Source organism: Bacteroides acidifaciens (assembly GCF_903181435.1).
In the GTDB taxonomy this organism is placed as follows: Bacteria; Bacteroidota; Bacteroidia; order Bacteroidales; family Bacteroidaceae; genus Bacteroides.
Window position 1 is genome coordinate 1 of sequence record NZ_CAEUHO010000004.1, and the last position, 57,671, is coordinate 57,671.

The following is a 57,671-nucleotide window of genomic DNA, read 5'->3' on the forward strand; positions in this document are numbered from 1 at the left end:
ACTCCAAAGGATACTTCATTCTTGCCTTTGGAATTCAGCATATCATGCTCGGATGCGCCTTGAGTGCTGGGATGGGAATAATAGACTTGTCAAATACCCTAATATTCTTCCATTCAGGATTTATTTTCGAAACTGTCCCGCTTGTTCCACTGGCGTATAAAATATCAACAATTCTGTTCGTCTTATATTATCACCACAATGAAACGTTCATTCTTTATCCGGATTTATTTTTTGCCTTTTCTCACTTAACTTTTTATCTACAGCATCTGATATTTTTTGCTTGTCTGCCTCACTTCTGTTGTTCCATTCAGTCCACCACAATTTAGTATTTTTCTCTATTCTATCCTCCTTATCGTATATGCCGTGATTCAATATCCTGAACAGAGTTTCTTTTCCAAACTTTTCACAAGTGATCTCAAACCCATAATTACCAATATCGTGAAACATGACTTTTGTCTTCAGTTCTTCCCCATTTACATTCATCAGGCAATAGGTTGAACGGCAGAATAGATTATAAAAATACTCCCAGGGATTTTTTTCGGATGCCAAATGTTCAAAAAAAAGCAAACCCGATTGACCAGACAAACTTCTATATTCCACTGTCTTTCTTTCAAGTGGCTTCAAGACAATGGGCAAAGAATCGCAAAGGGATAAATAAAGGCTATCCCGACCATTCACAACAGCATAGTGTTCTTTCGTACTTGAGGACAGACAAACGGTGGAAGTCGTATTATTCCTCAAATACATTTGACCATATACACTCTTTATCCTCACGCCATTCCAATCAAATAGTTCCCGCTTTATGCTATCTGCATTTAACGAGAGACCCGGATAACGTTCCAATTGAATGTCATGGGACAGCATCCCCATCTGTACCGGATAGTCTTCCACATACCCCGACAAATATGGCCATAATTCCACAATATCAAACCATGACGACCAGTCCTCATACGTTGAAAGCTCCACCAATGCTTTTTTTTCTCCAAACTTGGATATCACTACACACCATTTGGGAGTATAGTCTATTTCAACCATGGGATTACCGGAATACCCAGTTATCTCTTTTATATCAGCCATAGGCATCTCCTGTTCGTCCAATTCTATGAAGCAGAGATATTTATCCTTGTAGGGAACGATTTTAGAAGGTGATTCCAAACGCGGTTCTACAGGAAATTCAGAGTCCGAAATCATATATATATGATTGGAATCATTCACCGCCAATTCATATAGCACCACATATTTATTATGTATCAAGCCACAGTCCACAAGCAATTCGGATTGCTCTTCCACCACTTGTTGCACCTTGTTAAGAGTAGGCTGCGCACAGCCTACCATAACAAATAAAAACATCAAATTAAAGAATATATTTCTCATTGCTTCATAAATTTATCATTCAACCTTTTCAACAGTTCGCTACTTGTACTTATTTTAAAAGTCTCATTCTCAATACGGGATTTTAAACAACAACTTCACCGTCTAAACTTTCTCCCGACAATTTCTTCTATCTCCCCATCCCAATAAACAGTATGTTCCACACTATCTATACGGTAATAATAATAACTAAGATAAAGGGGATAAACCTTGAATTTTTTATTCCAAATATACCTTTTCTCGCTTTGGGGCACAGTATGCGTCGGAAGGTAATATACGGAATCATAAACCATCTGATGTATTTTCTCCGGATATTTCTTCCGAGGAACATCCTTAAATACAATAGGGCTTTTTTCTGTGGATAAGTCTAAGACAATGTCGGTATGGGGAGTTATTTCATACATTCCGGGAGATACTTCAGCAGCACCTTCCACATCGCTTACATGGAAAGTTAAAGAGTTTTCACCATCTTGAAAAACAAAATGCCCATACTCTTCTGGTCGCGTACTTATATAAAGTGCAGAATCTGTACGGTTACATATTTTCACACTAAATTCTATTTGATTGAGATTAGAGAATTTTCCGTACTTGTTTTCCGTTCCATATATATATGGCTTCCACATTCGCATATCAATAATATGAGAATAATAAACGGATGAATCCTGTTCATTACATAAGAAGTAACGCAATTCAGGATATGCAGAAAAGGGTTGACGATCGCCACAATGTGTATATGCAGCCCTGTCTGAATGTTTATCTTTAAAATACACCCATATACCACAAGTGTCCATATGTGTGTGCGTATCCAATTCACTATAATTTTCCCCTTTCTTTTGCCTCATTGTTTTGTCAAGAAATTCCTCGCTCAACCGCTTTTTATTGTTAAGATAGAAGAATATAAATTTCCCTTTATATTCCATCAAATCGGTCGGAAGTTCATAACCATTGTCTACACGTTCTTTCCCTGTGTCCAGCCAAAAAGAATTGTTAGGCGCAATAATATACAGCCAAGCTGTATTGAAATCATACTGTGCAACCTGCAGATAGGGGCTGTGCAAAAAATTCGAATCTATCACCGCCTTGGCATGGGCAATGACTACGGGCTCCACCTTACGATCATTCAAACCCCGGCATGAAAATGCCAGGGTCGAAAGAATCATCACTCTTATAAACAAGATACAAGTACTCCTTCTCATCGTTTTTTATTATATTGTCTAAATGTATACCGCATTAAATCCAGCATGGAGTTCATTTTTATAGAGTTCAGGTTACTCTTTACGGAATTATATTCATAAAGGGTTTTGTTATCCTTAAAATAAACTCCAAAGGATACTTCATTCTTGCCTTTGGAATTCAGCATATCATGCTCGGATGCGCCTTGAGTGCTGGGATGGGAATGAATGTCCACGATTGGCTGAAATCCTTCAAATGGCTTCTTATTTATACCTTCCAATGTAGAAACACTATATTCACGGCTACTGTTTCCTATGATATATTTCTTTTCTCCATCCCTGTATCCGGCAGTATATCTCCATTCAACACCAGTATTCTCAATACCAAATGTTACGATATTGGCCGCATCATATGCTCTAGACGTTTCTACAAAATAATCAGCATCACGGATATCACTACCTAAGTTTTCTTCCAATGCAGGTAAAATTGATTTGTCAAATACCCTAATATTTTTCCATTCAGGGTTTATTTTCGACACTGCCCCGCTTGTTCCACTGGCGTATAAAACATCAACAATTCTATCAGTCTTTCTCATCCGTCTAACTTGACCACGATAATTTATCACATAATCATCCTTCCCATCCGGATCCACCCTCAACACCGGATTATTCTTACAATAAGTATATGGACTCCAGTTGTAGTGTTTCTCACAGGACGGGTCCACTCCGTTCCACCTCCCCAGCACAGGATCATACCGTCTGGCACCGTAGTCATACCAGTTCAGCCCGCCCGCTGTCTCCAGTTCTTTCCCATTATACTTATACGGCTGGACACTCCGTCGGGAACTCGTAGACATCAATCCCCCGAATGGGTAATAATCATTCACTTCCTCTACGTTACCATCTTCATCCGCAACGACACGCACATTCCCCTGATGGTCCTTGATAAAGTAATGATAGCTCGTATCCGACATCGCAATATATCCTACATCGGTCATCAACCGCACCAGCACCCCGTTTTCATAGATCGCATTGCCACAATAATCCGTTGTCAGCGTATCTCCGCCAATAACCTGTACCGTACGCAACTTGGTTCCGTCACCACTGTATACATTGGATATATTGTCTCCATTCCTAAAGACTATCCGACTTGGCAAATTTAAACAATTATATTGAATATCAACAATGTTCTTATTCAAATCTTTTGTCAGATTACCGTTTGCATCATAAGCGTAGGCAGACTCCTGCGCAAACAGATTCATTCCTGCGACGAGCAACATGCACGCCAATACCAATTTCCGTAATAAATTCATAATCCGATTCGTTTTTGTGTTAATTAATTCTGTTTATTTAGTTTTGTCTGTAAGCTTATCGACACTACAAAGATATAACATTCACATTAGAGCATACAAGCATTTTTCAAGTTGTGTCTTAACTAAATTCTTAACCACCGCTATCTGCTGTGTATCAACACATAGCAGTCTATTCCCTCCTGTTGACAACACTCAGGAGATAGCGCCCGGGAAGTTTTATTTTCCCACCGCTGCCACGCAGCGTGGCAATTCCACGCCACACCGCACCGCCAATAGCACCGAAGTTACTTTTCAGAATTATCGCATATTGCTCCGAGGGAGGAATGCCGTAACTTCGGAGATTATCAAGCAACCCCGCATAGTTGCGTGACGTCCCGTCAGCAGGGGGAGAAAGCGTGTCGATAGTTTCCTGCGTATAATTCTGCGTACATTTTTTTTGTGTACATTGTTTCTGCTTGACGGAACCGGAACCCTCCCCACCGCAGGAACTTGCAGAAGAAATCTCCTCTCTTTCCTTCTTCCTCCCAGCCTTCTCCCCTGCCGTTTCCAGGGGAGAATTGAAGAGGGGGTGTTCTTTGCTGTTCTCTGCTGTGCTATTCTGTGCTATGCTATGTGTACTTGATGTTACATTTTCAGGGATAAATGTTACATTATCACCCCCGGTAATGCTTTCCTCAAGTTCCGTTTTCTCAGACTCGGCAGGTGATTTATCTCCCGCACCTGTCTTGTTATCAGCGACTTCCTCATTGACAAGCAAACAATACGCCGCTTCCAGATGCGAAACGCTCCGACGGCGGGTGCTGAAAAGATACTGCCGTTGTATCTCGACGGAAGTCAGAATGCGTTCACGTTCAAAAAGGCCGCTATCGAACAGACCGTATTCCACTGCGAGCCGGATAACACGCTCCACATCATCCGCACTCTTCTCATACAGACCTGCCGAGAGGTCTTCATAAAACAAACGGTCTGCATCCACGTAATACCCCTCGCCAGCATAGATATACGAAAGCACTTCAATCAAAATACCAAGCGACGAGTCGCCCTCACGCTTCATCAGGCGACGGACGGCACGGTCATGGATAAAATCTGTATTCAATGGGAAATAGTCAAGTCCCTTTTTCTTTATTCTTGCCATAGTTAATCTGTTTATTTTGTGTAAAGTTTATAAAGAGTGAATTCCTCAAGCTCTCCGCATGGCTTCTTCTCCGTCGGGGAGTGAAAACCATGCAGGCGCCCGTGATATTGGATTCACATTGTTGAATCTTGAAGTAAAAGTCAGTACGCTGTTACAGTAAGGATTCTTCGTCCCGGACTTTCTTCTTTTTACGCTCCATACTCAGATGTACTACCTGAAGGGCATGCAGAATAAGCCGGATACGTGTGCCGCGGTCTTCAATCTGTGTAATGACAGGATAGGGAAGACGGCCGGACAAGTTGATGCAGGGAAGCTTCTTCCCACTGAGGTAGTGCCGACGGCTCAGGGATTTACGGCATTCTTTGCAGTATTTATCCGGGCACTGGGTTGTTTTGTTCATGTAGAAGGACTCCAAGGGAAGTTCACGCTTACAGTTTTTACAAATAACGGTAGCTGTAGACTGTCGTGTCAATAAGGTTTTTGTTTTCATAATGATAATTGCTTTTTTAATTCCGAGAATATGTTTATTGTTTATTGGCGATATATACCCACCATAGTGGACATATATACTTACCGTGGTGAATATATAGCTCCATCATAGTGGATATATATGCCCAGCAAGGTAGCCGTATAGAGGAGATTCAATGGTGGAGAATGAACTTTTTCGCAACCTTTCGTAAACTTTTCATCGTTTCTCATAGATATTACAATTTTAATTTATATTTTTGAAACATATTTGTGATTTACACGCCACAAAGATAAAGCAGTTTACACCAAAAAAGCAAACGGTTTTAATATTTAATTTTCAAAAAGTATATAAAGAGCTATGAATGAACGGCTAACATATTTATGAATATTTACATCAAAAATAAACGATAACAGAATGGATACAAATTTAGATGTCACAGGCATCATCAAGCGTGCCAAACAGGTGTTAGGCCTGAAAAGAGACAGCGAACTGGCTGAATACTTGGGAGTTTCGAGAGCGACAGTTACTAATTGGGGCGCACGAAACAGCATAGACTTCAAGCTGTTGCTTGACAAGTTCGGCGACAAAGTGGACTACAACTGGCTGCTGTTGGGGAAAGGAAGCCCCGTGCACCAGCCGAGATTCTGCGAAAGCGAACTGGCAAGGGGAGAAGTGGAGATTATACACAATCCGAAAGCAGTGGAACCGGTAGACGACCGGAGCGTGACGTTATACGACATCACTGCAGCGGCAAACCTGAAAACATTGTTCACCAACAAGCAGCAGTACGCGCTGGGGAAGATATTGATTCCGAATATTTCCGTCTGCGACGGGGCGGTGTATGTAAACGGGGACAGCATGTATCCCATACTGAAATCGGGGGACATCATCGGATACAAGGAAATCAGCAGTTTCGAAAACGTCATCTACGGGGAAATATACCTGGTGTCGTTCATGATTGACGGAGACGAGTATCTGGCGGTGAAATACGTCAACCGCTCGGACAAGGAAGGGTGCATCAAACTAGTGAGTTACAATACGCATCACGAGCCGATGGATATCCCGTTCGCGTCCATCAATGCGATGGCAATCGTGAAGTTCTCCATCAGGAGGCACATGATGATGTAAATTTCAAGGTTTCACCACAGAGGACACGGAGGAGATAAAGGGGATGGAGGAGACAGAGGAACACTGATTTTTCATATTCATTCTCAAAGTCCCCGCAGAATGTTGTATCATACAGTTGCCACATACCGTACAGGCAGCCACGACTACAAGACAGCCACAACCATGAGAATAAAAATCTGTGTGAATCTGTATAATCCGTGGTGAAAAATCAATATCTTTGCACATTGCAAAATTGAAAGCAACAAAATTTGCAAAGCTGAAAACAATAAAATCACACTATACAATGGAAAAGAAATTCAAAAGAACCACCGTCACATCGGCACTGCCGTATGCGAACGGGCCTGTCCACATCGGTCACTTGGCCGGTGTATATGTACCGGCAGATATCTATGTGCGTTATCTGCGCCTGAAGAAAGAAGATGTATTATTCATCGGCGGTTCCGACGAACACGGAGTGCCCATCACTATCCGCGCAAAAAAAGAGGGAATTACCCCGCAGGATGTAGTAGACCGCTACCATACGCTGATAAAGGAATCATTCAAAGAATTCGGCATCTCATTCGACGTATATAGCCGCACCACTTCACCGACGCATCACCAACTGGCTTCGGATTTCTTCAAGACATTATATGACAAGGGAGAATTTATCGAAAAGACTTCCGAGCAATATTACGACGAAGAAGCAAAAACATTCCTTGCCGACCGTTATATCACGGGCGAATGTCCGCACTGCCACTCGGAAGGAGCCTATGGCGACCAATGCGAGAAATGCGGAACTTCACTCTCGCCGACAGACCTTATCAACCCGAAAAGTGCCATCAGCGGCAGCAAACCGGTGATGAAAGAAACCAAGCACTGGTATCTTCCCCTTGACAAACACGAAGACTGGCTGCGCAAATGGATTCTCGAAGACCACAAAGAATGGCGTCCGAACGTGTACGGTCAGTGCAAGAGCTGGCTCGACATGGGACTGCAACCACGTGCCGTAAGCCGTGACCTCGACTGGGGTATCCCCGTTCCCGTAGAAGGAGCGGAAGGAAAGGTGCTTTACGTATGGTTTGACGCTCCTATCGGATACATCTCCAACACGAAAGAACTTCTTCCCGATAGCTGGGAGACATGGTGGAAAGACCCCGAAACCCGCCTGTTGCACTTCATCGGAAAAGACAATATCGTGTTCCATTGCATCGTGTTCCCTGCCATGCTGAAGGCGGAAGGCAGCTATATCCTGCCCGAGAATGTGCCGAGCAACGAATTCCTGAACCTGGAAGGAGACAAAATCTCTACTTCACGCAACTGGGCAGTATGGTTGCACGAATATCTGGTTGATTTCCCGGGCAAGCAAGACGTGCTCCGCTATGTACTGACTGCCAACGCGCCGGAAACAAAAGACAACGACTTCACCTGGAAAGACTTCCAGGCTCGCAATAATAACGAACTGGTAGCCGTATATGGCAACTTCGTGAACCGTGCGATGGTATTGACACAGAAATACTTCGACGGGTGCGTGCCCGCACAGGGCGAGCTGACCGACTACGACAAGGAAACCCTGAAAGAATTTGCCGACGTAAAAGCGGAAGTGGAAAAGCTGCTCGACGTATTCAAATTCCGTGACGCACAGAAAGAAGCCATGAACCTGGCACGCATCGGCAATAAGTACCTTGCCGACACCGAACCGTGGAAACTGGCAAAGACAGATATGGAACGTGTAGGAACTATCCTGAACATCTCCCTGCAACTGGTTGCCAATCTTGCCATTGCTTTCGACCCGTTCCTGCCGTTCAGCTCGGAAAAACTCCGCAAGATGCTGAACATGGACACCTTCGAATGGTCCGAACTGGGACGTGACAACCTCCTTCCGGTAGGTCACCAATTGAACAAGCCGGAACTGCTGTTCGAAAAAATCGAAGACGCTACCATCGAAGCGCAGGTACAAAAACTGCTCGATACAAAGAAAGCGAACGAAGAAGCCAACTACAAAGCCAATCCGATTCGGGCAAACGTTGCCTTCGAGGACTTCACGAAACTGGATATCCGCGTAGGTACTATCCTCGAATGCCAGAAAGTGCCTAAGGCAGACAAACTGCTGCAATTCAAGATTGACGACGGACTGGAAACACGTACCATCGTGTCGGGCATTGCCAAACATTACCAACCGGAAGAACTGGTAGGCAAGCAGGTCTGCTTCATCGCCAACCTTGCCCCCCGCAAACTGAAAGGTATCGTCAGCGAAGGCATGATTCTGAGTGCCGAGAATAACGACGGCAGCCTGGCAGTCATTATGCCGGGACGTGAAGTGAAGCCGGGTAGCGAAGTAAAATAATTATCCAAAAGAGAGTATACAAGAGACACAAGCCGATACAAGTTTCTCTTGTATATTCTTTCTTCTTATTCTCTTTAATCATATATCCATGCTGATAACATTTGAAGAAATAACGCATTTAACCGCTTCAAAAGAATCCAATTCCCTGGAGTTCAAGGAAACAACGGGTCAACTGACACGAAGTATGGAATCCGGCTGTGCCTTTATGAACTCTGCAAATGGTGGATATCTGTTATTTGGAATCAATGATAAAGGGAAAATCACCGGCCAGGAAGTTTCTGACAAAACCAAGAAAGAAATAGCCGGAGCGCTAAGGAAATTTGAGCCTGCAGTTTTTGTGGACGTACAATACATCCCTATTCCCACTCATAAAGACAAATATATCATCGCCATCCATTTTGAGGATATCTTCAACAGGAAACCGTACTTGTTTGACGGAAGAGCTTATGTCAGAATAGAAAGTACCACTTCCATCATGTCTCAGGAGAGCTATAATGAGTTGCTAATCAACAGGCACAAGGAACAATTCAGATGGGAAGCATTCCCCAACAAACAGCTATCTGTGGAAATGTTCGATAAAGAGAAGGTTATCGGAACAATACGGCTGGGGATTGAAAACGGGCGTCTTCCGGAATCCACCATCGAAAATACATCCATCCCTGTCCTATTAGATAAGTTAGATTTGGCAGAAGACGGACTATTTAAAAATGCGGCCGCTGTTTTATTCGCAAAAAAAACGAGCAGCCATTTTCCTCAGTGCAAACTAAGACTAGCGCGATTTAAAGGTACAAACCGTTCGGAATTTATTGACAACGCTCAAATAGAAGGAAATATCTTTATCCTATTCGATGAAGCCATGGCATTTCTATTCAAACATCTGTCTTTATCCGGAAAAATCATAAAAGCAGAAAGAGAAGAAGAATTATCCATACCCTACAAGGCACTGCGAGAAGCGGTAATCAATGCTCTTTGTCACAGAGATTATTCAAACATCGGTGGTTCTACAGGCATCGCTATTTATGACGACAGGATAGAAATTATCAACACAGGAAAGCTACCGAAAGGAATTGATATCAATAATTTAACGTCACCTCACAAATCAATTCCCAATAATCCGTTAATAGCCAATGTGCTTTACCGTAGAAAAATGCTGGAAAGTTGGGGACGTGGCTTAGATTTAATGTATAGCGAATGTAAACGAGTGGGGTTACCTATACCAACCTTATCCGACAATCAGGGGGAAGTGGTTGTCACTTTCTACCTTAAAGAACAAGTAACCGAACAAGTAACCGAACAAGTAACCGAACAAGTAACCGAACAAGTAATAGCGCTAATAAAGATACTGTCCGATAAAGAAATGAGTATCAAGGACATTTTGGAAGCATTGAATTTAAGGCATCGCCCTACTCTGCTATACGATTACATCCAGCCTGCCATGAGACTGGATATAGTAGAACAGACTCAGCCGGATTCGCCTAAAAGTCCGACACAAAAATACCGTTTAACCAGCAAAGGAAAGGCAATGAAATGAGCGAAGAGCAATCGCTGAAACAGAAAACAGCCAAAGGATTATTCTGGGGTGGACTCAGCAGCAGCATACAGCAGTTGCTCGGCCTCATCATAGGAATCATAGTGACCAGAATGCTGTCGCGTGCCGACTACGGTATGATTGGCATGCTGGCCATCTTCTCATCCATAGCCTCCATCTTGCAGGAAAGCGGCTTCATCGCCGCGCTTGCCATCCGGACGAAAGTATCCGACAAAGACTACAATGCTGTCTTTTGGTTCAGCATACTATGTAGCACGGCACTTTATGGGCTGCTCTATCTCTCCGCTCCGCTTATTGCCCGTTATTATAGCACACCGGAGCTCATTCCTTTGTCCCGTCTGGCATTTCTGGGTTTCTTCATATCCAGTTTCGGAATAGCGCCGCGTGCCATCCTTTTCAGAAATCTGAGAGTGAAAGAGAACGCCATCATCTCACTGACGGCCCTTGTAGCTTCCGGCATCGTATCCATCATCCTTGCCGCCAACGGATTTGCCTACTGGGGACTTGCCATACAATCCATCGTTTACGTAGCGGTAGTCGTCCTGCTCAACTGGTATTACGCCAAATGGAAGCCCAGCTTCCACATCGACTTCTCTCCTATCAAGGAGATGTTCGGATTCAGCAGCAAGATGCTGATTACGAATATTTTCATAGCCATCAACAACAACCTGTTCTCCGTGTTGTTGGGAAAATATTACAGCAAGCAGTCAGTAGGAGACTTCAGTCAGGCCAACAAATGGAACAATATGGGGCACTCACTCATCACGGGAATGATAAACGGGGTGGCCCAACCGGTACTGGCGAACGTAGCCAACGACCCACAACGGCAGTTGGCCGTATTCCGCAAAATGCTACGGTTCACTGCTTTCATCTCTTTCCCTGCCATGTTCGGCCTAAGCATCGTTTCCAAAGAATTCATCGTAATCACCATTACAGACAAATGGATTGAATCGGCCAAAATGATGCAATTATTATGCATATGGGGGGCATTCGTACCAGTCAATAACCTGTTGTCGAACCTCATTGTCAGCCGGGGACGCTCTTCCATATTCATGCTCAACACCATAACGCTGAGCCTGTTGCAGATAATAACCGCCTGCATCAGCTATCCCTACGGCATCAACATCATGATTTACCTGTTTGCCGCCATTAATATCCTGTGGATGTTTGTCTGGCGTTTCTTTGTCAGCAGGGAAATACCATTGACGCTGTTCACCATGCTGAAAGACATCGCCCCCTATTTTTTATTATCCGCCACACTGACAACTACCGCTTATTATATGACGCTTGGCATCAGCAACCTGTATCTTTCGCTCATCATAAAAGTTGTATTCGTTGCCTCCATATATGCGCTCGTCCTGTGGAAAATGCAATCTGTCATCTTCCTCGAGTCGATTCAGTTCATCCGCAGAAAGCACAAGTCCTGACAGGCAACAACATAAAATACCAGAACCATGAATATCCTAATCCTACAATCCAAAGCATTTCCACATCGGGCAAACAGTTTCTACTACTTCTACACCCAACTGACGGAATGGCTGACAGCACACGGAGCTGAAAGCCGACTGTTCTTTTGCTACTTGAGAGTGGACGACAGCGGGTTTGAAAACGGACTTCATCTGCCCGACGATTATGAAGGCTTCTACACCCCCCGCAACATAGAAGCTGCCTGTACCTACATTGCAGAAAAAAGAATTGATGTCATACTCGACTATTCGCACATCATCACAGGAGATACACGCAGGTTCTTCCTCGAAATAAGGCGAAGGAATCCACAGGTTAAGTTGTTCACCATGATTCACAACTGTCCCAAACATACCACTCAGTTGAAAGCCTACGTACTGCCCAAGCTCAAGCTGAAAGATGCGCACGGGCTAAAAGGATTATTCCAATGGATGTTTCCCCGGCTTTATCTCTTCCTGTTGAAGAGAGTGGAAAGCTATCAGAATATCTCCGCCTACAATACGATGGACGAAATCGTTCTGCTGTCCCCTTCCTACATTCCGGAGTTCCGACAGTTGATAGGAAAGAAAGACGCCTCAAGGCTGTCCGCCATTCCCAATGCCATCAAACCCGTTGAAAGCAATATCCCGATAGAGCAGAAGAAGAAAGAGATTATTTTCGTGGGAAGATTCGACTCCGAGAAAGGATTGCCCAAGTTGCTCAAAATCTGGGAGATGGTTCAGGACGAACTGCCCGAATGGAAGCTTATCATGGTAGGCGACGGCGGAAAGTATAAAGAGTACGCACAGATGATAGCCGATAAAAAACTCAAACGCGTCCAACTGACCGGACACCAGATGTCTATCCCTTATATAGACCGGGCAAGCATCCTCTGCCTCACCTCTGTCATCGAAGGGCTGCCCACGGTATTTGTAGAAGCCATGAGCTTGGGAGTAGTGCCCATCGGATTCGACTCTTTCCGAGCCATCTACGACATGATTGATAATGGGAAGAACGGCATCGTCATCCGCAACAATGACTATAAGGCTTACGCAAAAGCCCTGATTCGCCTGGCTACGGACGATACCTACCGGCAACAAATAGCTGCCGCCGCCAAACAGCAGGCAGGTCGCTATGACATAGAACACATAGGCCCGTTGTGGTTGGAAGCATTCAGAAAACACGGAATCGTCTAATTACAAAAAGATAGCTATGAAGGTAACCATATATCCCCGCAATCTCGACAACGGAAGCATACAAGTCAACCCATATATAAAAGACTTTGTCAGTGCGCTGGAGCAAGAAGGTATCGTAGTGGCAAATCCGCCGCATAAGAACCCCTTATTCAGCCTCATCGGCAGAAAGACAGACAGTGATGCCTATATTTTCCATTGGCTGGAGAATGTGCCCGACTACAAATATGGCATGCTGCAAACGCTGGCCGCGCTCTGGCTTTTCATCACCATCAAGTTCAACCGGAAACGCATCATCTGGTTTTTACATAACAAACAACCGCACGTGGTCCGCCACCAATGGGCAAAGAAATTGCTGACCCATCTTCTCATCAGCAAATCCGACCTCATCGTGACTCATGCCACAGAAGGGGTAGCTGTCATCCGCAACCGATGCCGGGATGCCGAATCGAAAACGCTATTCCTGCATCATCCCACCAAGAACAGGATGCCCGCGCAAGTGCCGAATGCCCAAACGACAGACACCGATTTGTTAATCTGGGGAAACATATCCCGATACAAAGGTGTAGCCGAATTTATACGCTTTGCCAACGAGCACTCTTTGAAACTGAAGATAAAAGTGATAGGCAAATGTAGCTCTGCCGACCTGTTTGAGGAATTGAAACAACAGGCTAACCCATATATTAGTGTAGAAAACAGAAGTATCCGGTTTGACGAACTAGGCAAGAAAATACAGAAAACGCGTTATGTTTTAGTGCCTTATGCAGCCGAATCAGTGCTCAGTTCGGGCATCCTGATGGATTCACTTTCGTTCGGAGCGCGAGTAATCGGGCCCAACATAGGTTCATTCAGAGATTATGCCAATGAGCCGTTGTTGTGCGTGCATACATTCGACTCATTCTCCGAGATAGCTTCCATTGCCAATCATGCTGCCCGACATGCTAATCCGGATGACTACCGTCTTTTTCTGGAAAAGCACTCATGGAAAGAGTTCGGCAAAGAGTTCCATTACCAACTTCAAAAACTGACACAACAATGAAAGTACTTTTTACATTTGGCGGAATCCCCCACTACCTGAACGCCATGCTCAACAAGATTCAGGCGAAAGGAGCAGACATAACCGTAGTCAGCCCCCGGAAAGGAAATACGACGGTCGGCAAAGGGGTAAAGATGGTAGAAGGCGGAGCTTTCCGGCATCTGACGACACCGGAAAAGAAAGCATTCTACGGAAAAAGTTCCTTTCCGGCACTCCCGCGCATCATTGCAGAAGAGAAGCCGGACATCGTAGTAATGGGATGGCCTTACTTCCTGCAAATATTCTTTCAACCTGCATTGAGAAAAGCGATAAAGGCTTGCAACGCACGGCTGGTAATTCGTGAAATCCCTTTTCAGACACCTCCATACGGCAAAATCAAGGAGTATTTCAAGGAGCACCCGATGTATGACGAAAACATGCGCCTTCTCAGTAGCGGAGCCGGGTTTTATCTCCGCCAATGGATGACGGCCGGAATACGCAAATACTGCTACTCCAAAGCCGTCGGAACTCTGAACTACTCAACAGCCGCTTACGACATCCTTCTGTCTTACGGAGTAAAGAAGGAACAGATACACGTCACCTACAACTCTACAGACACAGAGGCTCTGCTCAAAGAAAAGGAGTCCGTACTGGCATCACCCTCCATCCTCCCCCCTTCCGAACGCCGCTTGCTACACATCGGCCGATTAGTGAAATGGAAACGGGTGGATTTATTGATAAATGCTTTCAGGAAGGTAACCGCTACATATCCGGATGCAGAACTGGTCATCGTTGGCGACGGGCCTGAGCTGGAAAATCTCAAGCAACAGGCAGCCGGACTACAGCTTGCCGATAGAATCCGGTTCATCGGAGCAGTCTACGACCCGAAGATACTCGGAGCATACATGAATGAGTCAAGCATCTATGTACTGGCCGGCATGGGCGGGCTTTCAATCAACGATGCCATGACGTATGGAATGCCTGTCATCTGCTCCGTATGCGACAGCACCGAACGCGATTTGGTGACGGAAGGAACGAACGGTTCTTTCTTCAAGGACGGAGATGCGGACAGTCTGGCGGGGACAATTGAAAAGATGTTTGAGTCTCCCGAACAATGCAGACGGATGGGCGAAGAGTCAGAGCGCATCATTCGGGAAAAGATTAATATCGAGATAGTCAGCGAACGATATATGGCGGCTTTTCGGGATTTCATGAAAGTGTCCAAAAGCCTGTAACACACAACAGCAGCGGCTATAACGCCGCTATTATTCTCTCGCATGCCCGGCCGTCTCCGTAAGGATTGTGCGTCTCGGACATACGCCTGTAAAGTTCCTTATCTTTCAGCAATGCCGTCACATTGTTTACGATATCGTCGGCATTGGTGCCGACCAGTTTCACCGTACCCGCCTGCACTGCTTCAGGCCGTTCTGTCGTATCGCGCATCACCAGCACCGGCTTTCCCAGCGAAGGCGCTTCTTCCTGCACTCCGCCGCTATCCGTCAGCAACAAAGTAGAATGTTGCATGGCATAGATGAATGGCAAATAATCCAACGGAGAAGTCAGATATACATTATCCACCCCCGAAAGCAACTCGTACACGGGCTTCTGTACATTAGGATTGAGGTGGACAGGATACACAATATCCATCTCGGGATGGAGCATAGCCAATTCTTTTATCGCCTTACAGATATGCAGGAAACCGTCGCCAAAGTTCTCACGCCGATGCCCGGTGACAAGAATATATTCACGCCCGCCCACTGTATAGCCCTTCTCCTGAAACTCCACCGCCATCTTCTCTTCCATGCCGGGAGTTGAAGAAATTATATCCACCGCCATCAGCAGCGCATCTATCACAGTATTGCCCGTAACGAAAATCTTCTTCTCGTCTATATTCTCTCGCAGCAGATTTTTCTTCGACTGTTCGGTCGGCGCAAAGTAGTAAGTGCAGATTCGGTCCGTAACCTGACGGTTCATCTCTTCAGGCCAGGGAGACAACATATTATAGGTACGCAGACCGGCTTCCACATGCCCTACGGGAATCTGCATATAAAATGCGGCAAGCGACGCGGCCATCGAAGTGGTGGTGTCACCGTGAACCAATACGGTATCGGGCCGATAATCCTTCAACACCTCTCTCAACCCCATCAGCACCTTACCCGTGATGTCATACAAGTCCTGATTGGGAGCCATAATATTCAAATCATATTCGGGAGTGATGCCGAATACCTCCAGCACCTGATCCAACATCTGCCGGTGCTGCGCCGTAACGCAAACCCGCGTTTCAAAATGTTCCATATCTTTCTGAAGTGCCTTTACAAGCGGCGCCATCTTAATGGCTTCGGGGCGGGTGCCGAAAACAAGCAATATCTTTTTCATCTACCTTATTTATCTCATTCAACGTCTCACCCCGCAGAAATCCAGTTCTATCTTTCCCTCTTCCCTCGGCAATGCCACAAACACATCGTGGCGTACAAGCCAGACGACAATATCCGCCTTCTCATAGGCTTCCCGATAATCCGTCAGATGAAAACTCTTATGACTGCTAATGTTCGGTTCCACAATCAGCACATCCGCTCTCGACTCGGAGATGATGCGGGAAGCGATGTACTTGGCGGGAGATTCGCGCAAATCATCAATATTCGGTTTGAAGGCCAGCCCCATACACGCGACAATGGGTTCACGTTCATTCTTTTCCACAAACTTCTGGCAGGTTTCCAATACTTTATTGGCACACCAGTCGGCTTTATAGTCATTGGTTTCGCGGGCACGTTTTATCAGTTGTGCCTGTTCCGGATAGTCGGACACGATGAACCAGGGGTCCACTGCAATACAATGTCCGCCCACGCCACAACCCGGTTGGAGGATATTCACACGCGGGTGCTTGTTTGCCAGTTCAATCAATTCCCAGACATTGATTCCCGCTTTATCGCAAATCATGGACAATTCATTGGCAAAGGCAATCTGCGAATCACGCGAGGAATTCTCCGTCAGCTTACACATCTCTGCCGTACGGGCATTGGTACGGTGCAACTTGCCTTGCACAAAAGCAGAATAGAACTCGACGGCCTTCTCCGTAGATTCAGGGTCTATACCGCCAATCACACGGTCATTGTGCACCAGTTCGTAGAGCGTATTGCCCGGCAGCACACGCTCGGGACAGTATGCAATATGTATCTTTCCTTTCAGTTCGGGACGTTCTTTATAGATTACTTCCGCCATGCGCTCGGTAGTATAAACAGGAGAAGTAGATTCGATGACAAACAAGTTGCCTTCCTGCAAATAAGGAAGAACAGACCGTGTGGCAGCTTCCACATACGTTATATCCGCCCGATGGTTCTGCTTGAAAGGTGTAGGGACTACGATAAAGAATGCATCCGCCGGCTCCGGCTTCGACACTGCGCGCAGGTTTCCTTTCTGCACCGCATCTTTTACAATCTTATCCAAATCCGGCTCAACGATGTGTATCTTGCCTTGATTGATAGTTTCCACTACCGAAGGATTAACGTCCACCCCTATCACTTCATAACCATGACCGGCAGCAACCGCCGCGGTAGGAAGCCCGATATACCCTAATCCTAAGAATACCACTTTTTTCATTTTGATGCTCCTTTTAATAAGTGGTGCAAAAATACATATAATCCGTAACTTTGAATGATGTTTCACTGAAAATCATTACTTTTGCTCTATAAAACAAAAGACATTCACCGCCATTGGCGGACATAAAAGATAAGGACATGGATGGTATCAAGCTGTTTATTAACAAAATAAAGTTATCCCTGCAAAAACATACGGGAGTGACCCAAAACAAAAAATCATATGAGAGCTGGCTCAGCAAAGGATATACCAATACGCCAACCGTTACCGTCATTATCCAATCACACAACAAGAGCCTGCAAGTGAGCCATATTGTTGCCAAATTGCGCGCATATCCATCCATTGAGCTCATTGTCATTGATGACGGTTCCGACTTTACGCACACCCGCACACTAGCCCGGTTAATGACAGGAGCCAACGAATTCCTGCTTCATTCCAACGACCTGTATGAAAACATCATGTACGACCGCACCCTACGTATGGCCAACGGCAAATATGTCGCCCTCTTACAAGATGATGATGATTTTGACAACCTGGAGTGGATACAGGCAGCCGTCCGTCTTTTCGAGCAATATCCTGCACTGGCTATCCTAGGAGGAAAAGATGCGTTGGAGTTTGTATTCCAGCCTCCCAAAGCAAACGGAAAGATAATACAAGCGACCCGCCCGTTTGACTTCGTTCCGGCAGTAAACAGAGCGCCGATGTGGATAAACAGGGAACTGTATTTGCAAAAGCTGCATCATATTGATTTTGCCTTTGCCCCTTTCCAGTATGATGATTATGAGTTATGTGCACGAGCATGGCTCAACGGGTTACAGGTAGGATGGTACGATGCCGGATTCAAATCACTGAGCGCAGGTGGTATGAGGTTGTGGAACCAATATTTTGCCCAGCAACAATACGAGAAAAATAGCCGTCAGTTATATTCCCTTTATAACAAACACCAAGCCGAAATCGAGAGTTTGGTTCAACAATCCCATCGGCTATTTTTGCAGAAAAGTAAAGATTGAATAAGGCTTATACAGCTAAAAAACGTAACTTTGCAAAAAGTCAAATAACCATGAGAGTCCTGATTATAAATACATCCGAACGAATCGGCGGTGCAGCTATCGCGGCAAGCCGGCTGATGGAATCACTGAAAAACAACGGTATCAAAGCCAAAATGCTGGTACGCGACAAGCAGACTGACCAAATCAGTGTGGTCCGCCTGAAGAGCAATTGGCTGCAAGTATGGAAATTCATGTGGGAGCGCATCGTTATCTGGAGTGCCAACCGTTTCCGGCGTTACCATTTGTTCGACGTGGATATTGCCAATACAGGCACAGATATTACATCGCTTCCGGAATTCCGGCAGGCTGATGTGATTCATCTGCATTGGATCAACCAAGGAATGCTCTCATTGAATGATATACGAAAGATACTGGCATCCGGCAAACCTGTAGTCTGGACGATGCACGATATGTGGCCGTGTACAGGTATCTGCCATTACGCACGGGAATGTACGAACTATCAGCAGGAATGCCACAACTGCCCTTACATCTATAAAGGTGGTGGACGGAAAGACCTGTCTTACCGCACTTTCCGCAAGAAACAAAAACTATATAGCCAAGCTCCCATCCATTTCGTCACTTGCAGCCGCTGGCTGAAAGAACAGGCGAAGACCAGCGCCTTATTTGAAGGGAAAAGCGTCACTAATATTCCGAACGCCATCAATACCAACCTGTTCAAGCCACAAGACAAACAGAAGGCACGAGCTAAGTTCATGCTGCCGGAAGACAAGAAACTTATCCTGTTCGGCTCGCTGAAAATCACCGACAAACGAAAGGGAGTTGACTATTTGATTGCCGCCTGCAAACTGCTGGCGGAGAAGCATCCCGAATGGAAAGATTCACTGGGAGTCGTCGTATTCGGCAAGCAGTCGCAACAACTCCAGGAACTGCTTCCCTTCCGCGTCTATCCGCTGCCTTATATCAAGAACGAACACGAAGTGGTAAATATCTACAATGCCGTAGACCTTTTCGCCATTCCGTCCCTGGAAGAGAATCTTCCCAACATGATCATGGAAGCAATGGCTTGCGGAGTGCCCTGCGTAGGATTCAACGTAGGCGGTATCCCCGAAATGATAGACCATCTGCACAACGGCTACGTGGCACAATATAAATCTTCGGAAGATTTTGCCAACGGCATACATTGGATACTGACAGAGCCGGAATATAATGAGTTATCCGCACAAGCCTGCTGCAAGGTATTGGGCAATTACTCGGAAAGCATCATCGCAAAGAAATATACAGATGTCTACAACAAAATAACGGGAAAATATGCATAGCGTCCACCCTACTCCCAAGTTCTCGATTATCACAGTGACATACAACGCTGAGAAGGTATTGGAAGACACCATCCAAAGTGTCATCTCGCAGACGTATCATCACATTGAATATATCATCGTGGACGGAGCTTCCAAGGATGGGACTTTATCTATCATCGACCGCTACCGCCCGCGGATACACACCGTAGTGAGCGAACCGGACAAAGGATTATATGATGCCATGAACAAAGGAATCGCCCTTGCCGGCGGCGATTATCTCTGCTTCCTGAATGCGGGCGACTGTTTTCACGAGGATGACACCTTGCAGCAGATGGTACACAGTATCAACGGCAATGAACTGCCCGATGTCCTTTACGGAGAAACAGCCATCGTAGACAAAGACAGGCACTTCCTGCGTATGCGCAGGCTCTCCGCCCCCGAAACACTGACATGGAAAAGCTTCAAAGAAGGGATGTTAGTCTGCCACCAGGCTTTCTTCGCCCGCCACACCCTGGTAGAGCCGTATGACCTGAAATACCACTTTTCCGCCGATTTCGACTGGTGTATCCGCATCATGAAAAAAGCACGCACACTCCATAATACACATTTAACGATTATCGACTATCTGGACGAAGGGATGACGACCCGAAACCGGAAAGCATCTCTCAAAGAAAGATTTCGTATCATGGCGAGACATTACGGGCTGATTGGCACCGTAGCACGCCATGCCTGGTTTGTCCTGCGGTTAGTAACCCGACACTGACGGCTATTCAAAAGAACAAACCAGTGAACCTAAAAACCTTCCGGCATATAGAGCATCACCTGCTCCAATATCACTCCTTCGTCCAATGCCTTAATCTTCTACCGAATCCGTTTCACATTTACCGAAAGAAAAAGTCAATGCAGCAATGCTGTCATAAGCAAGGTCACTCTGTCCCCAATCCGTTTTTAAAAGGCTACCGGCAATGTTAGTAATTGATACATTAATGTGCGTGCCATGCGTTCCTGTCCTTTCGTGTTAGGGTGCAGACGGTCGAAACCCGAATCATAAAGCAACTATTCTGATAGTTTTCGTCGGGCTGCACATTCGTTTCTCCGAAATCGGCAAATGTAACTCAAAAAAATATAGTTTCAAGCAATTTTATTACATATCCTACTCAAAGACGAGCAAATATCCATTTCGTTATAGCTTCGCACTAGAATAAAAAAACAAAATCATTTCTCATATTCTCATAGTAAAACATATTCATCTGATTACTAATTATATGAAAAATGAGAATAAAATTATTTACATGCATTTCTCATGGTTTTATCAAGAAAACGCGCTTAAAACAATGCATTTCTCATACCATTACCGGCATTTCTCATACATTAAAAATAGTATTCTTATAGTCTAATCATCAACACTTAATGAACTGTAGTAAAACTACCGCTCATCTTCATCATAACTAACTGATAACTAAAGATTATGCTACTGTAATCAATAGATTTTCAATAAGACATTTCTATCGTTTTACTCGAGTGAACAGATTCGTGCACTAAAGTGCACAGAACTATCCACTCGAGTGCACCAGTCTGTTCACTGGAGTGCAATAATACGGATGAAGACAGGAAAACACAACAATGTCTGTTGTGAAAGATATGTTATCTACTGACTCAACACACAAACTACGGCTATATTGGTCTATACATATTAGTATTCTGAAACAAGGATAAGCATAATATACAGCATGAGAAATGCGAAACAAAGTATGAGAAATACCTTTTTTAAAGGCATTTTAGAGGTATAAACTATGAGAAATGATTTTATTTTTTTCGCATAGAAGGCTGTCCTGTCACCATGATTTTTTTTATTCTATGATAAATAGTGTTTTTCACAGCATCTTCATTGTTACAATTGTTTCGCCTGCATCTTCAGCCGGATATATCCTTTCTCCGACTGCTCCTTCAGCGCAATCCCGATGCGGGTGTAAGCCGGAGCATTCACTTCGATAGTTTCAGAAGTAAATGCGACTTTGCCGGATGCTTCGACATTGACAATCATCTGTTCTGTACCAGTAGTGAGCAAAAGATGTGTGTCATCAATAATTTTCCAGTCGGCTTGTGTTGTTATGGCTGTTTCGAACCGGATAGGCGCATTGGCTGTAAATTCGTCACTGACGGTGAAACTGCCTTCACCCTGGCGGTCATAGACGAAGGTACGGATCAACTTATCCAGATTGGGGGTAGAATAAGCTGATGTATAGTCAATACTGAACAAGTCTTTTTCTTCTGCAAATTCTTTCCTGAGCACAATAGCTTTCGCCTTGGAACCAGCAGATTGCGTTTTCCCGTCTACCACCGGAACAGGATGCCCGAAAGAACCTTTGATCTTATATTTCGCGGGAGCCTCCGCACTGAAATAATCACCGGGATAAGAGAAAGGGCCGCCCTGATCGCCAACCATCATACTCTTTCCCAAAGCGACGGCATAAGAACCGACATCATTATGGTTATGGTTTTCGGCATTATTACCACCTTTGGCCGAGACAGCCAGCAGACACGAACTCCCCACAGCAGGACGCGCAACGAGAATTCCTGCTTTTTCGTAGTAAGCACGCAGAGAATCAGAGTCTTCCTTTAACGCCTGACGGATAGCATCCGTCATTTCCATCTTCCATACTTGTCGGGGGAACAGTTCTATGAGATACAAAGAGAAATTATTTCCTGCCGGAAGAATGTATTTTTCTGCCGGAGAAGTAACGCCAAGCGCACGGTCACAATAAGCCGTAATGAATTTATCTGTCGACAAACCGATACGGCAATCGGAATAAGCCGGACATACGCCCTCATTCATCTGTATTTTCTTACCATATCGGGCGATATGTACAAATTTAGGGTCACGGAAGAAGTCTATCTTGCCTTGTGTGGCACGACATACTTCCTCACGCAGCAGGATGTAGGCACGGAAACCGTAATTGTAGTAACCGACGCCTTCACTGCAATAACCGTCGTCGGCATACCCTTTCATACCGTACACGTTATATTTTTCGGCTGCGGCTACGAAATAAGCACGTTCTTCCTTATCCGCCAGCAGAGTGAGGGCAGCCCCCGTAACGCCTGCCAGACAAACTGAGTTCCAGTTATTTGTTGCCGTGAACCACCAGAAAGGTTTTGTCTCTTCCAGGCAACGGTACACGGGACGAAATACTTTCTCACGAAAAGCGCACTGCACACGAGCCTTTACTTCCGGTGACAAACGGTCGTCGAGCATGGCTACACACTGCGCGATTCCGTTTCCGGCCGTAGCAACTACCAGGTCGACATAATAGTCCGTACCATGATAATTCTTCAGATTGCGGTCGTGGGCGGGAATCGACCACGAGTTCTGATTGCAAAGAGCAATCAGAGCTTTCTCAATGGCGGGAATATATCGTCTTTTGTTTTCAAGACATTCGGCCAATGTCAACCGGAAAAGATAATGATAACGCGCATTCATCATGTTTTCACCCGGCAGGCGGATATTCGTCTTGTTCAGATGCAGATATAATGAGTCAACAAAAGGGGGCATACCCTTTTTCAATAATGCGGGAGCTTCTTCTGTCAGTAGTTTTTCTGCATTGCCGCTCTCTTTTACTTTGTTCCAGAAAGTACGGTCTTTATAGGAAACACCCATTCCTTCGGGTTTATCGGGCAGCATGGCAGCGATTTCACGGATACGGTTTTGAGAGATATTCGTGTTTTGTCTCGGGGTATCCTGTGCCATACGGTAAACTTCCGTCCCTGCCAGCAGGAAAGCACCCGGACCGTATACTTCGGTCATATCGGGAGTCACCTTTTTGGGGTCGGCACCGATAGGCTGCACGTATCCCAGTTTTCCGTCTTCTCCCACAGCCGACACCAAGGCTTGCCATCCTTTCTCCACCACAGGCAGAAATTCTTCTTTCGGCAGAAGCCCTTCGTTGATTCCATAGGCAAGGGCGTAAACAAAGAAACCGCTGCAACTCGTCTCGGGCGACGGATAGGAAGCAGGGTCGAGCAGGCTTGCGTGCCAGAAACCGTCCTTATTCTGGAGAGGAGCAATCCGCCGGCATAACTTCTGAAACAAATCCTGATAGAACGGGCGGTATTTGCTTTTGGCAGGAAGTTCACGCAACATCTCTACAAGTCCGCCGAGCACCCAACCATTACCGCGTCCCCAGAACACTTTTGCGCCATTGGCTTCTTTCATTGTAAAGTAACGGTGGTCACGGTAGAAGAGGTTTTCTTCTTTGTCGAACAGGAAGTCATAAGTGGCTTTGTATTCCTTATCCATGAAACGGATAAATTTCTTGTCGCCCGTGATATTGTAGAGTTTCATGTAAACAGGTGGAGCCATGAACAGGGCGTCACACCAAGTCCAATGTTCCAATGTGCTTGCATCGCCATAGTTCAGTTTGAACGAACCGGAAGGAGGATTGGCAATTACCCATTCGGCACGCGCCTGCGTCGGGATAAGCATGCCTTTTCTCTTGTACTTTTCGTACATATACAGATACATCTGCGAAATACAGATATCATCCGCATGATACATCCGCTGGTCTACCTGCCAGTAATTCCGGCCGCCCAAACGTAACAGCCATTTATAATAGGAATCGTCCTTGTCCATCTGTTCGGCTATCGCAGCCCAGTGGACAAGTCCCAGATAGAAAGTGGCATTCACCCAGTTGAGGTCACCATAAACTGCTTTGTTGTAATGAGCAATCTGCCAGTCGGCTACCCGCCGCATCGACTGCTTCACTTCGGTTTTAATAAATGTCTGCGCAACTGTAGTACACAAATAGCCCATGCATAGGGCAAGGGTTAAGAATAATTTCTTCATAATACTATAATTTTATTCAAGGCAAAGATAACGGGCATTATGGATTACTGAATACCTGATTTATGAGTATTCAATTTCTTATCCACTAATAAGCCGTCAATAATCTTCAACCCGAATTTCACTTTACGTTTCGCCTTAAACTTCAAAAGACATAAGTCAACGGTTCCTTCAAGAGTCTTCTTGTTTCCTACATTGACAAAAGTAGGATACAAGGCTTTTGAACCATTGGTATGAAGACGGTCGTAAGTCAGATTCTCCATTGCATTCATATTCTGCAATTCCACCCCGACAAACTCATAATCCTGCTGATTGTAAGGTAAAGCAAAGCTGAATGCGTTGACTGCACGCAAGTCAATGCCTTTTACCTGGATTTCAATGATCTCATCTTTGTCATATACTTGTTTCGGTGTGCTGATTTCAATCGTGCCGTCCACTTTATCCGTACCACGGTTATCAGCACCGCCTTCAAGCTGCGTGGCAACCACCGAGATATCATAAGCGTCAATCAGCCCGTTCTTATTGATATCACCATTGCTGATGTATCCTTCAAAGTCGGAGTCGCCCTTTCTCAACCCTGTATAGTTGGTATAAGATGTCAGGTCGTTGCCGTCAATCTTACCGTCAACGTTGATATCTCCCTGAAGATAGCTTTCCGTTCCGGGCACTTTGAACACATAAATTTCTTTGCCGGAACCGTAGTTGCCGACAGCTTCCGTAACGGATAGTTTGATATAGCGGGCAGTAGGATGACTGGTGAAATTGAATATCTTCACATCATCGTTACGCTGCCATTCAAATGTTCCGGCTTCTGTCCACTGCTCTTTATTCATGCTATAAGAAACGGTTCCTTTCAGCAATGTTCCGTTGCCGGCGTTGATGCGTGGCAGGTAGTGGAACTTATCCAGTTGGTTGACAGTCACCAAGTCCATAACCAGTTCGAACGGAACGGCTTTTTCTCCGTATTTCGTATGCCAGATGTCACCAGACTCTACAAAGTCGAATAAGCGTTTCACACCTACTCTTCCTTGCGAAGCGGCTGTACATTCGCCTTTGATACCACGGATAGCAAATTCAAGCGGATCGGATTTGGTTGTAGCACTGAACTCAGCCCAATCTGAAACTCCGTCTTTGTTGACAGCACGTATCTTAAATGAGTACGATGTTTCGGGCGTCAGGTCTTTAAACAGCAGTTCCATATCCTTAATCGTAGTGTAGCGCATATCCATAAAATCGATCTCGTAAAAGTCAGCGTTCGTTACCTTGTCCCATGTCGGTTTCAGTGTATAGGCTTCCGTGTTGCCGGCAGTAATCCGGGCAATGGGAGCGGTCAGAGTTCCGGTAGTGATCCGGTGACGGTCTTCGGGAGCAAAGCGGAATCCCTCAATACGCAATGTCGTTGTATTGACCGTTATGTCGGTAGCAGCCAACTTCACCAAAAGCTGCGGGTTCTTGGTAATAACTACCTTTTCAAACTCACTTCCTTTAGTGGCAAACCGGTTCAGGTTGGGAGCCTCATCATAGAAGAATACATTTTCTCCTTTTTCAAATTCATCTTTCGAAGCAGCTTTTGTCAACTTCACTTTTTTCTTACCCAGTTGTGCCGTTACTTTCTTCGGCAGGGCGGTGACATTGATTCTGAACTCTGTAGCCTTTTCTTTTACGAAGCCTGCAAAGTCCCCTTTTGTCGGGTAAATGGTTACAGTAACATTATTTTTGGCGTCAACTTCGGATTCGATATCTGTTGTCACTCCTTTGCCCCGTTTATATTCTTCGGACACTCCGTCGTCGTCATACTCGGTAAAGGTACTCTTGCCACACGGGTAAAGCTCATAGATACGGATTCCCTTATTGATTTCAGTTGTATTGTTATTAGGATTCGTAAGCGGAATAATCGCCCCGTTCTTCACGAATACAGGAAGTTTCCAAAGGGGAGACGCAAAGTTATTGAGTATGCAGTTTCCTTCATATTTTTCTCCTGTGAAATAATCAATCCATGTACCCTCAGGCAGATAAATGCCGTCGCGGATATCATTTCCTTTCTCATCCGCTTTAGTTGCCTGATAAATAGGGGCAATCAGGAAATAAGGGCCGTAGAGATATTGATATTGCGTAGCTGTGCCTTGAGTATAGGCATTCGGATATTCCAAGAACATGGCTCTTATCATCGGCATGCCGTCTACGGCTTCTTTGGCGATACTATAGGCATAAGGCATCAGTTCGGATTTCAACTTCAGATACCAGCGGTTGATAGATGTAGCCGGTTCTCCCAAGGCATGCGGGTATTTTTCATTGGAGCCCCAACCGTCCATGTTCAGTTCCATGGGAGTAAAGGTTTTCCACTGGAAATCACGGGTATTCACTATCAGATTCTTTCCACCGAATATACCGTCCATGTCGGAAGTGATATTCGGCTGTCCTGACAATCCCGAACCGATATAGGTCGGGATATGGAAACGGATATACTCCCATACGCCACCCGTCTGGTCGCCCGACCAGATTCCGGCGTAACGCTGCGTTCCCGCCCAACCGTCGAGGGAGATAATAAATGGTCGGGCATCACTTCCATAGTAAGGCATGATATGCCCAACGTCAGCCACTCCGTTCAATCCGAAAGAATAACCTGCACCTACCCAGGCAACGTCAGTTTTCAGCACACGCACTCCGGCATCCCTTACTTCTTTCACAATATCCCTTTGCAACAAGGCACTCACTCCTTCTTTCGGATGCAGGTCCGACTGTGTCCAGAGTCCGATTTCCACTCCGTTCTGACGGGCATAATCCCCCAGACTTTTCAGGTTTTGTATATTACCGTCCAATGTTTCTGTCTGTCCGTATCCGGCTCCATAGCCGTCGTTAGGAAGCAGCCAGCCCAATGGCATGTCATGTTTCTTATAGCGGTCGATTACTGCACGTGCGGAAAATTGGTAGTTGTCCTTTTCTCCGTTCAGCGATTCTTTGATTCCGCCGTTATCTTTCTGGCTTTCTTTATACCGTTTGCCGTCCTCAAAGAGGATGCCTTTCTCGTTTTCTACCCAGTAGTCGCGATTATAAGCATTGAGGTGTCCCTGATAGAAGCCGAATTTAGGCAACAGGACAGGGTTTCCAGTCAGTTGGTAGAAGTCATTCAACAAGGCTACCGCCCCGTCGTTAATCATATAGAATACATCCAAATAGTCTGATTCGTGGTACAGTTTTACTTTCCCCTGTTCAGAGGCTCCGAAGTCATACTTTCCTTTCTTGAAAGTGTACCACATCACGCCGTACCCATTTGTAGACCAGTAGTAAGGTGTGGGTGATGCAACTCCCCCGTCTGTCCAGCTATTCTGGTTTTCGATGGAGATTACTTTGCCCTTATGGGAGAATCGTCCGTTCTGGACACCTCCGCCGTAAAAGAATTCTTGCGGGGTTTCTTTCAAGGTCAAGGTCACTTTTCCTTTCTCAAAAAGAGGTGCTTCCAGTTCTTCTACTACAACGGTGTTAGTCGCCAAGTTAGTTACTTTGAGTAAAGAGGTCTTTTTATCCAACCGGACTTTTATCTTTTCAGTAGTCAGAAAGACGAAATCGTCATTTTCTTCCAATTCCAGTTGGGAGAGTTCTTTTCGAGGATTGTCTACCAATATCTGCGCTTCCGGTTTGGCCTGAGGATCTCTGATTATTCTTCCGGAATTGTCTTGAAAGACACGGAAGATGTTTTCACCGTAGAAATCCAATGTCATTCGTTGGTTATTGGAGAATAGAATTTCGACGGTGGTGGGGTTTATTTTTCTTGCACTAACTATCGGCGATGTATGTGCTGCCAATTTTGCCCCTACCGTGGTCTCATACTGCTTGGCCTGTATCTGCGCATAACAGAGCGTCAGAGACAAACCGAATGTAAATAAGAATATTTTCATACCTGCATTTACAAATTTCTTTTTCATACTTTCTATCATCAATTTACGTATTCATTATTTGACAAATAAGGCTACCTCATCACTACTTGAGGCAGCCTCATTCCTTAAGCGAACAATCGTTTCTATAAAATTATTTCATACCAACATTGAATTCAGCTACCTGTATAGTACCTCCGTTCTTATTAATTTCGTCCTCATCGATGTGCAAATCACTCCAATCAATATACTGCACTTTAATGTATCGATAGGTAGATTTTTCAACGGGCAGTTCAATCTTATCCGTATTATTATCGTGAGGTATAACAATATTGGATTTTATCTCACTAAAGTTCACACCGTCATCGCTTCCATACATAGTAATTCCCCACGCCCGCAAATAATTGAACGAATTAGTAGTTCTGTGCGCCCATGTGAAATAATTAAAACTTTGCTTCATTCCCATGTCAACGACAAAATAAAGGGGAACATCTTTAGCGGCCGCGACATCGGTTCCATACGTTTTACCGGGTTTCACCAATGACAAATAGGTCGTAGCATCATCATCAAGGATATGTTCCGGATTACCGGTGTTGCCATCTTTCACATAATTTCTTCCACTGCCATAGGTGATAGAAGTAGTCACTTTCCAGTTCTCACGTTCATTCCATGATTTTATTGTAAACTTAAGAGTAAGAGGTGAGACTCCAACATTCAGTTCTTCATCAAGCGGAGATATCTGGATTTCAGCTTCCCCCCCAGCAGTTGTCATCAGTATTCCTTCTTCTGAGATAGAGATACAATCAGTTCCGGAAATAACCTCGTATTTCAATCGCTTGTCAGCCGCATTTTCCGGCAAAAAGGTCACAAGGGAAGATAAGTCAAACTCCTGCCCGACAAGCAATGTCTGTCCATTGATTTCTGCTGCTTTGTCATTCAGCTTGATTTCCTCAATAGGAATACTGCCTTTCACTACCAGTTTTAGTTCTTTCACAATGTTCAGCCCATCGGTAGAACGAATTTCAATCACCGCTTCTCCCATATTCATTCCCTGCACAAGGCTTCCTTCAACAATTTTCACTATATCTCCGTATCCTTCTTTCACAGTATATGTCAATGCACCGGCATCTGCCGACCACGGCATGACCGTGACATATTCCGCCAAATCTACCGGTTCTTCCATTCCTATGGTAACTTCGGGACTTAACACTACATCACGAATCAACGATGCCACTACTTTCAGTGTACAATCGGCGGATATAGACTTACTGGTGCGGTATTTTATAGTCAAAGTAGTTTCACCCGGTTTCAACAATGTTAGCTTGCCATTCTTATCTACTGTCGCGATGCTATTATCGCCTACCTCATAAACATAAGCCAAAGAATTGAATGATAGTGCCTCAGGAGTTACAGTGACCGATAGAGAATACGTCTCATCAGCTAAAGGAATGGCGAGCACATTCTTCTTATCCACATGGTCGATTTTCAGTTTCACATCATCGTAATAAGAATGATCCGATGCATATTCATGTTCGTCCGAACAGCCTGTTGCCGCCAAAGCGGCAATCAGGCAAAACGAACCTATCAAATGATTTAATTTTGTTTTCATAAACTCTTAGTTTAAACAGTTACTTTTTACCGACATTGAATTCGGCTACGCAAACATTCGTACCGTCATCTTTGTACCAATCTTTGAATTCAACCTTGATATATCTGCACTTGGACAATGCTACCGACTGTTCTATCTCCAGCAATTTCGAATCCGTTTGCGGACCTAAAACAATATCTTCCTGAATAACAGTATAGTTTTCATTATCATTACTTCCATACATCGAAATCTTGAAAATCTGGAAATTCTTATTGTTATTTCTATGCTTATATTTGAAATAATTAAATTCCTGTTCCGCTTTCATATCAACCACAAAGAAAAGCACATGGTCGGCAGGAGTAACCTCTTGATTATACTTCTTACCCGGCTTAGTCAATGCCAAGTAAGTATTATCCTTTCCATCTATTGCATGTTCCGGATTACCTGTAGCATTGTCTGTTGTATAATTTTTGCCGTTAGCATAAACGATGGATGTATCAACGAACCACAAAGAGCGTTCAAACAACGTCAGAGAAGCGTCAACAGTAAACTTTATCGTTTGAGGAGTAGCCACTTGGAATTCATCTATCGCAGAAATTTTAATTTCTACCTCCCCTTCACCTGTTGTTCTCACTACACCATTCTCATCTACTTCGGCATTTCCTGCCACAAGTTCATAAGCCAACGTCTGTTCAGAAGCATTCGATGGATATACAGTTACCAAAGCACCCAAATTGAAGACTTGTCCTATCGGAGCTTTCTTTCCATTCAGATTGGCGGCATTGTTTAATTCTATTCTTTCTACAGGAATCTTTCCGGTCACTTCTACTGTCACTTCTGCCGATATTCCGGAACCATCAGTTGCCGATACCATAATGGTAGCTGTCCCTTTAGCTAATGCTTTGACAACACTACTTCCTTCAGCGATTTCCACCAACTCTTCCGAACCGGCTTTTACCTCGTAATGAAGTTTTTTATTATCCGCATCAGACGGAATAGCAACAACAAATGGCGCCAAATCCAATTCTTTTCCTTCTTCCACACGGATGTCGGTACCTGTTACTTTCAACTCTCTGACAAATGTAGGTTGCACCTCCAATGTACAGCTTGCAGATATCTCCTGATTACCACGAAACTTTGCTGTCAAAGTAGTTGTTCCCACCTTCAGCAATGTAATCATACCATCATCAGCCACCGAAGCAATGCTTGCATCCTCCACTTCATAAATATAAGCTTTAGAATCAATAAACACATTTTCGGGAATTACAGCAATAGTAAGAGCATGAGTCTTATTTGCCAGTTTCACAGATAATACGTCATTCTCATCCACCAGATTCATTTTCAAACTGACATTGTCATAAGAGGAGTAATCCGTATCATACTTATATTCTTCCGAACAACCAACTGCGAGCCATAATGCGGCAATCAGGCAAAACGGAGCTATCAGATATTTATATATAGATTTCATATATTATTTTATTAAATGATTACCAACCCGGATTTTGAATTATCATTCCGTGAGAAGCATTGATTTCATCTTGTGGAATAGCACTAAAGTACATCTTCTGAGAGAAGAAGTGTTGTTCAATAGGCATCAGGCTCCATGTGAAAGTACCGTCCGGCATCTTTTCCCAGACTGCCGCATTGGTCCATACACCATTTAGTTTCTCATACAATTTACGACGTTTCAAATCCCAGAAACGGTTGCCACACTCATTAGCAAATTCAATACGTCTTTCGTTAATGATGAAATCAATCATTTCGTCTTTATCCATATTTTCCGGTACACCGTATCTTTTATCAGCTCCCGGTTGAATGCCTGCCCGGTTGCGAAGTTCAAACAACTGCTTCTCTATTTCATTCCGGTTTCTATCCACATCCAGCTCAGTCAAAGCTTCAGCATACAGTAACATAATATCAGCATAACGAATGAACGACAAACCTGTACCGTCACCATAATCACTATCGCCTCCCAGTTTCGATTCATCACAACATTTCCTGAAGAAATAACCGGTAGCCGTACCACCGCTCACCGCGTACCCATCCTGTTCAGCTCCTTTGTAGGTATATACCACCTCCGGTTCTCCTTGTTTTTTCTTCACCCATTTAGCTCCGTTATAAATAATCGTATAATCCAGACGGGGATCACGGTCTTTATACGGATTCTCCTTGTAAGCCTTGCTTTCCTTATCAATCGGTGTACCGTCAATCATCGGGAAGGCTTCTACCAATTCATGATAAGGCTGGATCTGCGCTCCGCCTTTGGCACTTTTCGGCAAAAGTGCGCTAGAAGGATAACAAGTGGTATATACTGTCAGCCAGAACCATACACGTTCACTATTTACACGTTTCGTTGTAGCTTGATAAAAACCGTATCCGGGGCGAGTCGTATTATCCACCATCAACTCATGAGTTCCCAGATTCATCAAATCTTTAGCTGCAGTCACTACATTCTGCCATCTGTTCTTATCATAATCATCATAGCCTACCAACAAGCGATTATCTCCGCTTCCGATATTTCCGCCATTATACAATGGGCTGGCAGCCAATGTATACAACTCCGTCAACACACCCAAAGCAGCAGCCTTGGTAGGACGGCCATAGTCAGCACCTGACTGTTCCAAAGGTAATGCATCCGCTACGGTCCTCAACTCCTGTGCTACATAGTTGACACATTCTTCAAATGTAGAACGAGGTAAAAGAGTCGGTTCAAATGGATCGATCACTTCATCGTATACCAATACCACTCCACCATACTGGCGCATCAAGTGAAAATAGAAGAATGCACGAATAAATCGAGCCTCATAAGCCAGTTTTTCTTTTGTAGCGTCCGTCAAAGGTGCTTTCTTATAATTCTGAAGGAAGGAATTACAACGATAAATTGTCTGATACATCTCCAGCCAACCTGTCTTGAAATCAGTGAAACCGGCATTTGTTCCTCCTTGACTGAAATCTCCTTTCGTATAAGCAGGCGTAAACTCAGTTACCTTAAAGTATGCACAGTAACGACTATTATCCGTTCCCGCTTCATAGTCTTTATAATTTTGCAAGGTACTAGGCACACTATGTGGCGACATTGTGACACGCCCCAGCTGCCAGAACAAAGCGGCATGGAATCCCATCACTTTCATACTGTCCGCAAAGACAGCCTCAAGGTCATCCGTTTCCTTTCCTTTACTATCCAGGAATCCCTCTGAAGTTTCGGTACATGCCGCCACTACGCAGCACATAGCCAGAAAGATTATTATTATCTTCTTCATTATAATCGTTTATTTAAAAAGCAATTTGACATCCAATATTATATACACGCTGCTGCGGATAAGTATCCATCGGGTTGCCCGAACTTACACGGCTACTTTCCGGGTCTACCTGATAATCACCTAATGCCGACCATGTCATCAAATTCTGTGCAGAGCCGTAGAAACGAACTGAATTCAGTCCCACTTTCTTCACCCATGCGTCCGGCAGCCTGTATCCTACCTCCAGATTCTTCCAACGGATGTAGTTAGCGGAACGCAACCAGAATGTAGATAATTCCGAGTTATTACCATTTTGCTCCCACAAAATAGGGAAAGCGGCATTCTTATTCATCTCAATCAATTGTGCCGGATCCGTCACTTTATTGCCGCTTTCATCAAACTGTGTCCATCTATTCAGATGCAACGGACGCGGACGTCCGTCACCGCTACCGATATGTAACACTTTCTCAATGCTCAATGAAGCTCCCGTCGCTCCTTGGAATAACGCACTTACATCAAAGTTCTTATAAGAAAATCCCACTGTCAGACCATAGTTGAAATCAGGGCGGGAATTACCAATAGCCACCTTATCATATTGGTCTATGATTCCGTCGGCTACTCCGTCCGGGCCACTGATATCTTTGTAGCGAAGGTCACCCGGACGCAATGTTCTGAGTTTGTCATACGGCCCGTTATCTATTTCTTCTTGTGTATTATAGAAACCATCCGCCACATAACCGAATTTTGTACCGATAGCCCTACCTGTACTCATGCTCAGTTTATACGGACTGGGAGCTTCCCCCATTTCCAGAATCTTGTTTTTTGCATGCGATACGATACCACGGAAAAAATAACTGAAATCTTTTCCAATCTTGTCTCTCCAGGTCAGTTCCGCATCCCAACCTTTATTTTCCGTGCGTCCGATATTCATATAAGGTAGTACACCCGACTTATATCCGGCATAGAGAGGAACAGATTCCGGCTTCGACAAGATATCATTCCGTCGGTTATAGAAATATTCAAATGTAGCAGATAAACGGCTGTCGAACATTCTCAAATCAATACCAAGATTCAATTTCTTTTCCACTTCCCAACGTACATCCTCATTAGCAATTTTATCAAGGAAATAAGCGGGAATTTTACTTGTTGAACGTTGATTCTCCCCAAAAGGATAGTCATATTCTTTCTTGTAACTTTCAAGGTATGTATATACACCACCTACTACAGCATCAGCTCCTGAAAGCCCATAGGAACCTCTCAATTTCAGCAAGTTTATCTGGAGGCCGTTAAGGAAATTCTTTGCGTACGGTTCTTCTGCCACATTCCATCCGATAGAAACTGAAGGGAAGAAGTCGAAACGGTTGGCCTTTGAAAAACGGTCCGAGCCATTGTATGCCCCACTAAGCTCAAGCAAATATCTGGAATTGTAATCATAGCTGACACGAGCAGAATAACTCATCGAGTTGCTCGGCGTATCAGAGCCTGCGCGATTGGAATACCAGTTGCCTAGCAATAAAGCACCTATATTATGTCCGCCAAAACGTCTGCTATACGACAAGTCTATACGGGTATTGATTTGTACATACGGTTTGGAAGTCGTTTCCTTCACTCCCATAGGACGCAATACATACAAGTCGTCATTAATCGGTCGATAAGAATCCGATTCGGCATCATGATAGAATGCCAGATAGTCCCCATCACCTCTCTTAAGTTCCCTCTTGGTTCCCCAGCGGTTGGTAAGTGCCATTACTCCTCTCACTTTCAACCCTTTAGTAATAAAATCCAATTTATGTTCCAACGTGATATTACCATTTACATTGTTCTTCCATTCACGTTTGTAACCACCTTGAGACATCAATGCCAGAGGATTCATCGCCTGACCTACCTTCATGCCATACGTTCCGTCCGGATTGTGTGCCGGATAGTTCCAAGGAGTGAAGTGTCCACCAAGCAAACGGGTGAAGATACTATAATCCCCACTCTGACCCACTGACGGTAAATGAGGTTCATTCAGCTCAGACAAAATAGCATTGGCATTGATTCTGAACAGAAAGTCTTTGGTAATCTGTATATCAAAATTAGAACGGATATTGTAACGTTTCAAATAATAATCATTATTAAAATCCTCAGTCTTCTCTACTTCTTTGAGCAAACCGGTCTGATTCGTATAACCGATAGCCACAAAATATTTCACCTTGTCAGTCCCCCCCTGTATGTCTACATTATACTGTTGCATCATAGCAGCTTTCTTATACATAAGGTCGTACCAGTCCACATTTGGGTAGAGATAAGGAGAATCACCGGTACGGAAATGCTCCAATGCTTCATCACTAAGAAGCTCCTGATTCTTTTCCAATGCAGCGGTATTTTCCGCATTCATATACATCTCCTTTATCAGTTTCAAGCTTTCATACGAATTAAGGAATGTATTTTCATAAGTAGGTTGCTGAAAACCGACATCAGCTCTGAATGTAATCTTCGGTTTGCCTTCCGAGCCACGACGGGTAGTAACCAAAATAACACCATTAGCTCCTTTCAGACCGAAGATAGAGGTACTACCTGCATCTTTCAGCACACTGATATCCTGAATGTCGTTCGGCGAAAGTTGGGAAAGGGTTTCGATGTCTGATTCTACATCGTCAATCAATACCAGCGGCGAAGTGCTGACATCTGCATAAGTGGATATACCGCGTATAAAGATATCTGCAGCATCTTTACCGGGCTGTCCGCTTCCCTGCAACTGGAAAAGTCCCGGCAGACGTCCGGCAAGTGCATTCTGCACAGTGGAAGTGGGCGATTGCCTTAAGGTCATACCATTCACCTGGCTGATAGACGCCACGTTTGAAAGCCGAGACTTCGTACCGAACCCTTGCTGTACAATTTCTACTTCCTGAAGCATATTTCCATCCGCCTCCATCGAGATGACCATACCGTTTGTAGCTGTCACCGTCTGTGAAGCATAGCCGATATAGCTGACTTTAATCTTTGCTTTGGATGATTTCAGTTTAATGGAGAACTTACCATCAATGTCTGTGATTGTTCCGTTGCCCGGATTATTCACTTCCAGAATAGTTGCTCCGACCAATACTTCGCCAAGGTCATCTTTTACAGTACCTTTGACGATCACTTGTGCCCATACGGCAAGTGGCATGAGCGCCAATAATAGGATGATTATTCGTTTCATAAAATTCTGTGTTTTTAATAGTTCCATCCGGGATTCTGGGTTAATTTCGTATTTCCGTTCATCTCACCTCTCGGTATAGGATACCAATACATCCTCTCATCAAAAGTAGAGGTGCGTACATTTACATAGTTATAGTAGAATGAGCCGTCAGCCTGTCTGATAATCTCAACGCCTTCCACAGGTTCATTCATTACGTCTTCCGCAATCTTCCAACGGCGGATATCCCAAAAACGATGTTCTTCAAATGCCAGTTCGATTCTTCGCTCATTACGGATAATATCGCGCATTTCTTCCTGTGTGTAAGTGGCAGGCAGACCGTAGCGTTCATCATCGCCGGCTTCAATACCCGCTCTTTTGCGCAATTTAATGATACAATCTTCAATATCAGTTTTGTTTGCATCCATATCCGCTTCATTCAATGCTTCCGCATAGTTCAGCAGGATTTCAGCATAACGGATAATCTGATAATGATGATAGGCTCCATTAAAGCCGGAATTATCTGCTTTAGTCTCATTCAATCCCAAGAATTTTCTCAAATAATAACCGGTTTGGGTGGTTATCAGATTAGGAACATTGGAACGGTCGAGTCCGCCATTAAACGTTTCTACCGCTCTCTTCAACCAGGTAGCGCCATTATAGAAAACTGTATATGTCAACCTCGGGTCTCTGTTCGCATAAGGGTTCTGATTGTTATATGCATATTTTCCGGTCGAGTCATCAATTCTTTTCCCGTCGAGCATCAGGAAAGCATCTACCAGATTCTGGCTCGGGCTAGTCAGCCCTTTGCACTTGTTTTTCTGATAACCGCACGGACTGTTGTCCGACTCCAGTGTAGTATTACCGGTGGCTTCTTTCATCATGATTGTTTCTTTGTTGGGAAATACATTGTTGTCTCCAAAGAGAGCCAATAATCCCGGCGTGGGATCCGTCTTATCTTCTTCTCCTTTTTGAGCAGTATAATGCAAATCATATACCCCCAGATTCATAACCGCCTTCGCGGCATCCGCCGCATCCTGCCATGTCACCAGTTCACTTGTCGGTGCACCTTCTTCTATCATCTTCTCTCTATAGAGGTCACTTGCCAGATAAAGTTTCAGACGGGAAACCAGTGCTTTCGCCACTCCTTTGTTGACGCGGCCCACGAGAGCTGTCTGTGTAGTGGACGGGATGGACATGGCATCAAACAAATCATTATAACAAGATGCCGGATTTTCTTCACTGATTTCAGCCAGAATATAGTTAGCGCATTCGACTAAGCTACTACGGGCAATATTCCAGTCTTCATCATAATTGAACACTTTATCGCCCAATAAGGGTACGCCTCCCCATCTTTTCACTAATTCAAAATAAAAATAAGCTCTCAGCAATCTGGCTTCCGCTTTCATCGCTTTTATATCTTTCGCGGATAACTGTGAAGAAGTAGGATAACCTTCTATTTTTTCCAGAAAGAGATTTGCCCTACGGATACCAATATAAAAATTCTTCCATGCCTCACCGTCGAGACTGGCAATATTCTCCGGTGACAAATTACCGTTACGATAGTTCTCCAAACTGCCGCTTCCTCCCTTATCACGGGTAGGCACACCGTCATCTGTAGCCGCGTCGAGGTAAGAATTACTCAAACGGGTATGCAGACTGGGCAACGACAAATAAATGGCTTGATGCAGCTGCTTCATATAGAGCGCTGTCGAATCTTTCGGATTCACCACATTCGCTTCTTGATTCCATTCCAATGGTTCGGACTCGAATGTATTACATGCGCTCACTGCCAACAATCCTGTGACACATGCTACCTGAATCGTTTTATATATGAATCTTTTCATGTTTCTCTAATTTAGAATTGAATGTTAATACCGAAATTATAAGCTTTTGAATTGGGAACATACGCTTTGGTTGTCCCATCTAAAAAGTTGAGTATTTCCGGGTCACGGTCTTTGATTCCGCTGATTGTGACAAGATTGTATCCATTGACAAAGAACTTGACACCATCCAGATGAATGCGGGAAGTCCACACCTTTGGCAGCGTATAAGACAATTCGACATTCTTCAGACGCAGATAACTTGAATTCTGCAACCAGAAAGTAGAAGTCCTCTCGTTGTAGCTGTTGCTTCCGGCAGATACTCTGGGGTATCTTGCATTCGGGTTGTCTGGCGTCCAACGGTCGAGATGCTCTACCAATGCTTGCCCGTAGCCACTTTGAGCATTAAATGTAAACGGCATCATCTTGTTAGTAGTCTGCGAATTACCCAATCCCGACCATTGCATACTGAAGGCAAGCCCCTTCCATTCGGCAGCTAAATAAACTCCGTATTCAATCAACGGTGCATTGTTTCCGATAGCTTTGACATCTCTACCGTCAATCAAGTGGTCACCATTCAAGTCGCGGTATTTGATATCACCGGGTTGTGGTTTGTAACCTTCTACCATGGTAGTAGCTAAATAATCGTCCACTTCTCTCTGGCTTTGGAAAAGACCGTCTGCCACATAACCGAATACCTGACTGTACTTTTCGTCAACACGTTGCATATACGACTCCGGATAAGCATTTTCTCCATTAGCCAGCAATTTGCTTTTATAGAACAAAGCATTAGCATTGGCTACAAACGATACATCACCGAATCTCTTGTTATAAGTCATATCCAGTTCGACGCCGCTTCTTCTGTATTTACCCAGATGTTCTTTAGGAATATCCAAACCAATCAAGTGATTGGCATCTTTGCCTACCGACTTCTGCAAAACATCGGAATAGGTATTATGGAAAAATTCTACTGTCGCGCTTAAACTTCTATTGAAAGCCTGCAAATCAAGACCGACATTCCAACGGGTTATCTTTTCCCATTTGCTCAAATAAGGCATATTGGCTTCCAGCAGAGTGCGTTGTTCGGTCACTTTATCGCCCCAATATATCTTATTTTTATCTTCTGATTTGTAGTATTTCAGATAAGTGTAATAATAATCAGTCAATGTCGCACTGCTGCTTCTATAATAAGCTCCCGTTCCATCGTTACCATTCATTCCAAAAGTAGCTCGCAGCTTCATCATATTGATAGCAGGCATATTGAACCATTCCTCCTTATGTATATTCCAACCTGCGCCCACTGAGGGGAAAATCCCCCATTGTTCTCCCGGTTTAAGCGTATTGAGATTCATGCCGGCAAGGGCAAACTCCGCCATATAGCGTTTGTCATAGTCATATTCCGCCCGGAAACCTACCGAGTTTTTACGTAACGGAATGTTCTTTACGCTTGATGTATAATCATTGTATGTATACAATATCTTTGTCCGAAAATTATTCTTCTTGATGTTGAAATCATAACCAATGGCAAAATCCAAATATTGCATACGATTCAAGCGACTATATTCTGTCTTGTTTTCTTGGCTGCCTGCCGATGCCATCTGATTGTACACTTCTGTTGAATTAGGATCGGTGGGGTCTTTCCAATAAGACCAAACTTCCAGGTTTTTACTCCGATTTAAGGATTCACGATAAGAAGAATTGTAAGAATAAGTGGCACTTGCATACAATCCCTTTAAAGCGCCTTGAAAACGATGTTCGAGGGTAGCATCAATGTTGAAATCTGTCTGCGGATAGAGATAATAACCGGACATTGTTGTCTGCCCATACAAATTGTTGCTTTGATGAATAGAGCTACCACCCAATGTCCCGTTAGGATTAAACACAGGATAAGCATTATTCGGCGTAGCATACATGTCTCTATAAATACTAGACATAATCATTTTCCCCGGTGTAGTCTCACGGTACATCTGGCCAAATACATTCACCTTGAAAAGTGTGTGGTCGGTAATATTGATGTCTGTATTCGTACGTAATGAGTACTTCTTCACACTCTCACGTGTATTATAACTATTCAACGAATTATCCTGTTTCAGGAATCCGTCCTGATTGTACACATTCAAATCAATAAAGTATCTCGCTACTTTACCACCCCCCGACATATTCAGATTATATTGCTGGATAGGAGCAGAGTTACGCAACAATTGATCCTGCCAATCCACATCGGGATGTGTATAAGGGCTTGCACCGGTGCGGTAAAGTTCCAAATCCGTTTGCGAATACATCGGAGACTTTCCGTCATTTAGCAACGCTTCGTTCAATAATCCGGCATATTGGTAAGCATTCAAAAACTCCGGGCGGAAGATCTGTTGATTGAATGCGAGTTGTGCTGTAAATCCGATTTTCAAAGAAGTTCTTCCACCTCGTTTGGTTTTGATATACACTACTCCGTTCCCGCTCGACATCCCCAACATAGATAATCCTAGTCCGTCTTTGATGACTGATACAGACTCAATCTGGCTCACCGGAATATTTGCGTCCGAGCGTGGCACGCCGTCTACCAATATAATCGGCGTATTTCCTCTCAAACGAAAGGAACGGTTTTCTGTAGGATATCCTTGTGATGTGCTGATATACAATCCCGGTAATATCCCATCTAACGTGGATTCCATGTTAAACACAGGACGATGTTGCAACCTGTCGCCCGATACTGTGGAGACAGCTTGAACCGATACTTCAGCGTCCTGACTTCCCATTAGCACATTCTTTGTCTCAGTACGTTGCTTCAAAGGAACGTCTTTTTTACTCTCTGCCTGTTCCTGTGCGACAACAAAGTTGGCAGCACACAACAAACAAAGTGCAAGCAGGCAATGCCTGTGTTTTGAAGTGTTTCCTTGTTTCAATAGTCTTTTCATATGTATTAATTATATTAAGAGTTTCAAAATATTACCAACCAGCATGCTCTTTCCTGTTTTCACGCGAGTCAGCACTACGCTTCTTTTCACCAGTATAATTCCATTCAATTTCATCTGTGTATTCTTTTCCATGATGTGTTGCGACGGTCCTGATTACATTCTTGCCTTCTTCCAATGTCACATTATCCAGTACGTAGTGCACATCGGTATAGCCATTGCGAATACCCGTCAACTCTTTACCGTTAAGATAGACTGTCGGAACACCGATATTGGAGTAAACTGTTACAGAAGTCTCTTTACGTTCGCGATTAGTGTTGCGACGTTGAGTCAGATATAATACAGGCTCTTTACTCCAATTGGCCTTGTACCAGTAATAAGAGTCTTTCTTGATTTTACGGTCGAAAGTCATCAAACCTTTCAAGTTACGGGCAGGAACACCGCCACGACTCCACATCGGTACGCCAAAGTCGAACATATTCCAAAGGTAAGAGGCGATGATATAAGGATGCTTCGAGATTACGCTCCATTGGTATTCGTGCGTTTTCGTCTGGAAAGTTTCCGGATAAAAAGGTTTTCCCCAGTTGAGGGCATCGCCCAGATATTCCGTCTGATGTTCCAAATTGGCATCTGCGCCATATTCCGTCAGCATCAACTTCTGCCACGGATATTTCTCTTCCAAACCTTTCACCCAAGGTTCAATATCTTGTATCTTCTTCTCATACCAACCGAAGTAGCGGTTCATTCCCTGAATATCAGCATTCTGGTTGACTGCATGTTCAGCATGACCGAAACCATTGACAGCTACCGTATAGCGGTCAGGGTCTTCTGTCTTAGCCAAGTCATGAAGTTTCTGTGTCAGTGAGGCTGTGTATTCGTGAGGTTGGTAAACTTCATTATGCAATCCCCAAACATAAATAGAAGGGTGATTGAAGCTCTGACGAATCAGCTCACGAAGCTGGGACTGTGCATTTTCAGATTCGTATCCCGTCACACGGTTTACAAAAGGTATCTCAGCCCAGATAACCAATCCCAAAGAATCACAACGGGAATAGAGATAGTCCGACTGCTGATAATGAGCAAAACGAACAGTAGTCGCACCAATATCCATAATCTGCCCCAGGTCGAAATCATGTTCCTTATTGGTAAGAGCGCTTCCCAGTCCCCACCAATCCTGATGACGGGTCACTCCATACATCGGATATTTCTCACCATTCAAATAAAAGCCTTTACCCGCAACTATCTCAAACTTACGGATGCCTAAGGGCTGGATAACTTCATCAATGACTTTGCCATCTGATATCAGATGTGAAACTACTTTATATAGATAAGGGTCTTTACGCCCCTGCCAAAGATGAGGCTTATTCAATTTGAATGTGGAAACATAAGCCTGCGTCCCCTGAGGAGTAAGTTCCAAAGGAAGACGATGAGAAGCAACTTTTTTACCTTCTTGAGTATAAATAGTGTTCTCAAGCACTAGGCTGGCAGGAATAAGGCTACCATTATCCAACTTCACTTTTACGGTAATATCCGCAGAGCGTTTTGATACATTCTTCTGAGTAATATATACTCCCGGAGACGCACAATCGGTAACTGTGATATTATTTTGCCCAGTAACAATGAGCCATACCGGACGATAAATACCGCCATACACTCCGAAAAGGTTATGGTTAACAGGTATTACATCCAGACGTGCCGTATTATCAGCCTTTACCATGATTTCATTTTCTGCACCCAACTTCAAGGCAGTGCCGATTTCAAAGGCAAAAGCGCTATATCCCCCTTTGTGTGTTCCGACGAGTTTGCCGTTCACATAAATCTCCGTGTTGGCGCCCACACCTTCAAACCGAAGAAAAACACGTTTCCCTTTCAACTCCTCACCAAAAAATTGTTTCTTTCTGTAATAGCCCACTCCTTCATAAAAAGAAGCAGCTTTTACCTGCATATCTTTGGCATTCCAAGTATGAGGAAGAGTGACGGTTTCCCATTTGCCATTCCATTGGGCGGCGACTTTCACAGGGTCTTCCGAAAAAGGACCGCGTTTGAACAACCAGCCTTCATTGAAAGAGGTCACTTCACGGGCAGTGAGAGAGAAGAACTGCCCGAGTAGTGCTAATAAAATGAATACAAATTTAAATTTCATATTATAACCCTCTTTGATTTATGTTAAAGCATCCCGGTAAACACCTTTTGTTCCTTTAGCAGCACGGACTTTAAGCTGGATGACATAAGGTTCACCCGGATTCTTCTTGGGGACGGATACATTATATTCGTTACGCGCTGTTTCTACTACTTTTACGTCCTCACCGGAAGCAAGTAAAGTTGCCTTTTCAACCGAAATCCCTTTTGGAGTCTTTACAATCAAGCGTTCGCTATAAGGTTGGTTGAATACTATCATATACACTTCGCCGTTTTTACCACGCGTGTAATAGCCCCAATCCTGTTTGTCGAATCCAGCATAATCACAAGCATAGACAGATTTCCCGTAACGATTCATCCATTTGCCGATAGCAGTAACTAATGCTTTTTCTTCCGGGCGGAAATCCCCATCTGCCTGAGGGCCGAAGTTTACAACCATGTTGCCGCCCATAGAGACAGCATGAACAATGCGGTCAATCACCTCAATCGGAGTTTTTACATAACTCAACGACCAGTCTTTGTGGTAGCCCCATTGGTTTTCGGGAATAGTCATGCAGGCTTCCCAATCCCATTTTGTCACTTTAAGGTCTTTCACCGGGTCGGGCAGGCGACGTTCGTAGCCGGATTCATAGTCTCCCATCAAGCGCCCGTTGCTGTCGAAATGACGTTTCCCTTTGTCATCGGCACGAAGACGGCTGTTGATAGTGACTCCAGGAAGCATCTCTTTCAACATCCGCTCAGCATGGGCAGTCCACCAACCGTTCTTTTTGATACTCGCATCCCATGTACCGTCAAACCAGAAATCTTTTACTGTAGGGTAGCGGGTAGCCAGTTCTTTCAACTGATTGTCTGTAAACTCAAGAAAGCGACTGAAAGCAATGCTGTCCTCTTCAGATTTGATACTGTAACGATAGTCAGGGTGGCTCCAGTCCATCACGGAGAAATAAAAGTGCACGTCAATGCCTTCGTCATTGTAGGCTTTTACCATTTCTCCCAATACGTCTTTCTTATAAGGAGTATTAGCTACCGTATATTTAGTATATTTGCTCGGCCATAAGCAGAAACCTTCGTGATGTTTCGTCGTAATCTTCACGTACTTCACTCCCATATCTTTCGCCATCTTAGCCCATTTCTTCGCATCGAACTTAGTGGGATTCCACTGGTCCATCAGTTGCAACCATTCAGACGAAGGTACTTTTGCCCAGCTTTTGAGCCATTCGGCTGCGCCGCCATATACTTTGCCGTTCCATTCACCACCAGGTATGGCATACAGTCCCCAATGGATAAAAGCCCCCAAACGGTTATCGCGAAATTTCTGCATGGCAGGATCTTGTCGTTTACCTTCATTTGTAGCGCCATACTTTAAAGGAATTTCTTCTTTAGCCCCCTGAGCGAAGGTTACAGAACTAATAGTAGCTAATAGTAAAAGTAGTGTTATTAATTTGTTTCTCATGTAACTAATTGTTTTATAATGAATAAAGTCAGAAGTATGTAGTTATTTAAAATCTTCCCAAGTTTCATCGGTAATTTCATGTACATTGGGAGCTGGCGTTTTATAACCGGCAGAATTAATTTCTTCTTTCAATGCATCTACTTGATTTTTAGTAATAATGAAAATCTTACTTCCATAATCATCCAATGTAGTATTCACTACTGTCAGGAATCCCCATTTCTCAAAGAAATCAAGCATATTATAACCGGATATGCGACATACCTGACGCACAAAGTCCAATTGATCCAAACCTGCATTTTTGCCCTCGTTACTCGGACTCGGGTTATTCCGGTAATATTCGTATAAGTCATGATAGAAGTCTTCTTGCTCCAAAGCATCTACAAAATAGAGTTTCAGTTGCCACAAAGGCACTAACTGAGTTTCACGAATTATATCCTTAATATTAGGAAGGCAGTGCGCCCGCCCACCTTCGATAATATATTTTGTGCTTACCTCATAGAGATTCATTTTTGTTTTATCAAATTCACCTGCATCAAATAACTTACCACCGTCTTCTGTATTCGGATTACCCACACTTGCGTCACCTTTGCCTTGCAATTTGCATGTTTCTCCAAATAAAGTCTGAACATATAAGGCCGTCAAGTTGTTAGTTACCTCAGTCATGCCTGCCCATTTTAATCCCGGACGCGTCTGATTGACGTGCCCTACTTCATGAGCCGTTCCCCAAAGACGTTTTGAGAACATGTCCGGATTACAGAAGATCTCCGCATAAGATGTCCCTGCGCTATACACTGTACGATAATCTGTTGCATTCGGACTTTTTGCTGTGTAATCTAGGCAAAAATGCATTCGGTTATTAAACATCTTGTTATATTTCACAAGTCCTAAAAACTCTTGTTCCAAATACACTAGCCTGTCACAATTTTCTATAGTTCTAAGAATCTCCGTTATATGTCCTTGATTACTCTGTACATTGTTTCCCTTGAATTGTTCCACATTCCAAGTGATATGTGAATAATCACCCAAAACATCAATGTCCTGATAAGGAGCATTCATCAAAACCTCTACCCACTTTTCTTGTGTCTTATGTTTCCGAATATCAAAATAACCATTCACTTTTCCGAAAACAAAGTGTGCTGATACAGTTTTGGCAGCTGCCGTTTTTTTCGCGTCCTCAGTCTCTAATAACAGAGGTATATTTTCTTCTACATTATTCAATAAATAAATCAGACCTCCAATAGGAGCGACTACCCTATTCAAACCTTCTTTCAATGCGATGGTCTGACTATTATTGTAACCTCCGTTCAGGTCTTGTATGATAATAGAGATTTGCGCTCCTTCATACATATTACTTAAATAGATATAGAGTACCTCTCCCTTCTCTGCGTAAATACCAGTAGGATTATCACGCAAACTGTATTTTCCGGTTTTATTCTTGGCAGCCATGATAGAAGGATGCTGGTAAGGGCGATAATCAGCTACACGATATTCAGTAGCATATCTGCCGGCTTTCAATTCACGCGCCAATTCACGCATTTTTTCATGAGGAATCTGTTCTATTTCTGCATCAGTAATACCCACTTTTAGTTCTGAGCAGGATTCATCCGTGAAATATTCACTAAAATCACTCTTCTGATTCACATACACTACACTTTTGTGATTTTCATCATAAGCTAATGTAATAGCTGCCGAACGGGCAAAAGCGGATGGGGAAACAGATACAGCCAACGTGTTATTTTCTAATTTCACATCACACCACTGTCTGTTTTCTTCAGAAAGGATACATGCAACATGCGCTGTATTAACAGTTTCATTCCAACTCAACGGAATCTTTTTAGAACCTCCTGCTACATTAAACTCAATAGTGGCAGGTAAATCAGAAATCCAATCATTCGGAATCTCATTTGTTGTGCTATCGTCACTGCACCCTACGTTCAGAAATAAACATAAGAAAGATAGTAATAAACACCAAACGGCAATTGGTGCTCTTTTTTTTGTGCTCTTCATACTTTTGTTCAATTAATTTTTTGATTTTACGTACTAAAACTAAATTAAAGTGCTGTAAAAGTACGGGAGTTGAACAAAACCTATAAATACAAATATTACAAAAAGCAAGCGTATGAATCCATATGGAAAAAATGAGCATATTTTATGGAAGATTTGGGCACATTTTTATCTCTTCTCCCTAATTGCACACAGTTTATATTCCCACACAGTTTCAACATATGCCAGTGACACATGCATGTATTTAGTGCAAAACCGTGTGAAAAGACTTAAATCAGCAATCAGTTATTCTCCCCCTTTTTACTCCGTACTGCTTGTGGAGCAACCCCAAAATATGATTTGAAACATTTACTGAAATAACGAGGCGAAGAAAAACCTAATCGGATAGAGATCTCTGAAATATTAAGCTCCGAATGATTCTTTAACATCAGCATAGCTTCATCCAGCTTTACTTTTAAAATAAATTCATTCGGAGTCAATCCTGTTATCTGTTTGAACTGTATATATAATTTACTGCGCCCCATACAAAGTTCAGAAGCAAGCGCCGTAACATCAAATTCCTGGTTCTCAAAATTCTCTTTTATAATACTGATACATTTTGTCAATAGCTCCTTATCACGTTCATTAATAATCTCAGGCACAGGAGATTCTGTCACAGTTTTACCTGTATAATGAGCTATCAGACGCTTCTTGTTCTTTATGAGATTATTGCAACGGGCTAATAATACCTTTATGTTAAACGGCTTCGTAACATAATCGTCGGCACCGAACATTAAGCCTTCCACAACATATTCTACAGAAGTTTGGGCAGTCAACAGAACTACAGAAATATGAGAAAGTTCCACATTTGTTTTAATCTTATAGCATAATTCTTTCCCGGACATTTCGGGCATCATTACATCACTTATTACCAAATCCGGTTGTATTTGTCTCACCATTTCCAACCCTTCACGCCCATTACGCGCTGTATAGACCTTATATATTGGCAAAAACAAATCTTCCAACATAGATAACAATTCTTCATTGTCATCTACCAAAAGGATAACAGGCTTATCTTCGTCCCCTGCAACCTCTTGTGCAACCGCTTTTTCCTCATCATCCTCTACTTCCACTATTTGCTCAAAAGGAAACACAGGAGCCGCTTCTGTAATAATCACCGATTCCCGCCCTTCCGTTACAGCCATTTCCTCCTCACTAAAATGGCGGTTTCCTAAAGGAAGGGATAAAGTGAACTTAGTACCTTTCCCTACAGTACTTTCCACGTCAATCTTCCCATGATGCATATTCATTATTCCTTTAGCCAACGCCAATCCTATCCCCGTTCCCAACGTGAAAGAAGAGGATGAGCTATTTGTCTGATAGAATCTTTCAAAAATCTTCGAAATATGCTCTGCCGGAATGCCGGTTCCTGTGTCACACACCGATACTACCGCTTGAGAAGATATTTTTCTGACCTCTACTGTTATACTTCCTTTATTAGGTGTATACTTAAAAGCATTTGACAATAAATTAAATATTACTTTCTGCAATTGTTTTGAGTCAAACCAGACAGAAATCGTCTCTTCAACGCTATCAAAACGATAAGTAATTTCTTTTTTCTGTGCATATTCATAGAAGCACATATAAATCTGCCGGGTAAAAGCAACCAGATTCTGCTCTTCAACTTTAAGCTTCAGATAGCCCTGTTCCTGTTTTCGAAAATCGAGTAACTCTGATATCAAATTCCGCATATGCCAGGCATTCTTATAAATGCGAAGAATGCGGTTATAAATGGTTGTACCCAAATCCATCTGCATCAAGACTTCAATCTGGCCAAGAATAAGCGTTAATGGAGTACGGAACTCATGAGAAATATTCGTGAAGAAACGCAATTTTATCTGATTCAATTCTTCTATTCGCTCTTTTTCTTTCCTTTCAAACTCTAAAGAGGACTTTAACGCAGCCTGCCGGGTTTTGAAACGGATAAATGCAATCATCAGCCCAAGGAAACAAAGAAAATAAAAGAGGTATGCCCAAACCGTTGCATAGAAGGGAGCAGAAACATGTATATTTAAACAAACCTCCTCATTCAAGTTCTCCTTACCGGCTAATGGACGAGCTTTAAGCGTGTAGTGCCCGGGGGATAAATTAGTATAAGTTATAGTTGTGCCGGACGTTTGAGTCCAAACTTTATCAAAACCCTCCAAACGATATTCAAACAGACGGTTACGGTCATTATTATAACTAAAGGTAGCAAATTCAACGGTTATGTTATTCTGCCGATAGTTTAAATAAATATCCGATGTCTTGGCTAATATATCAGTCAGGATACCAGACTGGTCATTAGGACAAATCTCTTTATTGACAATAAACAATTTATCAAAATTCAAGAGATTCTTGGAAGATGAAGCATACAAGGATTGTTTCTGAAATAAGGCCAGCCCATTAGTACCACTAATAAACAGTGTTCCACGTTTATCCAGATACAGGGCAGAGCCCTGGCTATAAGTCTGGTTAAATAAATGGTAAGTATTCTCAATCTCTCCTTTTTCCCGATTAAAAACAGAAATCCCCTTACCATGAAGAATAAACAAACAATGATCTTCAACAGACTCGCAAATATAATAGCAATAATCACTTGGAAGACATTGATTTGAAGTACTATAAGCCTTAAATGATTGCTCCTTCTCCAGAAATTCGAATACCCCCGAACCTATCGTACAGAAATAAATACTCCCTTTGCTATCTTCAAAGATATGAACGACTTTAAATCTTCCTATTGCAGAAGGATCATTGGTATCCGTTTCATACCGGGTTACTTTTGATAAAGACAAATCGACACAAATGACTCCACCATTGGCCGAAGCCAGCCACATACGTTCTCTGCTGTCAATCAGAAAGGTTTCAAAAGCATACTCCTTATTTATCAGCTTCTGAATATCTGTATCATTCGAAAGAGGTGAAAACTTTTCAGTCACCGGATCCATATAAACAGGTCCTCCCTGTGTCAACAGAGCAAGGCCATTCTTATACTCTTGAACGTCATTCACAATCTCATGCGGCAACGATGCAGAATCTCCTTTTACATGATGAAGGGTATGTCCTTTATTCGAATTTAAATCCAAAACGAATAGTCCCCCGAAGTGGGCACCAACATATAATCGTTCATTGCCCTTTCGGTAAAATATTGACTTTAGGTTATTGCTCCCCACACTTCCCGTATCGCCTGCCGTATGTTGGTAACGAGTAAAAATACCAGTTTCCGTATTATAACAGTTCAAACCACCACCTTCTGTGCAAATCCACAGATTTCCTCTACTATCTTCGGTCATTTTTCCAACAACAGGAAAACTCAGACAGTCTTCCTGTAAAGGCTCGGCATAGTAAAAATGATTACTATCTTCACTAGGATTAAAAACATTGACACCTCCATAATAAGTTCCTATCCAGATGTTTCCTTGCATATCTTTATGGAGAGATAAAACCGAATGATGACTCAATGTGTTTGAAGAATCACCATAACGCGTATAATGATTCCATTTATCGGTTACAGGGTCATAGCAATCAAGACCACGAAACGTACCTACCCAAATTCGTTTAAAGTCGTCTTCCAGCACGCATCGAATCTGGTTGTCCGATAATTCACCTTTGTCCGAAGAATTTGCATAATCTGTCACGACTTCTCTATTGGCAGAGATTCTATACAATCCATTCCAAGTACCCACCCAAATATTACCGGCGCTATCTCCCGAAATGCATTGGCTCCCCCTATTGAATGAAGTCAATATCTTTTGCTGACTCGGGTTCTTACGTGAAATAGCAACTACATGATTGGTAGCAACCCATATCAAATCATCATCAACATAGAGCATCCCGCCCGTTCCTACCCCTTCGTGCAATTGGGTGACAAAAGTCAATTCAGAACTTTCCGCCGTATAATAATAGATTCCGGACTTACAACTTACCCATAGCGTATCTCCTTCGCAGAAAATATCTCTCACATCATTCCGGCGTAAACAAGTGAATCTCTCTTTATAAAGTTCAAACTTTATCAGGTCATTTCCCGAACGTATATATATTCTTCCGTTCTTATCTCCACAAAGTTTGTTGATTTCATTATTTGTCAAACCTTCATCTTTCTGTGAAGGACGGAATATTTTCACATCCTCACCATTATATCTGTTCAGCCCCTCCGATGTGCCCAACCATACCGCTCCTAGTTCATCCTGGTAAATGGAAAAAATACAGACCTGAGATAATCCGTCAGAAACTCCAAGATGTTTAAAGTAATGGTTCTTAGCATCCACCATTATAATACCTAAAATACCCAAGAGAAAGATAATGCTTCTTTTCATGTATTATATTATTAGATTATCGACTACAAAAATACAAATAATCCTTAATTATTATTTCAATACATGGTCTTTTTATATCATTATTTCCACTAATCCTCTAAATATACATTTGACGAATCTTGCTAAATTACAGTTTTACAGTATTTTTCTTCAAAGAATTTATTGAGGTTTGTCTCCAAAAACATATCTTTGTCACAAACTAAAAAGAAAAATTGGATGTTTAACTCATTTTCATATCGTAAGGATTCCGTTCTGTAAATAATCTGTAAGCCTTCCTCTCATTACAGATTATCCCTTATGTTTTCTGGCATATTCATGCCGGAGTTATCTTTTATATCTAAATTTTTAAACAATTTGTATGGTCAAATACTCATCATCATTGTATGCCTTCATTTGCCATATACCTAAAAAAATAAAAAACAATGAGTAACGAATTAAAGTCAATCCACGATTTCGATTTCACAATGATATGTAATTACTTCAAGTTATTAGAACGTCAAGGACCCGGAAGCCCCGAAGTCACACAAAAAGCCGTTAGTTTCATCAACGAGCTGTCCGACGAAACCAGGATAGCCGATATTGGCTGTGGCACAGGCGGACAGACAATGGCACTGGCCAACTATACAAAAGGGCAGATTACAGGTATCGACCTTTTTCCCGATTTTATCGAGATATTCAACAGGAATGCAGCTGAATTGCATTGCGAAGACAGAGTAAAAGGCATTGTCGGTTCAATGGACAATCTGCAGTTTCAAGATGAAGAGCTCGATTTAATCTGGTCGGAAGGCGCTATCTATAATATAGGATTCGAACGTGGCATGAATGAATGGAACAGATTTCTGAAAAAAGGTGGATTCATCGCTGTAACGGAAGCATCTTGGTTTACTCCGGAACGTCCCGCTGAGATAGAAGACTTCTGGATGGCTAATTATCCGGAAATCGATACGATTCCCAATAAAATAGCACAAATGGAGAAAGCCGGATATACGCTGACAGCTCATTTCATTTTACCGGAAAACTGCTGGATAGAGCATTTCTATGCCCCCCAGTTCCCCGCCCAGGAAGCTTTCCTGAAGGAATATCCGGGAAATGCCGCGGCCGCAGACCTCATTGCCGGGCAACGGTACGAAGAGAGCCTATATTATAAGTATAAAGAATACTATGGCTACGTATTTTATATAGGACAAAAAAGATAATTACCATCTGCCGGAGAAGTTAGCAAGATAAGATAACTCTCCGGCACTTATGATCCTTTACTTTGCAAAAAGATATGGAAACGTAAGAACTAAATAGACAAGAATACCAATTACGGATTAACAAAGTCACAGAGTATATCCATAATAATATAGACCAGCCGACCTCCTTACAGAAAATGGCCGGTATCGCATGCTTTTCACCCTTCCACTTCCATCGTGAAAGGCTCAGACACCCAACAACAGTTTCAACTCAGCCACCCCTTCAGAAGCTCCTTTCTGAATCACATGTATCGGACGGGAAGTATGTGTATCTACCGGTTTCGGATCAATCAGGTACACCTCTGCTCCTCTCGGTACATAATGAAGCAATCCCGCAGCAGGATACACGTTGAGCGAAGTGCCGATAATTACGAAAATATCCGCTTTCTCCACGTATTGAATGGCTGTCTCTATTTCGGGCACTGCCTCACCAAACCATACAATAAAAGGCCGCAGTTGCGTCCCGTCTCCTGCCTTGTCTCCAAGTTTCACTTCGTACTCTTCAGGCTTCAATTCCTTTATATAATGGGGATTATAAGGGTCACGGCTGGAACATACTTTTGTCAATTCTCCATGCAGGTGAATAATATGACCGCTCCCGGCTCTTTCGTGCAAGTTATCAATATTCTGTGTTACCACCGTCACTTTGAAATCCTTTTCCAGTTCCGCCAACAATTCATGCCCGCGATTCGGCACGACATCCAATAACTGTTTCCGGCGTTCATTATAAAAGTTTATCACCAATGCAGGGTCCCGCTGATATCCTTCCGGAGTAGCGACCTGCTCCACCGGATACCGATCCCACAGACCACCTGCATCCCTGAACGTACTGATTCCACTCTCGGCACTCATGCCTGCGCCCGTCAAAATTACCAGATTCTTCATATTTGTTTCTCCTTCTGTTCGTTTTAAGATATACAAATGTAATCAGAATCATCGGAACAAAAGAATAAATTCTCCAAAGAAAAGGAGCTAACTTTCACGGATATAAGAATTTTTAAATACCAAATGCTAAATCATTCAAATAAAACACGTACTTTTGCGATTCATAAATTTGCAATTGATTGAAAGCTAAAACTATGAAGGTGACGCATTTCAATCGCCAACAAAAAACATTATATGGATAAATTCAGTTACGCTATTGGCCTGGGAATCGGTCAAAACTTATCAAGCATGGGGATTGAAAATCTCTCAGTAGAAGACTTTGCACAGGCTATCAAGGATGTATTGGAAGGCAACCAGACGGCTATCAGCCATCAGGAAGCCCGCGAAATAGTAAACAAGTATTTCGAAGAATTGGAAGCCAAGATGGGCGCTGTCGCTATCGAACAGGGAAAAGCTTTCCTCGAAGAAAACAAGAAAAGAGCAGGCATAATAACTTTGCCCAGCGGATTACAATACGAAGTTATCAACGAAGGTACAGGTAAAAAACCTCAGGCTACCGACCAAGTAAGATGCCATTACGAAGGTACGCTGATTGATGGCACACTATTCGACAGTTCTATCCAACGTGGTGAACCTGCCGTATTCGGTGTTAACCAGGTAATCCCAGGATGGGTGGAAGCACTGCAACTGATGTCGGAAGGTGCAAAATGGAAATTGTACATTCCGTCAGAACTGGGTTATGGTGCAAGAGGTGCCGGAGAAATGATTCCTCCTCACAGCACACTTGTGTTTGAAGTAGAATTACTCGAAGTATTATAAATAAAAAATTTCAAAGCAAAATGAAAAAAGTTAGTATTTTTATGACAATCGCCGCTGCTGCAAGCCTTGCTTCTTGTACAGCTCAGTCTCCTAAAGCAAATCTGAAATCAGATCTTGACTCACTGTCTTATTCTATCGGTATGGCTCAGACTCAAGGTCTGAAAGGCTATCTGACAGGTCGTCTGGATGTGGATACTGCATACATGGCAGATTTCATCAAAGGTTTGAACGAAGGTGCAAACAAGACTAGCAAAAAAGACATCGCTTATATGGCAGGTCTGCAAATCGGTCAGCAAATCAGCAACCAGATGATGAAAGGTATCAACCAGGAATTGTTCGCAGGTGACTCTACCAAGACTATCAGCAAAGACAATTTCATGGCCGGTTTCATCGCAGGTACTTTGGAAAAAGGCGGCATGATGACCATGGAAGAAGCTCAGACTTATACCCGTACAGCTATGGAAACTATCAAAGCAAAAGCTTTGGAAGAAAAATATGCTGACTATAAGGCTGAAAACGAAAAGTTCCTTGCTGAAAACAAAACTAAAGAAGGTGTAAAAACAACTCCGAGTGGTCTGCAATACAAAGTAATCACTGAAGGTAAGGGTGAAATTCCTGCTGACACTTGCAAAGTGAAAGTAAACTATAAAGGTACTTTGATTGACGGAACTGAATTTGACAGTTCTTACAAACGTAACGAACCGACTACTTTCCGCGCTAACCAAGTAATCAAAGGTTGGACAGAAGCTCTGACTATGATGCCCGTAGGTTCTAAATGGGAACTTTACATCCCTCAAGACCTTGCTTATGGCGCAAGAGAATCAGGCGGCCAAATCAAACCGTTCTCTACTTTGATTTTCGAAGTTGAATTGGTAAGCATCGAAAAAGATAAGAAATAAGAAAGTTCCTTTCTAAATAGAAAAAGGAAAGAGGTGCAAAGCGTTTGCACCTCTTTTTTTTGCTTTTTCCTATTTTTTTTCTCGGAAAAGAAGAATAATTAAAATAAATCTCTATATTTGCTTACTATTTGATAACAACTGGAAATTATAATTTATTATTATGGAAAGAATAGACAACCTCGACAGGCAGATCCTAGAGATTATCTCCCAGAATGCCCGCATCCCTTTTAAAGACGTAGCAGCCGAATGTGGAGTATCACGTGCAGCTATTCACCAGCGTGTGCAAAGACTGATTGACCTAGGTGTCATTGTAGGCTCAGGTTACCATGTTAATCCGAAATCTTTGGGTTACAGAACGTGTACATATGTCGGTATCAAGCTGGAAAAAGGCTCTATGTACAAATCTGTTGTAGCAGAACTTCAGAAGATTCCCGAAATCGTAGAATGTCATTTCACTACAGGTCCGTACACCATGCTGACCAAGCTATACGCATGTGACAACGAGCACCTGATGGATTTGCTGAACAACAAAATGCAAGAGATACCGGGTGTAGTAGCTACCGAGACATTGATTTCTCTGGAGCAGAGCATCAAGAAAGAAATTCCTATCCGCGTAGAAAAGTAAAATACGATGGAATTTCTAAATGAATATCACCTTGCAGGGTTATTCATCGGAATTTGCACCTTTTTGATTATCGGCCTTTTTCACCCAGTCGTGGTAAAGGCCGAATATTATTGGGGCACAAAATGCTGGTGGATATTTTTAGTACTTGGCATAGCCGGTGTAATAGCTTCATTAAGTATTGATAATGTGATACTGTCTTCTTTGTTGGGCGTCTTTGCTTTCTCTTCCTTTTGGACAATCAAAGAAGTTTTCGAACAGGAAGAACGAGTACAAAAAGGCTGGTTTCCCAAGAATCCGAAGCGGAAATATAAGTTCTGAAAATAAAGAATGGCAGTTTTTTATCGAAAGAATTTGCATAATTCGACAGAAAATACTACTTTTGTCACCGCATCCAGTAAATGGATACATCGGACTTGTAGCTCAGTTGGTTAGAGCAACAGACTCATAATCTGGAGGTCCCTGGTTCAAGCCCAGGCTGGTCCACAAAGCATAAAACAAAGAAAATCAAGCCGTTACAAGCAACCTTGTAATGGCTTTTTTCTTGCACACTGAAACTCCTTGCACACAATTTGCACACAACCTTTGGAAAGTGGTGATAATCAATGATAAACGTGACACACCGGTAAATGATATTCTTTTTCTTTGGGTTTCTTCCTTTTGCATAGGTTATCCTTGGTTTCGGTATAGGATGAGGCTCTTTGCACACAAATTGCACACGTTTTGAGAAGAAAAAAGGGATAAGCTACACACCGGTAATTATCCCTTTTCTTCGCAATAAAATCAAATAATAAGTAATAGTGTAGATAATATACGACTATTCATTTCCAACAAAGTACAATCAAATATTATCAATGTCATTTGATTTTAGTTCCTTTTCACAAGAGCGTGGTGACTCTTTCAAATAAAGACGTGTTTCCTTGTTTGTACAACCATGTCGAACAAGACCAGGATACTGTCGTTCCAAACAACGCGCATACTCTCTTCTGCTTTTAGGACTCTTGTAAGGATTCCAACGCTTCAGATAATTTGAGTACAAATCACTGACTCTTACAAACTTTACTTCTGATGTGCAGTCACCCTCATCGTCTGAAGAGGGCTTAATATCCGTATCTACACAAGGGACTGTCATTAACTCATCACAATTCTTACTCTCAACAGATTTTTTTGAGTCGGCTCTGTTGTTACCAATTTCATTTTTTCCCATTATTTTAAAAATATAAAAGTTATTGAAGATAAAAGGGTATCTTCTTCCCATTATTTAAAATCCATATTTTGCAGCTATTTCAAATAAGCGGTCACTATTATATCGATACCGTCCAATTATCATAGCGGAATATTCCCTATCAGTTTCATCATAATCATAATTGGGATAAAAACTACTGACCTTATGAAATAAAGCCCTACCTTCCTCACCAAACATATTCTTAATGATATTGCCAATGGCAATCCAATCATCGTAATAATAAGTAATATCCACTTGATTTCTGGTTATTTCATTCAATAGCCGCTCAACCTTTTGTTTCTTTGTTAAAGGAGTGGCACTTTCCAAAACAAAATTATTTGGACGAAGAAAGGTTTCTATCGCATTGGGGATAAGAAGCGTTCGGGGTTTAGGTGGTTTCGTTTTATATTTCTGTTTTGGCTTATAAATATATTCCACTGCATTTGATTTTGTTTTTGGCTTAGACGTATAAACTTCCGCATGTTTATTGACATACGGTTGCGTATCATGCGAAAGGAAGCGTAAACGGCATATATCGCCACAACTTTTATCTATAATGATACCCATTTCTTCAAAATCGTTTTTTATGGCTTCAAAGACATTCTTATGATTAGTAGG

Annotated in this window: 38 protein-coding genes, 1 tRNA gene and 2 pseudogenes (1 of these 41 running past the window's edge); 17 read left to right on the plus strand and 24 right to left on the minus strand. The window is 43.1% G+C overall.

Annotated elements, in window-relative coordinates; genetic code table 11:
* Positions 1–207 precede the first annotated feature (207 nt).
* The 6 genes from CLIN57ABFB40_RS12250 to CLIN57ABFB40_RS20455 all read right to left on the minus strand — a co-directional run bounded on the left by CLIN57ABFB40_RS12250 (position 208) and on the right by CLIN57ABFB40_RS20455 (position 5,690).
* On the minus strand, positions 208–1,374 hold the full coding sequence (locus CLIN57ABFB40_RS12250) for an Imm65 family immunity protein (RefSeq protein WP_175630383.1): 1,167 nt from the start codon (positions 1,372–1,374) through the stop codon (positions 208–210).
* A gap of 95 nt (positions 1,375–1,469) precedes the next feature.
* Entirely contained in the window at positions 1,470–2,567 is a 1,098-nt protein-coding gene (locus CLIN57ABFB40_RS12255; protein ID WP_175630384.1) for a hypothetical protein, read from the minus strand.
* Entirely contained in the window at positions 2,564–3,856 is a 1,293-nt protein-coding gene (locus tag CLIN57ABFB40_RS12260; protein ID WP_175630385.1) for an RHS repeat-associated core domain-containing protein, read from the minus strand. The genes CLIN57ABFB40_RS12255 and CLIN57ABFB40_RS12260 overlap by 4 nt, the downstream gene beginning before the upstream one ends.
* A gap of 169 nt (positions 3,857–4,025) precedes the next feature.
* A complete protein-coding gene (locus CLIN57ABFB40_RS12265; RefSeq protein ID WP_175630386.1) occupies positions 4,026–4,991 on the minus strand; it encodes a DUF4373 domain-containing protein in 966 nt (321 codons plus the stop codon).
* A gap of 151 nt (positions 4,992–5,142) precedes the next feature.
* The gene (locus CLIN57ABFB40_RS12270; protein ID WP_175630387.1) at positions 5,143–5,481 is read right to left on the minus strand and encodes a hypothetical protein; all 339 of its coding nucleotides are present in this window, start codon (positions 5,479–5,481) and stop codon (positions 5,143–5,145) included.
* An 80-nt stretch (positions 5,482–5,561) separates the two neighbouring features.
* Positions 5,562–5,690 carry a hypothetical protein gene (locus CLIN57ABFB40_RS20455; protein ID WP_262886964.1) on the minus strand — a complete coding sequence of 43 codons (129 nt, stop codon included), beginning with the start codon at positions 5,688–5,690 and terminating at the stop codon, positions 5,562–5,564.
* 184 nt (positions 5,691–5,874) lie between these two features.
* Between CLIN57ABFB40_RS20455 and CLIN57ABFB40_RS12275 the strand changes: the two genes are divergently transcribed.
* From CLIN57ABFB40_RS12275 to CLIN57ABFB40_RS12305, 7 genes are all read left to right on the plus strand, one after another.
* A complete protein-coding gene (locus CLIN57ABFB40_RS12275) occupies positions 5,875–6,588 on the plus strand; it encodes a S24 family peptidase (RefSeq protein WP_175630388.1) in 714 nt (237 codons plus the stop codon).
* 223 nt (positions 6,589–6,811) lie between these two features.
* Positions 6,812–8,911 (plus strand): methionine--tRNA ligase, encoded by a 2,100-nt coding sequence (gene metG, locus CLIN57ABFB40_RS12280; protein ID WP_410489613.1) that lies wholly within the window; start codon positions 6,812–6,814, stop codon positions 8,909–8,911.
* Positions 8,912–8,999: 88 nt separating this feature from the next.
* Positions 9,000–10,442, plus strand: coding sequence for a Fic family protein (locus tag CLIN57ABFB40_RS12285; RefSeq protein ID WP_175630390.1), 1,443 nt, complete (start codon positions 9,000–9,002; stop codon positions 10,440–10,442).
* Positions 10,439–11,887, plus strand: coding sequence for a lipopolysaccharide biosynthesis protein (locus tag CLIN57ABFB40_RS12290; protein ID WP_175630391.1), 1,449 nt, complete (start codon positions 10,439–10,441; stop codon positions 11,885–11,887). The genes CLIN57ABFB40_RS12285 and CLIN57ABFB40_RS12290 overlap by 4 nt, the downstream gene beginning before the upstream one ends.
* Positions 11,888–11,914: 27 nt before the next feature.
* Positions 11,915–13,099, plus strand: coding sequence for a glycosyltransferase (locus tag CLIN57ABFB40_RS12295; RefSeq protein WP_175630392.1), 1,185 nt, complete (start codon positions 11,915–11,917; stop codon positions 13,097–13,099).
* Between the two features lie 16 nt (positions 13,100–13,115).
* Positions 13,116–14,135: a glycosyltransferase gene (locus CLIN57ABFB40_RS12300; RefSeq protein WP_175630393.1), complete on the plus strand. Its 1,020-nt coding sequence runs from the start codon at positions 13,116–13,118 to the stop codon at positions 14,133–14,135.
* Positions 14,132–15,346 carry a glycosyltransferase family 4 protein gene (locus CLIN57ABFB40_RS12305; protein WP_175630394.1) on the plus strand — a complete coding sequence of 405 codons (1,215 nt, stop codon included), beginning with the start codon at positions 14,132–14,134 and terminating at the stop codon, positions 15,344–15,346. Before CLIN57ABFB40_RS12300 ends, CLIN57ABFB40_RS12305 begins: the two co-directional genes overlap by 4 nt.
* 16 nt (positions 15,347–15,362) lie before the next feature.
* Here the strand turns inward: CLIN57ABFB40_RS12305 and wecB are convergent, their stop codons facing one another.
* Both wecB and wecC read right to left on the minus strand, forming a co-directional pair.
* A complete protein-coding gene (gene wecB, locus CLIN57ABFB40_RS12310; RefSeq protein ID WP_175630395.1) occupies positions 15,363–16,487 on the minus strand; it encodes a non-hydrolyzing UDP-N-acetylglucosamine 2-epimerase in 1,125 nt (374 codons plus the stop codon).
* A gap of 18 nt (positions 16,488–16,505) precedes the next feature.
* Positions 16,506–17,708 (minus strand): UDP-N-acetyl-D-mannosamine dehydrogenase, encoded by a 1,203-nt coding sequence (gene wecC, locus CLIN57ABFB40_RS12315; protein WP_175630396.1) that lies wholly within the window; start codon positions 17,706–17,708, stop codon positions 16,506–16,508.
* A gap of 137 nt (positions 17,709–17,845) precedes the next feature.
* Here wecC and CLIN57ABFB40_RS12320 point away from each other — a divergent pair, with 137 nt between their 5' ends.
* From CLIN57ABFB40_RS12320 to CLIN57ABFB40_RS12330, 3 genes are read left to right on the plus strand one after another with little or no spacing between them, the layout of a single operon-like run.
* Positions 17,846–18,715, plus strand: a complete 870-nt coding sequence (locus CLIN57ABFB40_RS12320) for a glycosyltransferase family 2 protein (RefSeq protein ID WP_175630397.1) — start codon at positions 17,846–17,848, stop codon at positions 18,713–18,715.
* A gap of 50 nt (positions 18,716–18,765) precedes the next feature.
* The gene (locus CLIN57ABFB40_RS12325; RefSeq protein ID WP_175630398.1) at positions 18,766–20,031 is read left to right on the plus strand and encodes a glycosyltransferase family 4 protein; all 1,266 of its coding nucleotides are present in this window, start codon (positions 18,766–18,768) and stop codon (positions 20,029–20,031) included.
* Positions 20,024–20,773 carry a glycosyltransferase family 2 protein gene (locus tag CLIN57ABFB40_RS12330; protein ID WP_175630399.1) on the plus strand — a complete coding sequence of 250 codons (750 nt, stop codon included), beginning with the start codon at positions 20,024–20,026 and terminating at the stop codon, positions 20,771–20,773. The genes CLIN57ABFB40_RS12325 and CLIN57ABFB40_RS12330 overlap by 8 nt, the downstream gene beginning before the upstream one ends.
* 185 nt (positions 20,774–20,958) lie before the next feature.
* On the opposite strand, the pseudogene CLIN57ABFB40_RS20610 reads toward CLIN57ABFB40_RS12330, so the two are convergent.
* From CLIN57ABFB40_RS20610 to CLIN57ABFB40_RS12395, 13 genes and pseudogenes are all read right to left on the minus strand, one after another.
* Positions 20,959–21,060: pseudogene (locus CLIN57ABFB40_RS20610) on the minus strand (SGNH/GDSL hydrolase family protein); the annotation flags it as partial.
* A gap of 841 nt (positions 21,061–21,901) precedes the next feature.
* Positions 21,902–24,850 carry a glycoside hydrolase family 88 protein gene (locus tag CLIN57ABFB40_RS12340; RefSeq protein WP_175630400.1) on the minus strand — a complete coding sequence of 983 codons (2,949 nt, stop codon included), beginning with the start codon at positions 24,848–24,850 and terminating at the stop codon, positions 21,902–21,904.
* Between the two features lie 44 nt (positions 24,851–24,894).
* On the minus strand, positions 24,895–28,770 hold the full coding sequence (locus CLIN57ABFB40_RS12345) for a TIM-barrel domain-containing protein (protein ID WP_175630401.1): 3,876 nt from the start codon (positions 28,768–28,770) through the stop codon (positions 24,895–24,897).
* Between the two features lie 103 nt (positions 28,771–28,873).
* Complete coding sequence (locus CLIN57ABFB40_RS12350) at positions 28,874–30,328, minus strand: discoidin domain-containing protein (RefSeq protein WP_175630402.1); 1,455 nt, start codon at positions 30,326–30,328, stop codon at positions 28,874–28,876.
* A gap of 19 nt (positions 30,329–30,347) precedes the next feature.
* Positions 30,348–31,775, minus strand: coding sequence for a discoidin domain-containing protein (locus tag CLIN57ABFB40_RS12355; protein ID WP_175630403.1), 1,428 nt, complete (start codon positions 31,773–31,775; stop codon positions 30,348–30,350).
* Positions 31,776–31,794: 19 nt separating this feature from the next.
* Complete coding sequence (locus CLIN57ABFB40_RS12360; protein WP_175630404.1) at positions 31,795–33,567, minus strand: RagB/SusD family nutrient uptake outer membrane protein; 1,773 nt, start codon at positions 33,565–33,567, stop codon at positions 31,795–31,797.
* Between the two features lie 13 nt (positions 33,568–33,580).
* A complete protein-coding gene (locus tag CLIN57ABFB40_RS12365; protein ID WP_175630405.1) occupies positions 33,581–36,730 on the minus strand; it encodes a SusC/RagA family TonB-linked outer membrane protein in 3,150 nt (1,049 codons plus the stop codon).
* A gap of 14 nt (positions 36,731–36,744) precedes the next feature.
* Complete coding sequence (locus CLIN57ABFB40_RS12370; RefSeq protein WP_175630406.1) at positions 36,745–38,553, minus strand: RagB/SusD family nutrient uptake outer membrane protein; 1,809 nt, start codon at positions 38,551–38,553, stop codon at positions 36,745–36,747.
* 11 nt (positions 38,554–38,564) lie between these two features.
* Entirely contained in the window at positions 38,565–41,441 is a 2,877-nt protein-coding gene (locus tag CLIN57ABFB40_RS12375; protein ID WP_175630407.1) for a SusC/RagA family TonB-linked outer membrane protein, read from the minus strand.
* 31 nt (positions 41,442–41,472) lie between these two features.
* Entirely contained in the window at positions 41,473–43,581 is a 2,109-nt protein-coding gene (locus CLIN57ABFB40_RS12380) for a glycoside hydrolase family 2 protein (protein WP_175630408.1), read from the minus strand.
* 18 nt (positions 43,582–43,599) lie between these two features.
* On the minus strand, positions 43,600–45,030 hold the full coding sequence (locus tag CLIN57ABFB40_RS12385) for an alpha-L-fucosidase (RefSeq protein WP_175630409.1): 1,431 nt from the start codon (positions 45,028–45,030) through the stop codon (positions 43,600–43,602).
* A 42-nt stretch (positions 45,031–45,072) separates the two neighbouring features.
* Entirely contained in the window at positions 45,073–47,037 is a 1,965-nt protein-coding gene (locus CLIN57ABFB40_RS12390) for a M60 family metallopeptidase (protein WP_175630410.1), read from the minus strand.
* 278 nt (positions 47,038–47,315) lie between these two features.
* Positions 47,316–51,368, minus strand: coding sequence for a two-component regulator propeller domain-containing protein (locus CLIN57ABFB40_RS12395; RefSeq protein WP_175630411.1), 4,053 nt, complete (start codon positions 51,366–51,368; stop codon positions 47,316–47,318).
* A 422-nt stretch (positions 51,369–51,790) separates the two neighbouring features.
* Here CLIN57ABFB40_RS12395 and CLIN57ABFB40_RS12400 point away from each other — a divergent pair, with 422 nt between their 5' ends.
* Positions 51,791–52,564, plus strand: coding sequence for a class I SAM-dependent methyltransferase (locus tag CLIN57ABFB40_RS12400; protein WP_175630412.1), 774 nt, complete (start codon positions 51,791–51,793; stop codon positions 52,562–52,564).
* 116 nt (positions 52,565–52,680) lie between these two features.
* Positions 52,681–52,782, plus strand: a pseudogene (locus tag CLIN57ABFB40_RS20520) (AraC family transcriptional regulator); the annotation flags it as partial.
* 7 nt (positions 52,783–52,789) lie between these two features.
* Here the strand turns inward: CLIN57ABFB40_RS20520 and CLIN57ABFB40_RS12405 are convergent.
* Positions 52,790–53,488 carry an SIR2 family NAD-dependent protein deacylase gene (locus CLIN57ABFB40_RS12405; protein WP_175630413.1) on the minus strand — a complete coding sequence of 233 codons (699 nt, stop codon included), beginning with the start codon at positions 53,486–53,488 and terminating at the stop codon, positions 52,790–52,792.
* A 234-nt stretch (positions 53,489–53,722) separates the two neighbouring features.
* Between CLIN57ABFB40_RS12405 and CLIN57ABFB40_RS12410 the strand changes: the two genes are divergently transcribed.
* The 5 genes from CLIN57ABFB40_RS12410 (at position 53,723) to CLIN57ABFB40_RS12430 (ending at position 56,314) form a co-directional block, all read left to right on the plus strand.
* Positions 53,723–54,307: an FKBP-type peptidyl-prolyl cis-trans isomerase gene (locus CLIN57ABFB40_RS12410; RefSeq protein WP_121767186.1), complete on the plus strand. Its 585-nt coding sequence runs from the start codon at positions 53,723–53,725 to the stop codon at positions 54,305–54,307.
* Between the two features lie 20 nt (positions 54,308–54,327).
* A complete protein-coding gene (locus CLIN57ABFB40_RS12415) occupies positions 54,328–55,206 on the plus strand; it encodes an FKBP-type peptidyl-prolyl cis-trans isomerase (RefSeq protein WP_175630414.1) in 879 nt (292 codons plus the stop codon).
* 160 nt (positions 55,207–55,366) lie between these two features.
* The gene (locus CLIN57ABFB40_RS12420; RefSeq protein ID WP_004302580.1) at positions 55,367–55,831 is read left to right on the plus strand and encodes an Lrp/AsnC family transcriptional regulator; all 465 of its coding nucleotides are present in this window, start codon (positions 55,367–55,369) and stop codon (positions 55,829–55,831) included.
* A 6-nt stretch (positions 55,832–55,837) separates the two neighbouring features.
* Entirely contained in the window at positions 55,838–56,149 is a 312-nt protein-coding gene (locus CLIN57ABFB40_RS12425; RefSeq protein ID WP_004296605.1) for a DUF4491 family protein, read from the plus strand.
* A gap of 91 nt (positions 56,150–56,240) precedes the next feature.
* A tRNA-Ile gene (locus tag CLIN57ABFB40_RS12430) sits at positions 56,241–56,314 on the plus strand.
* Between the two features lie 355 nt (positions 56,315–56,669).
* Here the strand turns inward: CLIN57ABFB40_RS12430 and CLIN57ABFB40_RS12435 are convergent.
* Entirely contained in the window at positions 56,670–57,086 is a 417-nt protein-coding gene (locus CLIN57ABFB40_RS12435; RefSeq protein ID WP_117573738.1) for a hypothetical protein, read from the minus strand.
* Positions 57,087–57,089: 3 nt separating this feature from the next.
* Positions 57,090–57,671: the 3' portion of a BT4734/BF3469 family protein gene (locus CLIN57ABFB40_RS12440; protein ID WP_175630415.1), read on the minus strand. 387 nt of this gene lie beyond the right edge of the window; 582 of the gene's 969 nt are visible here — the last part of the coding sequence; its start codon lies off the right edge, out of view — the gene reads right to left on this strand; the stop codon is at positions 57,090–57,092.

Excerpts from the sequence above, each read along its gene's own strand:
- CLIN57ABFB40_RS12250 (WP_175630383.1), bottom strand. The coding sequence starts at position 1,374 with ATGAGAAATATATTCTTTAATTTGATGTTTTTATTTGTTATGGTAGGC.
- CLIN57ABFB40_RS12255 (WP_175630384.1), bottom strand. The coding sequence starts at position 2,567 with ATGAGAAGGAGTACTTGTATCTTGTTTATAAGAGTGATGATTCTTTCG.
- CLIN57ABFB40_RS12260 (WP_175630385.1), bottom strand. The coding sequence starts at position 3,856 with ATGAATTTATTACGGAAATTGGTATTGGCGTGCATGTTGCTCGTCGCA.
- CLIN57ABFB40_RS12265 (WP_175630386.1), bottom strand. The coding sequence starts at position 4,991 with ATGGCAAGAATAAAGAAAAAGGGACTTGACTATTTCCCATTGAATACA.
- CLIN57ABFB40_RS12270 (WP_175630387.1), bottom strand. The coding sequence starts at position 5,481 with ATGAAAACAAAAACCTTATTGACACGACAGTCTACAGCTACCGTTATT.
- CLIN57ABFB40_RS20455 (WP_262886964.1), bottom strand. The coding sequence starts at position 5,690 with ATGAGAAACGATGAAAAGTTTACGAAAGGTTGCGAAAAAGTTCATTCT.
- CLIN57ABFB40_RS12275 (WP_175630388.1), top strand. The coding sequence starts at position 5,875 with ATGGATACAAATTTAGATGTCACAGGCATCATCAAGCGTGCCAAACAG.
- CLIN57ABFB40_RS12285 (WP_175630390.1), top strand. The coding sequence starts at position 9,000 with ATGCTGATAACATTTGAAGAAATAACGCATTTAACCGCTTCAAAAGAA.
- CLIN57ABFB40_RS12290 (WP_175630391.1), top strand. The coding sequence starts at position 10,439 with ATGAGCGAAGAGCAATCGCTGAAACAGAAAACAGCCAAAGGATTATTC.
- CLIN57ABFB40_RS12295 (WP_175630392.1), top strand. The coding sequence starts at position 11,915 with ATGAATATCCTAATCCTACAATCCAAAGCATTTCCACATCGGGCAAAC.
- CLIN57ABFB40_RS12300 (WP_175630393.1), top strand. The coding sequence starts at position 13,116 with ATGAAGGTAACCATATATCCCCGCAATCTCGACAACGGAAGCATACAA.
- CLIN57ABFB40_RS12305 (WP_175630394.1), top strand. The coding sequence starts at position 14,132 with ATGAAAGTACTTTTTACATTTGGCGGAATCCCCCACTACCTGAACGCC.
- wecB (WP_175630395.1), bottom strand. The coding sequence starts at position 16,487 with ATGAAAAAGATATTGCTTGTTTTCGGCACCCGCCCCGAAGCCATTAAG.
- wecC (WP_175630396.1), bottom strand. The coding sequence starts at position 17,708 with ATGAAAAAAGTGGTATTCTTAGGATTAGGGTATATCGGGCTTCCTACC.
- CLIN57ABFB40_RS12320 (WP_175630397.1), top strand. The coding sequence starts at position 17,846 with ATGGATGGTATCAAGCTGTTTATTAACAAAATAAAGTTATCCCTGCAA.
- CLIN57ABFB40_RS12325 (WP_175630398.1), top strand. The coding sequence starts at position 18,766 with ATGAGAGTCCTGATTATAAATACATCCGAACGAATCGGCGGTGCAGCT.
- CLIN57ABFB40_RS12330 (WP_175630399.1), top strand. The coding sequence starts at position 20,024 with ATGCATAGCGTCCACCCTACTCCCAAGTTCTCGATTATCACAGTGACA.
- CLIN57ABFB40_RS12340 (WP_175630400.1), bottom strand. The coding sequence starts at position 24,850 with ATGAAGAAATTATTCTTAACCCTTGCCCTATGCATGGGCTATTTGTGT.
- CLIN57ABFB40_RS12345 (WP_175630401.1), bottom strand. The coding sequence starts at position 28,770 with ATGAAAAAGAAATTTGTAAATGCAGGTATGAAAATATTCTTATTTACA.
- CLIN57ABFB40_RS12350 (WP_175630402.1), bottom strand. The coding sequence starts at position 30,328 with ATGAAAACAAAATTAAATCATTTGATAGGTTCGTTTTGCCTGATTGCC.
- CLIN57ABFB40_RS12355 (WP_175630403.1), bottom strand. The coding sequence starts at position 31,775 with ATGAAATCTATATATAAATATCTGATAGCTCCGTTTTGCCTGATTGCC.
- CLIN57ABFB40_RS12360 (WP_175630404.1), bottom strand. The coding sequence starts at position 33,567 with ATGAAGAAGATAATAATAATCTTTCTGGCTATGTGCTGCGTAGTGGCG.
- CLIN57ABFB40_RS12365 (WP_175630405.1), bottom strand. The coding sequence starts at position 36,730 with ATGAAACGAATAATCATCCTATTATTGGCGCTCATGCCACTTGCCGTA.
- CLIN57ABFB40_RS12370 (WP_175630406.1), bottom strand. The coding sequence starts at position 38,553 with ATGAAAAGATTCATATATAAAACGATTCAGGTAGCATGTGTCACAGGA.
- CLIN57ABFB40_RS12375 (WP_175630407.1), bottom strand. The coding sequence starts at position 41,441 with ATGAAAAGACTATTGAAACAAGGAAACACTTCAAAACACAGGCATTGC.
- CLIN57ABFB40_RS12380 (WP_175630408.1), bottom strand. The coding sequence starts at position 43,581 with ATGAAATTTAAATTTGTATTCATTTTATTAGCACTACTCGGGCAGTTC.
- CLIN57ABFB40_RS12385 (WP_175630409.1), bottom strand. The coding sequence starts at position 45,030 with ATGAGAAACAAATTAATAACACTACTTTTACTATTAGCTACTATTAGT.
- CLIN57ABFB40_RS12390 (WP_175630410.1), bottom strand. The coding sequence starts at position 47,037 with ATGAAGAGCACAAAAAAAAGAGCACCAATTGCCGTTTGGTGTTTATTA.
- CLIN57ABFB40_RS12395 (WP_175630411.1), bottom strand. The coding sequence starts at position 51,368 with ATGAAAAGAAGCATTATCTTTCTCTTGGGTATTTTAGGTATTATAATG.
- CLIN57ABFB40_RS12400 (WP_175630412.1), top strand. The coding sequence starts at position 51,791 with ATGAGTAACGAATTAAAGTCAATCCACGATTTCGATTTCACAATGATA.
- CLIN57ABFB40_RS12405 (WP_175630413.1), bottom strand. The coding sequence starts at position 53,488 with ATGAAGAATCTGGTAATTTTGACGGGCGCAGGCATGAGTGCCGAGAGT.
- CLIN57ABFB40_RS12410 (WP_121767186.1), top strand. The coding sequence starts at position 53,723 with ATGGATAAATTCAGTTACGCTATTGGCCTGGGAATCGGTCAAAACTTA.
- CLIN57ABFB40_RS12415 (WP_175630414.1), top strand. The coding sequence starts at position 54,328 with ATGAAAAAAGTTAGTATTTTTATGACAATCGCCGCTGCTGCAAGCCTT.
- CLIN57ABFB40_RS12420 (WP_004302580.1), top strand. The coding sequence starts at position 55,367 with ATGGAAAGAATAGACAACCTCGACAGGCAGATCCTAGAGATTATCTCC.
- CLIN57ABFB40_RS12425 (WP_004296605.1), top strand. The coding sequence starts at position 55,838 with ATGGAATTTCTAAATGAATATCACCTTGCAGGGTTATTCATCGGAATT.
- CLIN57ABFB40_RS12435 (WP_117573738.1), bottom strand. The coding sequence starts at position 57,086 with ATGGGAAGAAGATACCCTTTTATCTTCAATAACTTTTATATTTTTAAA.